Raw genomic sequence first — 57,671 nt, forward strand, 5'->3', positions numbered from 1 at the left:
TCTGCTCGTGCACTCGTTTGTAGTCGGCCAGGTCGGTCACCGCGACGGTGAACCTGCGCTGGCGGGAGGTGCGGGCGTTCAGGGGACTGTCCGGTGTCCCGCTGGCCGCCGACCGGACCGCCGTCGCCATGCTGTCCAGTGTTCTGCTCGCCGCGCCGACGAGCCCGGCGGTACCGGCGCCGACCTCGCGCAACACCTCCACAGCGGAACCGGGCTGGGCCACCAGATGTCCGAGCGCGCCCAGCAGCAGATCGGTATCGCTGGGTTCACGGCCGGGGATCCACGCATCGTCGGCGATCTCCCGCGGGGACTCGGCCCCGTCCACGATGACATGCCCGATCTCCAGTGCGGCGTGCCCGTCGACCAGTGCGGCGTGGGACTTGGTGTACAGAGCGCACCGCCCGCCGCTCAGGCCCTCGATCAGGTACATCTCCCACAGCGGGCGGCCGGGGTCCAGCGGTCGCGAACCCAGCCGGGCGACCAGCTCGTACAGCTGCTCGTCGCTGCCCGGTGACGGGAGCGCGGAACGCCGCAGGTGGTAGGTGATATCGAAATGGCTGTCCTCCACCCAGACCGGCCGGCCCAGCGACAGCGGGATCTCGCGCACCTTGCGCCGGTAGCGGGGTACCAGGGGTAGGCGGGACTCCACCAGATCGACCAGCTCCTGGTAGTCGAGGATCCGCTCGTCGTCGTCGGCTGTGTTGTCCAGAACGGCCAGCGACCCGATGTGTACCGGGTGAGTGGTCGATTCCAGCCGGAAGAAGTCCGCGTCCTGCGGCGTCAGCTTCGCTATCACCCTGGTCTCTGCCCCTTCGGAGTCCGGAATACGGTATCCATTGTGACCAGGTGACACGTGTTCCCGCACCATTGTGTGTGATATTCCGATATGTAATTCGAGGGCTTGCGCGGGGAACCGCGGTGATATACCCGGGACGGGACCCATCGGCCGCCGAATGTGACCGAGGCACACTGGCCGGGTACGCGACGGCGCCTACCATGGGAGCCGCATTACCATGAAGCAAGCTGCGGCTACGCGGTCCGTGACACCGACCGCGCCGCCGTGCACATCGGAGCCGAAACCGACCGACCCAGAGGACTGACGAGACTCGTGCCTGCGCTGACACTGACGAGGTTGCTACGTTTTGGTGAGGGTCGCATGGTCAAGCGGCTCTCCCATCTCGCCGACGAGGTGCTCGGTCTCGAAGGCGAGTACGAGGACCTCACCGATACCGAGCTGCGTGCCAAGACCGACGAGTTCCGCGAGCGTTACGCGGACGGGGAATCGCTCGACGATCTACTGCTGGAGGCGTTCGCGGTGGCGCGCGAGGCCTCATGGCGGGTGCTGCAGCAGAAGCACTACAGGGTGCAGATCATGGGTGGTGCCGCGCTGCATCTGGGCAATATCTCGGAGATGAAGACAGGTGAGGGCAAAACCCTGACCTCGGTCCTGCCCGCCTATCTGAACGCGATCAGCGGCGACGGTGTGCATATCGTCACGACCAACGACTACCTGGCCAAACGTGACTCCGAGTGGATGGGCCGGGTGCACCGTTTCCTCGGTCTCGAGGTGGGCGCGATCCTGGCCGGCATGACGCCGCCGCAGCGGCGCGCGGCCTACCACGCCGATATCACCTACGGCACCAACAACGAATTCGGCTTCGACTATCTGCGCGACAATATGACCCATTCGCTGGACGATCTGGTTCAGCGCGGACACAATTTCGCCGTGGTCGACGAGGTCGACTCCATTCTGATCGACGAGGCGCGTACTCCTCTCATCATCTCCGGCCCGGCGGACGCTTCCAGCAAGTGGTATGCGGAATTTGCCCGAATCGCCCCATTACTGAAAAAAGATCTCCACTACGAGGTCGATATCAAGAAACGCACCATCGGCGTGCACGAGGCGGGTGTGGAATTCGTCGAGGACCAGCTCGGTATCGACAATCTCTACGAGGCCGCGAACTCCCCGCTGGTGAGCTACCTGAACAACTCCGTCAAGGCCAAGGAGCTCTACACCAAGGACAAGGACTACATCGTCCGCGACGGCGAAGTGATCATCGTCGACGAGTTCACCGGGCGCATCCTGGTCGGCCGTCGCTACAACGAGGGCATGCACCAGGCGATCGAGGCCAAGGAAGAGGTCGAGATCCAGCCGGAGAACCAGACCCTGGCCACCATCACGCTGCAGAACTACTTCCGCCTCTACGACAAACTCTCCGGTATGACCGGTACCGCCGAAACCGAGGCGGCCGAGTTGCACCAGATCTACAGCCTGGGTGTCATCCCGATCCCGACCAACAAGCCGCCGATCCGTATCGACCAGGCCGACCTGATCTACAAGACCGAAGAGGCCAAGTTCAACGCGGTGGTCGACGATGTGGTGGAACGCCATGAGGCGGGCCAGCCGGTGCTGATCGGTACCACCAGCGTGGACCGTTCGGAGTATCTGTCCAAACAGCTCACCAAACGCGGCGTTCCGCACAATGTGCTCAACGCGAAGTTCCACGAGAAGGAAGCGCAGATCATCGCCGAGGCGGGCCGCCCCGGCACGGTGACCGTCGCGACGAATATGGCCGGCCGCGGTACCGATATCGTGCTCGGCGGTAACCCCGACATCATCACCGACACCCTGCTGCGCCAGCAGGGCCTGGACCCGGTGAACACGCCCGAGGAATATCAGGCCAACTGGTTCCACGCGCTGGAGAAGGTCAAGAAACAGGTCGCCGAGGACGCCGAGGCGGTGAAGGATGCCGGCGGTCTCTATGTGCTCGGTACCGAACGCCACGATTCCCGGCGTATCGACAACCAGCTGCGCGGTCGTTCCGGTCGTCAGGGCGACCCGGGCGAGTCCCGCTTCTACCTGTCGCTCGGTGACGAACTCATGCGCCGCTTCAACGGCGCGGCGCTGGAGTCGATCATGACCCGGCTCAACCTGCCCGACGATGTACCGATCGAGGCGAAGATGGTCTCCAAGGCCATCAAGAGCGCACAGACCCAGGTCGAGCAGCAGAACTTCGAGATCCGCAAGAACGTGCTCAAGTACGACGAGGTGATGAACCAGCAGCGCACCATCATCTACGACGAGCGCAACCAGATCCTGCGCGGCGAGGATATGGAGGGCCAGGTCCAGAGCATGATCACCGATGTGGTCACCGCGTACGTGGACGGCGCCACCGCCGAGGGCTATGTGGAGGACTGGGATCTCGACAAGCTGTGGAGCGCACTGAAAACTCTCTACCCGGTGAGCTTGAACCATCGCGACGTCACCGGTGAGACCGAGGTCGGTGAAGCCGGTGAACTCACCCGCGACGATCTGCTCGATACGTTGCTCGACGATGCCCACGCCGCCTATGAGCAGCGTGAGTCCGAGATCGACGGGATGGCGGGCGAAGGCAGTATGCGCACGCTGGAACGTCAGGTGCTGCTGTCGGTGCTGGACCGGAAATGGCGTGAGCATCTCTACGAGATGGACTACCTGAAGGAAGGTATCGGCCTGCGCGCGATGGCCCAGCGCGATCCGCTGGTCGAGTACCAGCGTGAGGGCTTCGATATGTTCGCCAACATGCTGGAGGGGTTGAAGGAGGACGCGGTCGGCATCCTGTTCAACGTCCAGGTGGAGGTCCAGCAGCCCCAGCCCGAGGGCGTTCAGGTGGATTCCGGGCTGCGCTCCCCGATCGGCTCGCAGCCGGTGCCGCCGAGCAGTCAGTACCCCACGGAGAAGCTTCCGATCATCAACGGTGCGCCGCCGGCGCTGCGCGCTCGTGGTATCGGCGATTCGGGCCCGCGGGGTCTGAGCTACTCGGGACCGGACGAGGGTGGCCGCACCGCGGTGCACAGCGATGCGGAGGAGTACGGCGACGATGCCCCGACACAGGGCACTCGCCGGGAACGCCGCGAGGCAGCCCGGGCCCAGACGAAACAGGGCCGGGGGCCGAAGACTCCGCGGAAGCACTGATCCGGAACCGGCGGCGCCGCTCCCCTGGAAAGGGGAGCGGCGCCGCTGTATCGGGGGTCCGGAATACCCGGGGGACTCCGGCTCAGCTCATCACGGTGTACTGCGGGCAGTAGACCCTGACCGCGGCTTCCAGGAACATATAGGGATACTCCACGAACGGCCGCGCCTCCTCGGCGAGGTAGGAGCGGTTCGCCGCGGTGTTACCGGAGGTGCCGAGGTACTCGCACTGGGCGTGTGCGAGGGCGATCGCCGCGTCCTGGAGTTGGCGGGTCTCGTCGTCGAACGCACTGGCCCGGAGGAATTCCCGGTCCGCGAAGGGTAGCTGCGCGACGGAGTCGTCCTTGCCCGCCGGGCTGTGCACACCCGTGGAACCCGGCCGCGAGACGCCGGGGTAGGGGTGTGCGTAGGCACTGGAGAAGCTGCCGAACACGAGCGCGGATGCGACCGCGCCGATGGCCAGAGTTTTGAGCATCGTTCCTTCTGTGTTCGATAGTGCGGGACGGGATGGGCAGGCGGGCCCGCCACGACAGCTCGGGCCGGACTGTCGCGCCGACGTCTCGTTGCCGTCTCGGCCGAATAACTTCGGTGCGTGCCGCATATTAACTCGCCGCCGAGCTGCTGGTTTGCTGATTTACGCTGCGTCGCCGAACATCCCATCAATTCAGCTGATCGATTTCCTGGAATATGCGGTAGCCGGAGGTTTCCCGGGCGCCGCGACCGAGGCCGCACCGGGTGGGCAGAAGGCGGCAGGTTTGGATTCGCCCTGAGGGAAAGGGTTCGCAGGCGCGGTCGCGAACCGCACGATAGCCGGGCAGCACAACCACATCACAAGGGACAGAACCCATGCCAGTACGCCCGGATACGATACGCAGACACCGTCGGCCGTCGGCCGTCGTATGCCTGGCGGCGCTCAGCGCCCTCGTGATGCTGCTGAGCGCGTGCGGCGCGGGTGGCGAGGCGGCCAAAACGGCCGACGGGAAGACGATCCTGCGGTATCAGGGCTGGTCCGGGAAGGTGGCATTCCACGAACTGGCCGCCGACCTCGGCTACTACGACAAGATCCAGCTCGAGTGGGTCGGCGACACCACCAGCGGCCCGCAGGACATTCAGTCCGCGGCCACCGGCGAGATCGAATTCGGCTCGGCGTTCAACGGTGCCGTCGTCAAACTCAACGCCGCCGGTGCCCCCATCACGTCGGTGCTCAGCTCCTACGGCGCCGACGCGAACGAGTACACCGGGTACTACGTGCTGGAGAACAGCCCCATCCGGTCGGCCCGCGATCTGATCGGCAAGAAGATCGGGATGAACACCCTCGGTGCGCACCACGAATTCCTCACCCGCGAATGGCTCGCGCAGCAGGGACTGGCCCCCGACGAGATCAAGTCGGTACAGCTGGTGGTGGTACCGCCGGTGAACACCGAGCAGGCGCTGCGCGAGGGGCAGATCGATGTCGCCACGTTGAGCTCGATCCAGCGGGAGAGTGCCCTCGATCGGGGTGGTATCCGGCCCCTGTTCACCGACCGGGACCTGTTCGGCGCGTTCAGCTACGGCACTTACGTGATGCGCGACGATTTCATCGCCGCCAACCCCGAGGCCGTACGCGATTTCGTGCAGGGAACAGCGCGCGCCATCCGCTGGACCCAGATCCATCCGAGGGAAGAAGTGGTGGCCCGTTTCCTCGACATCATTCAGAAGCGGGGCCGCACGGAAAGTGCCGAACCCGTGAAGTACTGGCGCAGTTCCGGGATCCCGGTGCCGGGTGCGGTGATCGCCGAACGCGAGTTGCAGATCTGGATCGACTGGCTGGTCCGCAACGGCGAACTCGACGAAGGCAAGCTGACGGCCCGCGACCTCTATACCAACGAGTACAACCCATACGCCAACGGCACCTACCCCGCCGACGGTGGACCCGACGGACAAGCATTGGCCGGTGAGAAATGAGCACGACGCCCAAACTCCGCCTGGACGGGGTGACCAAGAAGTTCCCGATCCGGGGCCAGAAGACCGATCTCACCGCGGTCGAGGATATAACCCTCGACCTCGCGGCCGGGGAGTTCCTGGTGCTCGTGGGGCCCAGCGGTTGCGGTAAATCCACGCTGCTCGATCTGCTGGGCGGCCTGAGCACCCCGACCTCCGGGCAGATCCTGCTCGACGGCAAGCCGATCACCGGGCCCGGTCTGGATCGGGGGATCGTCTTCCAGCAGTACGCGCTGCTGCCGTGGCGCAGCGCCCGCCGCAATATCGAGTTCGGGCTGGAGGCCAAGGGCGTGCCCAGGGCCGAACGCCGGGAACGCGCCGAGCACTATCTCGAACTGGTCGGGCTGGCCGGGTTCGCCGACCGCTACCCGCACGAACTGTCCGGCGGTATGAAACAGCGCGTCGCGATCGCCCGCAGCCTGGCCTTCGATCCCGAAGTGCTGCTGATGGACGAACCGTTCGCCGCGCTCGACGCGCAGACCCGGGAATCGCTGCAGGACGAGCTGCTGCGGATCTGGGAGCGCACCGGCAAGACGATCCTGTTCATCACCCACGGCATCGACGAAGCGATCTATCTGGGGCAGCGGGTCGCTGTGCTCACCTCCCGTCCCGGCCGGGTCAAAACGGTGGTCGATATCGATATCGATCGCACCGCCGAGGACATTCGCTCCGGTGCGGAGTTCCGCGCTCTGCGCCACCGGATCTGGTCCCTGCTGCACGACGAGGTCGAGCGCGCCCGCACGCTCGAACTCGCCGATATCTCGACGACCGAAGAGGTTCAGCATGTCTAGCGCTCTCGCCACCGGCACTCTCGACGCGCCGCGCGCCACCGGGACCGAGCCGGCTCGTACGCGGCCCGCGGCACCGGCGAATACCTCGGGGCGCCGGATAGGGCAGCGGCTGGCCGGGCTGGCCTGGCGGGTGGCGAAACCGTCGATCGCGATCCTGGCCTTCCTGGCGCTCTGGGAGATCGCGCCCCGGGCAGGTCTGGTCGACAAGGTTTTCCTGCCGCCGTTCACCGAGGTCGCCGCGACCTTCTTCGAGCTGACCGCCAACGGGCAGCTGTGGGAACACGTATCGACCAGTCTGTCCCGCGCGCTCACCGGATTCGTGATCGCGGCGGCGATCGCGGTACCGCTGGGGGTCGCGATCGCGTGGTACCAGCCGGTGGCCGATTTCCTGAATCCGGTTCTCGAACTGTTCCGTAATACGGCGGCACTGGCACTGCTCCCGGTGTTCATCCTGATCCTGGGTATCGGTGAGACCTCGAAGGTGGCGCTGGTGATCTACGCCTGCGCCTTCCCGATCCTGCTCAACACCATCTCCGGGGTGCGCACGGTCGAACCGCTACTCATCAAATCGGCGCGGTCGCTCGGGTTCTCCCAGATCGCGCTGGTCTACAAGGTGGTGTTACCGGCGGCGGTGCCGACCATCTTCACCGGTCTGCGGATGGCCGCGGCCTCCTCGATCCTGGTGCTCATCGCGGCCGAGATGGTCGGCGCCAAGGCCGGACTGGGGTACCTGATCACCGCCGCGCAGCTCAACTTCCAGATTCCCGATATGTATGCGGGGATCATCGCCATCGCGCTGGTCGGCCTGGTCTTCAACGCCGTCCTGGTGTTCGTCGAGCGTCGGCTGTCCAGCTGGCGCGTTGCCCTCTAGACAGGTAGTGATGTCGCACCAACTCCATCTCAACGCGTTCCTCATGGGTGTCGGCCACCACGAGGCGGCCTGGCGGCATCCGCGCACCGAGGCGCGCGATGTGCTGCGGGTCGGCCATTTCCAGGAACTCGCGCGGATCGCCGAACGTGGCAAGCTCGATTCGGTGTTCTTCGCCGACGGACTCGCGGTGGGGCCGCGGATCGAACGCAATACGCAGGCGGTCTTCGAACCGATCACTCTGCTGTCGGCCATGGCGGTGGTCACCGAACACGTCGGTCTCATCGCCACCGCGTCCACCGGGTACAACGAGCCCTACAACCTCGCCCGCAAATTCGCCTCGCTCGATCAGATCAGCGGCGGGCGGGCCGGATGGAACATCGTCACCTCCGGCACCGCCGACGAAGCCGCCAATTTCGGCTACGACCAGGTCCCCGACCATGATGGGCGCTATGTACGGGCGGCGGAGTTCGTCGACGCCGCTGCGGCGCTGTGGGACTCCTGGGAGGCCGACGCCGTCGTGCTCGACGCCGAGTCCGGTGTTTTCGCCGATCCCGCCAAGGTGCACACCGTCGATCACCACGGTGAACGGTTCAAGGTGCGTGGACCGCTCAATGTGCCGCCCTCGGCGCAGGGCCGCCCGCTGCTCGTGCAGGCCGGTTCCTCGGCCAGCGGTAAGGATTTCGCCGGGCGCTACGCCGAGGCCATTTTCACCGCGCAACGCTCGATCCCGGAGGGCCAGGAGTTCTATCGCGAGGTGAAGGCCCTGGCCGCCGGGCACGGACGCAACCCCGACGAGGTGAAGATCCTGCCCGGGATCGTGCCGTTCATCGCCGATACCGAAGACGCGGCGATTCGGCTCGAACAGGAGTTCACCGACCTGATCTCGCCGGAGTACTCGCTGCGCCAGCTCTCCCAGATGCTCGGCCTGGACCTGACCGATCATCCACTCGACGCACCGCTGCCCCCGCTGCCCCCGATCGAGCAGATCCGTGGCAACCAGAGCCGGTACCAGCTGGTCAAGGATCTGGCCGCCCGGGAATCGCTGACCGTGCGCAAGCTGATCGCCGCGCTCGGCGGCGGCCGCGGGCACCGCACCATCGCCGGGACCCCGCAGCAGATCGCCGACGATCTACAGGCCTGGTTCGAAGCGGGTGCCGCCGACGGATTCAACGTGATGCCGCCGTATCTGCCGGGCGGGCTGGACGATTTCGTCGATCAGGTCGTTCCGATCCTGCAGGCACGCGGGCTGTTCCGCACCGAGTACACCGAGACCACGCTGCGCGGGCACTACGGGCTCGGCCGCCACACCGGCCGCTTCACCCCGGCCGCGGCCGGGGTCGGCGCGTAGCCGCGACCCGGCCACCCGTCCCGGCGACGGGAGGCGCGGATCAGCGCGCGGCGGCGCGGACCAGGTCGATCAGTTCCGTTTCGTCGAGGTCGATGCGGCGGGCCGCGTCCACGAGTTGCCGGGCCAGGTCGATGACGGCGGCTCGTCCGTCGGGGATTCCGGCGCGGACCGTCGCCCCGCGCCCCCGGCGCAACTCGATCAGCCCTTCGTCGCGCAACCGCTGATATCCGGCGAGCACGGTATGGATGCTGACGTCCAGCGAGGCGGCCAGTTCACGCGCGCCGGGCAACCGGGTTCCGGCGGGTGCGTCACCGTCGGCGATCGCTCGCCGTAGGCAGGCCGCGATCTGGTCGGCCAGCGGTTCCGGCCGTGCCGGGTCGACGCGGATCAGCATCGGTTCAGTCCGCCCGTGCGACAACACCGGCCAGCACACCCGCACCCGTTTCGGCGTCGTCGACCGAGACCGCGAACCGGCGGCCCGAACGGCGGGTCACCACGATTCCCGGTCCGGCGCGCAGTACGACGGCCGTGGCGCCCGGGATCAGCCGGATACCGTACCCGCCGTACCGCAGGGGTGAGATGTCCTCGGCCGAGACCTCGGTGATGTCCGCGGGGCGCAGCCGCCACCGCGGCAGGCCCAGCGGTCCGGTTCCCACGGTGAGGCCGCGCTGGTCCACGACGACCCGCACCAGTGCCAGATGCACGAGCAACACGCCGCTGAGTGCCAGCAGAATGCCGGTGAGCGGCTGCGCGACGAAGCCGAGCACCACACCCATGAGCACCGCGACCACCCCGGTCATCAGCATCCATGGCGAAGCCGCCCGCCGCGACCAGCTGACTCGTTCCGTACGTCCGATGGCGAGAGGTTCGGCCGGAGCCGGTGCCGCCGTGGTGACCGGGCTCGCCGGTGCCGCGATCCAGCCCGCCGCGCCGAGCACCAGCCCGGCGAGCGCCGCGATCGCGAACGCCCAGCCGGACAGGGTGACCTGGGCGGGATCGGGCACGTCCAGGTTGGCGATCGTGGCTGCCAACATGATCACCCCGACGAATCCGCCCACGCCCCAGGAGGTTCCGACGAGCAGCCGGATCGGGTCCGCCGCGCTGTCGGCCCGGCGCAGCGGCGTGCCCCGGCGGACCCCGATCAGCAGGGTCGCGGCGAATACGATCGCCAGGCCGGCACCGAGGCCGGCGGAGACGAATATGGCCGGAACCCGCCCGGTGAACCCGTCGGCGCCGTCGGCCCCGAAATGGGTGGCCAGCGGATCGGGCAGCCGATCGGCTGCCGCGGCCAGCAGCACGATATCGGGAACGATGGCCAGGATGGGCGGTAGTCCGGCGAGCAGGCAGAGCCGGATCGAGCTCAGGGTGTTCATGGGCACCTCCTTGTTATGGTTGAAGCATAATAAATGGCTCATTATTCGGTTCGTTCGGTTCGGTCGCCGGTTCGGCAGGCTTGTCGGCCGGTGCGCGCACACTGATCCCCATGGCATACGACGAGGAACTGGCGGAACGGGTCCGGGATGTGGTGGGCATCGGCGCCGATGTATCCGAGCGCAGGATGTTCGGCGGACTCGCCTTCCTTTTCGGTGGGCATATGGGAGTCGCCGTGAGCCGGGAGGGCGGGCTGATGGTGCGGATGGAGCCCGCGGCGGCCACGGCGCTGGTCGACGATATCTCGGTGACCCCCATGGTGATGCAGGGCAGAGAACTGGACGGATGGCTGCGGGTGACCGATGCGGCGGTCACCGACGATCGCGATCTCACGGCCTGGGTGGACCGCGGTATCCGGTTCGCACGATCACTACCACCCAAGAAACCGAAACGCTGACCCCGGACAGGGGGCTACCCGCCGGCCGCGGTCGCCCGTCGCCACGGTCGGCGGTCGCCCGGCGGTCGGGAACACCGACCTTTCGCACCTGCCGCGCAGGCAGCGGACGGGAGTGTCACCACTGGTCGTTGGAGTTCAACGCGACCAACAGCATGCGGATCGCGGCCACCCGCCGGGCCCGGTCCGGGAGTTCGTCGAGGGCGCATTCGGGATCGGCGGGCGGTCCCAGATGCGTGCAGCCGCGCGGGCAGTTCTCGATCGCCCCGGCCAGATCGGTGAACGCCGCGATCACATCGTCGGGTGTGATGTGGGCGAGGCCGAAGGACCGGATGCCCGGAGTGTCGATGACCCAGCCGCCGCCCGGCAGAGCCAGCGCGACCGACTGAGTAGAGGTGTGTTTGCCCTTGCCGACCCCGGATACCTCGCCGACCGCGCGCGCGGCATCGGGTACCAGCCGGTTGACCAGGGTGGATTTCCCCACCCCGGAATGGCCCAGAAAACAGGTGAGATGCCCGGTGAGCAGGTTCAAGGTCGCGTCGAGCGGGTCGTCGATCCCGGCGTAGACGATGGTCAGATCCAGATCGTCGAACGCCGCCGCGAATTCCGAATCACCGGCCAGGTCGTGTTTGGTGAGACAGAGCACCGGTTCCAGCCCACCCGCGTAGGCGGCCACCATCGCCCGCTCCACGAAACCGGTGCGTGGTGGCGGATCGGCCAGCGCCACCACGATGAACAACTTCTCCGCATTGCCGACCACCACCCGCTCGAACGGATCGGTGTCGTCGGCGGTGCGCCGCAGCACCGTGGTCCGTTCGGTGACCCGGACGATGCGCGCGAGAGTATCGGGCCGGCCGGAGAGGTCACCGACCACATCGACCTGATCGCCGACCACGATGGGGGTCCGTCCCAGCTCCCGGGCTCGCATGGCCACCAGCGGACGGTGCGGGTCACTGTCGAGCACGCACCCCCAGCGGCCACGGTCCACCGATACGACCATCGCCGGCTGCGCGTCCTGGTGCTGCGGGCGGGTCTTGGTCCGCGGCCGCGAACTCCGTCCGGGACGCACCCGGACATCGGATTCGTCGTAGGAGGCGGTGGTGCGGCCGCGGCGGTTCAGTGAGCCGCTCCCGGTTCGGCCGTCTGCGGGTCGAGCATGGCTTCCCACAGGGCAACGAAATCGGGCAGCGTCTTCGCGGTGGTCCCGATATCCTCGATCTCGATATCCGGCACGGCGAGTCCGAGGATCGCCCCGGCCGTGGCCATCCGGTGATCGGCGTAGGAATGCCAGCGGCCGCCGTGCAGCGGGGCCGGGACGATCTCCAGACCGTCCTCGGTTTCGGACACCTGCCCGCCGAGCCGGTTGATCTCGGTGGACAGGGCGGCGAGCCGATCGGTCTCATGACCGCGTAGATGGGCGATCCCGCGCAGGCGGGACTCCGAATCCGCCAGCGCAGCCAGCGCCGCGACGGTCGGCGTCAGCTCACCCACATCGTGCAGATCGATATCGATACCGGCCAGCCGATCCGGTCCGGTCACGGTGAGCGCGCCGTCGCTGAAACCGGCCTCGGCGCCCATCCGCACCAGGATCTCCCGGATCACATCGCCGGGCTGGGTGGTCAGCCGCGGCCAGTGCGGAATGCTGACCCGCCCGCCGGTGACCGCGGCCGCGGCCAGGAACGGGGTGGCGTTGGAGAGGTCCGGTTCGATGGACCAGTCGACCGCGCGGATCGGGCCGGGGGAGACGGTCCAGGTCTGCTCGCCCCGGATATCGGCCGGCGCCTCGACCGCGACATCGGCGCGACGCAGCATTTCGACCGTCATCTCGATATGCGGCATGGAGGGCAAGGCGCTACCGGAGTGGCGAACCACCACCCCCTCGTCGAACCGGGCGGCCGACAACAGCAGCCCCGAGACGAACTGCGAGGAACCGGAGGCATCGATGGTGATGGCACCGCCGCGCAGCGCGCCGGTGCCGCGCACGGTGAACGGCAGCGCGTCACCCTCGATATCGGCGCCCAGCCCGCGCAGGGCGTCCAGGATGGTGCGCAGCGGGCGGACCCGCGCGGCGATATCGCCGTCGAAGGCGGTATCGCCGACCGTGAGAGTCGCGACCGGGGGTACGAACCGCATCACGGTTCCGGCCAGCCCGCAGTCGACCTGCCCACCCTGTAGCGGGCCGGGGGTGACGGCGAGGGTATCGGCATCACCGATGATCTGGGTGCCGAGGGCGCGCAGCGCGGTGATCATCAGACCGGTATCGCGACTGCGCAGGGCGCCGGTGATGGTGGAGGGGCCGTCGGCGAGCGCGGCCAGGACCAGAGCTCTGTTCGTGATGGATTTGGATCCGGGCAGGGTGACGGTCGCATGCACGGGGGCATCGACATGGGGCGCTGGCCAGAAACTCACTCGACCATCTTGGCGCATCGAGGTGACATACGCGTCGGTGGTGCTCGTAAGTGTGTCGTCGAGCACCACCGGTCGCGTCCCGGGCTGTAGCGGCCGGATTACTTGTTCCGGCCGTGCAGCAGCGGCACCATCCGGCGCAGCATCTTCATGTTGGCCTGGGTGCGCCGGTAGCTCTGCAACGCCATTCCGGGAATCGTGAAGCGCTGCACCGCGATCGAATGCGGACGCACGAATTCCCGCAGACCCGGCTCGCCGTGGATGCGGCCGATACCGGAATCCGCGCTGCCGCCGAAGGGCAGACCGGGGATGGCGGCGAAGCCGAGCACCGAGTTCACCGAGGTCGCGCCGACCTTCAGCCGGCGGGCGATCTCGAGGCCCTGTTTCTTCGAATACACGGCCGAGGCGAGGCCGAAGGTGGTGTTGTTGGCCAGATCGACTGCCTCGTCGATGCTGTCCACCGTGGTGACGGTGACAGTGGGACCGAAGGTCTCCTCTTTGACCGCCGCCGAATCCTCGTCCACGTCGACCAGTACGACAGGTTCGATGAAGGGGCCTTTGATCGATTCCGGGCCGCCCAGCAGGGCTTTGCCACCGCTGGCCAGGGCCGCGTCGATATGCTTCTTGACGATATCGATCTGGCTCGGCATGGTCATCGGGCCGTAGGCGGCGTTCTTGTCCGAACCCGGTTTCACATCTTTCAGGATGCGGGTCAGTTCGGCGAGGAACTCTTCCTTGACCGACTTGTCCACATAGACACGTTCGACACCGGCGCAGGTCTGGCCGCTGTTGGAGGTCGCGCCCCAGGCGATGGCGTCGGCGGCGGCTTTCACATCCGCGTCGGCGGCCACGATCACGGGGTCTTTACCGCCGCATTCCAGGAGGACCGGGGTGAGGTTCTCGGCGGCGGACGCCATGATCTTGCGGCCGGTGGCTGCCGAACCGGTGAAGGCGACCTTGTCCACACCGGATTTCACCAGGGCCGCGCCGGTGGCGGCCAGCCCGTTGATCGCGACGAAGACGCCCTCGGGCAGCTCGGGATTGGCCTCGGAGAAGGCCTCGGCGAGGAAATTGCCGATACCCGTGGAGAATTCCGACGGTTTGAACACCACGGTGTTGCCGGCGGCCAGGGCGTAGGCCAACGACCCGTTAGGGGTGTAGACGGGATAGTTCCACGGTCCGATGACGCCGATGACTCCGAGCGGCCGGTATTCGATGCGGGCCGAGAAATTCGCCATCAGGGGGCCCGACGGAACCTTCTGCGGGGAGAGGGTCTTCTTGGCGTGTTTGGCGGCCCAGGCGATGTGCTCCAGCGCCAGCATCAACTCCAGGAAGGCGTCGTCGAGCGGCTTGCCGTTCTCGGCGTGGATGAGCGCGCAGAATTCATCCGATTTGGCCACCAGCCGGCTGGACCAGCGCAGCAACGCTCTCTTACGTCCGTCGAAGCCCAGATCCTCCCAGACGGGAGCGGCGGCACGCGCCTTCGCGACAGCCTCGGCGACCGCCTTCTCATCGGCGATCGGGTACGTGGCCAGGGTCGCTCCTGTGGCCGGATCGACCGAGGTGAGCACCGACTCTTTCTCGGTAGCGTTTTCGGTGGTTGTCACAGGTTCTCCTCTGTGGAAGTAGGGCAAATAGCTGCGCGCGTGAACGGGCAGCCTGTGACCGCCGCGTCCCCGGTGAGAGAATGCTAAGACATAACTCTCAACACGTCACCACGTACTAGCATCATTGTCGCGGACAGGCCCGGGATTGTCTTGATCTGTCGGTATTCGGTGCGAGTATCGGAATATGTGCGGACGGTATGCGACGACGACGGACCCCGGACGGCTCGCGGTAGAGCTGGACGCCATCGACGAGACCGAGATCCCGGGTGATTCCGGAGCGCGTGGCAGCGCATCGGTGGCGGGGGAGGACGCGGACACCCGCCGCGACGACCGGAGGCCGGGAGTGAACTACAACGTCGCCCCGACAACACAGATCCTCACCGTCGTCGACCGGCATACCCACGAACATCCCGATGACACCCCCAGCCGCCGGATCCGGCGAATGCGCTGGGGTCTGATCCCGCACTGGACCAAAGCCGCCGAACCGGGCATCCCGGTGAAGGGTAGACCGTTGTTCAACGCCCGAGCGGACAAGGCCGCGACGCTCCCGTCGTTCCGGGACGCGGTGAAATACCGGCGCTGCCTGGTGCCGATGGACGGCTGGTACGAATGGCTGGTCGAGCCGGACCCATCCGGGCCGGGCAAGGGAAAGAAGCCCAGGGTCGTCAAACACCCGTACTTCATGTCCCATCCCGACGGCTCCCGGCTCTACATGGCCGGCCTGTGGTCGGTCTGGAAGGACCGCTCGCTCGACGACCCCGAACCGCTGCTGTCGTGCACCATCCTCACCACCGACGCGATCGGGGATCTCACCCGTATCCACGATCGGATGCCACTGCCCATGCCCCCCGAACGCTGGGGCGCCTGGCTGGACCCCGATCATCCCGCCCCGGCCGACCTGCTCGAGCCGCCGAGCGAGGAACTGGTGGCCGAGATCGCGGCCCGGCCGGTCTCGCCCCTGGTGAACAGCGTCAAGAACAACGGGCCGGAACTACTGGCATCGCCCGGGGACGCCGCGGAGCAGACCACGCTGCTGTGACCCCGCGGCGCCCGCAGCGTTGAGCCGCCCCGGGCTCGTTGCTCAGTCGCCCAGCGGGCAGTCGACCGTCGTAGTAAAGATACTCAGAGCGCATTTGAGCGTATCGGCATTGAGGTCGATGACCTCGGTCGCCAGCCCACCGCCGGCGTTTTCGGCGCGTTCGGCCATCTCGTCCAACGGACTGCTGTCCTCCGGACTGCTGTCCTCCGGACTGTTGTTCTTCGGGCTGTTGTTCTCCGGATTGTTCTCGGAGCCGCCCTGACCGTCGAGCGGGAACTCGCCGGGTGCCGCGAGCGCCGACGGCGCGGACAGCAGTGCCGGGCCGACGCTCAGGGCCACGGCCGCGGATACAGCGACGAACACAGAGCGCACGGACTTGCGCGGGGACATATCGCATCACATCCTCGGAGTCGACGATCGGTCGTACCAAGTAACGCATACGAGACCGCCTGACCTGGTCAATTACCGTCCGCCGCGCGGTGCGAAACCCAATTCGGGTGGTATCCGGCGTACTGCCGTTCCATCCGCCTGGTCACGCTCGTCAGGCAGTGACCGGGGCGGTGACGGCGGCGGTCAGCCGGACCAGATCGGTGGGTGCGAGTGCGATCTCGAGGCCCCGGCGCCCGGCACTGCAGAACACCCGATCCCAATCCAGTGCCGACGCGTCCACCACCGTCGGATACCTCTTGCGCTGCCCCAGCGGCGATATACCGCCGAGAACATAGCCGGTGCCGCGTTCGGCCCGGGTCCGGTCGGCCATGGCCGCCTTCGGCGCACCCAGCGCCGCTGCGGCGGCCTTCAGCGACAGCGTGCCGGGCACCGGTAGCACCGCGACGGCCAAGGCGCCGGTCGACAGTTCCAGCACCAGTGTCTTGAAGATCTGCCGCGCTTCGATTCCGAGCCGGGCGCCCAGCACATCGGCCGCTTCACCCCCGAAGGTGCCCGCCCGAGGGTCGTGCTCGTAGCTGTGCACCGTATGCGCGGCACCGGCGGTGAGCAATGCCCGGATCGCCGGAGTGGCGGCTGCTGCCATGGACCGGACCCTACCGTCCGGGTGGCAACGTCCTGTGAGGTGTCTTTCCCGTGGTCGGGGAACACTTCGCGACCACAGTGAGTTGTACGCGGCAGAAACAGCGCAAGAGTGAAGGAGTGACGGTGTCCGTTCTCGTCGAACCACGCCCGGTCCACCACGATCCGGCTCCGGCGCGCACGCGGTTCTTCCCGCAGTACACACTCCCGGTAGATTTGGCTGGTAAGCCGATCGAAGGGACACGTGTGACGAGCGAGGACGACGTGGCGACCGACACCGGCGGCGACGCGCGGCCTGCCGGGCAGCCGGAGACCGACGCCGAACTGGTCCAGCGGTTCGAGCGGGACGCGCTACCCATGCTGGATCAGCTCTACGGTGCCGCGCTGCGGATGACGCGTAACCCCGCCGACGCCGAGGACCTGGTCCAGGAGACCTATGTCAAGGCCTATGCCGGTTTCAAATCCTTCAAAGAAGGCACCAACCTGCGGGCCTGGCTGTACCGGATCCTCACCAACACCTACATCAACTCGTATCGCAAGAAACAGCGCCAGCCCGCGCAGTACCCGACCGACGAGATCACCGACTGGCAGCTCGCGGCGACCGCCGAGCACAGTTCCACCGGACTGCGCTCCGCCGAAGTCGAAGCCCTCGACGCACTCCCTGACGACGACATCAAAGCCGCCCTCGTGCAACTGCCCGAGGAATTCCGGATGGCGGTGTACTACGCCGATGTCGAAGGGTTCCCGTACAAGGAAATCGCCGACATCATGGGTACCCCGATCGGTACGGTGATGTCCCGGCTGCACCGCGGCCGGAAACAACTGAAGGGTTCGCTCGCCGACGTGGCACGCGAACGCGGGTTCAACCGCACCGCATCCCAGCCCGGCGATTCCGATACCGCCGCGGCGGTGCGCCAGGAGGTCAAGCAGTGAGCACCGAGCACGATCCCGATATGGAGCTCGACTGCACGGCGGTACTGGCCGACGTCTGGCTCATGCTCGATGGCGAATGCGACGACAGCACCCGCGAGCGGCTCCAGCACCATATGGACCACTGCGCGCCGTGCATCGAGGCCTACGGCATCGAAGAGAAGATCAAGAGCATGCTGCACCGCAAATGCGGCGGCGACCGGGCTCCCGATTCGCTGCGCGAACGGCTCACCGTCGAGATCCGCGGGGTCACCTTCCGCTCCGGTGACCTCCCGGCCGATCCGGGCCGGGCCTGACCTCGGACCCGCCGCCCAGCACCCGAACACCGAGCGGCCCGCACTTCGACGAAGTGCGGGCCGCTCGTGGTCTGTGCCCGGCCTCAGCCGGACGCTCAGGCGTTGGGACGCTTGCCGTGATTGGCGGCATTTCCCTTACGGCTGCGCTTCTTGCGGCCACGCTTACCCATAGGTAGCTCCTCCTGGGGACATATCCCGCGACTGCGGGGAGTACATGTTGATCCTCGCCATTGTTCCACGTGTGGTTGGCTGTACCGACGGCGGTACAGTGGGCACCGGCCCCGAGACCGGAACGAACCTAGCGAACGGGGTGTCATGGCGGAAGAAGTGCGGGCGGAAATGGTCTCCACAGTGCTCACCGTCGAGGTCGAGATCGGGGAACAGGTCACCATCGACCAAACCCTGGTTCTGCTCGAATCCATGAAAATGGAGATCCCGGTGATCACCGAGGCAGGCGGCGAAGTCGCCTCCATCGCCGTCACCCCCGGCCAGGTACTCCAGCAGGGCGACCTCATCGCCGTCATACAGTAATTTTGGCGGCGCCTTCGGCGCCGCTGGCGGGGCCCTATTAACCCCGGTTCTTCACTCCGCCGCTCAGTCGCTGCGCTCCTTCGCTCTGTCGCTCCAGAACCGGGGCGGGCCCCGCCTGCGGAGGTGCGCACCCGCCGCCGAGGTTTGGCTCATCCAGATCCTGGCCCGTCGACGGGAGTCTCGGCCGGGCGGGTGTGATCGTGGAAGTGCTGCCCGAACAACGCCCCCTGTGACCTGAATCCCAAGTGGGCTCATCGGGAGGCGGCGCCGGGCGAGCTCGTGCGGGGATTGTGAAAAGCTCGGTGGTATGTCGACACTGAGTGATCTGCTGGCCGAGCACACCGACCTCCCCGGGTTGGCTGTGGATCATCTGCAGCGGGTTGTCGGTGACTGGCAGTTGCTCGCCGATCTGTCGTTCTCGGATCTGCTGTTGTGGGTGGGGGCGGGGCCGGTGCACAACGGTGCCGACATCGTCTGTGTCGCGCAGTGCCGGCCGACCACCGCGCCGACGGTGCATCTGGAAGATCTGGTCGGCACCACAGCACGGCATGCGGAGCATTCGCAGGTGTTCGAGGCGCTCACTCGGGGGAAAATCGTGCGCACCGATACCGAGGGGGAGGCGCAGGGGGTGTACCACCCGCATCCGGTTCACGCGATCCGGGAGGCGATCCCGGTGCGTTGCGGTGACGATGTGATCGCGGTACTCAGCCGCGATACCGACCAGCAGCGGTCGCGGGTGCGCAGCAGCCTGGAGATCGCCTATGTCGCATGCGCCGACGACCTGTGCCAGATGATGGCCGATGGGACGTTCCCGACCACCGAGGACCGTGCTGCCACCCATTCCAGCCCGCGGGCGGGCGACGGATTCATCCGGCTCGATACCGAGGGGATCGTCACCTACGCCAGTCCGAACGCGCTGTCGGCGTATCACCGAATGGGTTTGCAGGCCGATCTGGCGGGGCAGGATCTGGCGATCACGACGCGGTCGCTGATCACCGATCCGTTCGACGCGCAGGAGGTGGTCGGGGATATCCAGGCCGCGCTGGCGGGGCGCACCGGCCGCCGGATGGAAGTGGAGGCGCGCGGTGCCACGGTACTGCTGCGCACCTTGGTGCTACGGCCGCACGGCGAGCTGGCGGGGGCTGCCGTGCTCGTCCGGGATGTCACCGAGGTCAAGCGCCGGGACCGGGCACTGCTCAGCAAGGATGCCACCATCCGGGAGATCCATCACCGGGTGAAGAACAATCTGCAGACCGTGGCCGCGTTGCTGCGGTTGCAGGCGCGTCGCACCGAGAACGACGAGGCGCGGGTGGCGCTCACCGAATCGGTACGCCGGGTGACCTCCATCGCGTCGGTGCACGAGATGTTGTCCATGTCCGTCGACGAGGAAGTCGATCTGGACGAGGTGGTGGACCGGCTGCTGCCGATCATGGCCGATGTCGCCACCGTGCACACGGCCCGGATCACGGTGCGGCGGGCGGGATCACTGGGAGTCTTCTCGGCCGAACGCGCGACCCCGTTGGTGATGGTGCTGACCGAACTGGTGCAGAACGCCATCGAGCACGCCTTCGACGGCGGCCAGAACGGTACGGTGACCATCCGGTCGGAGCGGTCGGCACGCTGGCTGGACGTGATCATCAGCGATGACGGTCGCGGGCTTCCGGAAGGATTCAGCCTGCAATCCTCCGACAGCCTGGGTCTGCAGATCGTGCGCACGCTGGTGACGGCGGAGCTGGGCGGTACGATCGGCCTGCATCCGGGCGCCGATATCGGAACGGACGCGGTGCTGCGGGTACCTCTGGGGCGTCGTTCGGCACGTTGATACCTGACGGAAACTCGCCGGTTTCAATTATGCATACCCGTGATCATCTGTGGTCGAAAACACGGGATGATTTGCTGGGAGATATTCCTGCAAACTCTCGGCCGCCGTTCGGACGGTCGTAGAGAAAATTCAGCCCGGCACCAGAATTCTGGTGCCGGGCAATCGCGACTCCCCGGGCCGGGCTGGGTCCGGTAATCGCTTCCCCGCGCTCTAGACCGAGGTTCGAGTGCGGGTGCGCGCATTGCGGCGCTTGAGCGCACGCCGCTCGTCTTCACTCATACCGCCCCATACGCCGGCGTCCTGCCCGGATCCCAGAGCCCAGGACAGGCATTCGGCGGTAACGGGGCAGCGAGCGCAGACCAGCTTGGCATCGGCAATCTGCGCGAGCGCAGGACCACTGTTGCCCACCGGGAAAAACAGTTCAGGGTCCTCGTCACGACAGATGGCCTTATGGCGCCAGTCCATTCCTTCTGCTCCTTTGTAGGGCGCCGCACAGGGCGCCGATCGGTTGGTGGGTCGTTCACTTGTGCGAACTGAATGTTTCCGCACGGTTGCTTGTGAATGCTTTCACGAACACCGTAGATGTCAATAGGTATCCGATGCACCGTGGGGAAGCTCACCCACTGAAGTCCCGCATCGGGACCTGCCGCAGTCCTTTGTACTCGCCCACGCCGGTTTCTGCAGCACAACGGGATGTATTTCCCGAATGCGTCAGTTCAAACCGGTCGCGGTGCGACCACGTCCAGGACGTTGGGCACAGCGGTGAAATCCACCACGTCGCGTTCACCGATGAAGTCGCCGTCGATTTGCAGACCGATCGGATCGGCGCAGGTGATGCGCACCGACGGGACGTCGTCGTCACGGAACAATTTCCGCGACTTCGGCTCGGAGTGCGGCGACAGCAGTTGTGTCGCCAGGCGCAGTGTAGGCAGTAACGCCATGGTTCGCACGGCGAACACACCGAGTCCGGTTTCGAACCTGGTAGCCGGATTGGTGCGGACCGGAGTCGCGTTCAGATAAGTCCACGGACTGGTATTCGTCACAAAGGCGTAATGGACGCCGGAAACGGGTTCGTGTCCGGGGACGTGCACGGTGACTTCGGGCGGGTCGCGTTTGACGCGGAAGAACTGCCGGACAGTCGTACGCAGATAGCGCGTCGGCGTCGCGGCACGACCCTTCGCGCGAGCCGTATCGATCGCGGCGCACACATCGGCGTCCAGCCCCATCCCCGCGCTGAAACAGAACCAGCGATCATCGGTGAGCCCCAACCCGATCCGGCGATCCGAGTCCCCGGCCTTGAGCAGATCGATCAACTGATTGGTGGCCGCCACCGGATCGGGCTTGATATCCAGCGACCGCGCGAACACATTGGCCGAACCCCCGGGAATGATCCCGAGCCGCGGCCGCCACACCTGCCCGTCGTCCACCTGCGGCAGCGGCACGAACCCGTTGATGGTCTCGTTGACCGTCCCGTCCCCGCCGTGCACGACGATCAGATCCATCTCATTGGTCGCCGCCCACTGGGCCAGCTCGGCGGCATGCCCGCGATGCTGGGTGTGCGCCACCGTCAACTGGGTCCGGCTCTCCAGCGCATGCGCGAGCAGATCACGCGTGGCCGCCGTGGTAGAGGTCGCATTCGGGTTGACGATCAACAACGTCCGCACCTACGCACCTTAATGGACTGTGTTTATGGCGGCGCCTTCGGCGCCGCGGGGCGGGGCCCTGTCGACCCCGGGTCTTCACTCCTGCGCTCAGTCGCTGCGCTCAGTCGCTTCGTCGCTCCAGAAACGGGGCGGGCCCCGCCTGCTGAGGTGGACTATTTGGGCTGGACGGAAGGTATGTGCGGAAGCGCACCTCGATCGCCTGGATACGTTCACGACTCGGTAAGTGCTCGATGGTCACCGATTTATGGACGGCCGACCGCACGTCGCGCGCGCTCGGTCGCTGCGCTCCTTCGCTTTCCCTCCAGTACTGGGGCGGACACCGACCGCAGGTGGCGGCCATTCCGAGTGGACAGGGGCTTGGGTGGACTGCGTCTTGTGCACCGGGATGGGTTCATGACTCTGTCAGCGGCTCGAGGGTCCGGGCCCGTGGAAGGTGGGCTGTGCGTTCGCTGGGCTGTTCGTGACCGGTGTCCGATAGCGAGCTCTTCCAGGTGCCCGGATACGCGGAAAACGGCGGAACGGCTGCGGGGGCCGGGGCGCGGAACTGTTCGGAAACTATCCCGGTGGGCAGGGGCATTCGGCCTCGGCGCGACACGGGTGAAGCCTGTGAGCCCCATGGGCTGAACGGCGGGGCCCTGGGGCGCGCGACCCCGCGACGCCGCAGGCGGTGCCGTCGGCGCAACACCTAAGCTGGCCGGGTGGTCGAGCGAAAAGACGTGGGCGTGCCCGGTACGGTCCGTGGTGCCGGGGGGTTGGTGACGCTGGAGGGCGCGGTCGCGGTGGTCGTGGCGGTGGTGCTGATCGTGCGGGCGCTGCTGGGGCACCGGGAGGACGACATCAGCGGGTACGGCACGGCCATGTGGTTCGGCATTCTGGGGGGTGCGGTGCTGGCGTCGGGAATCGGGCTGTTGTTCGGGCAGCGGTGGGGACGGGCGATCGCGGTGATCACGCAGCTGCTGCTGTTGCCGGTGGTGTGGTCGCTGTTGTTCGGGTCGGGGCAGCCGCTGTACGGGACCGTGCTGGGAGTGGTGGCGCTGGGTGCGCTGGGGCTTTTGTTCGCACCCCCCACCTCACGCTGGGCGGCTCAGGAGTACGGGGCCGTGGCCGAGGAGTGAGGGCCGGCGCGTGATTCAGCCGGCGGTGGCGCCTGCCGCGGTATCGGCGAGGGCGGTGAGTGCTTCGCCGGACAGGCGGTAGCCCACCCAGTCGTCCTGAGCCCGGGCGCCCAGTGATTCGTAGAACCCGATGGAGGGTGTGTTCCAGGTGAGTACCGACCAGCTCACCCGGCTGTAACCGTGGGTGCGGGCCTCTTGCGCGAGTGCCGCGAGCAGTGCCCGGCCGAGACCGCCCCGGCGGGCCTCGGGTGTGACGTAGAGGTCTTCGAGGTAGATCCCGTGCACGCCGTCCCAGGTGGAGAAGTTCAGGAACCAGATGGCGCATCCGCTGATCGCGCCGCCCAGCACTGCCACATGGGCGAAAACCGCGGGATCCGGACCGAACAGCGCGGTATGCAGCTGTTCGGTCGTCAGCGTGCATTCTCGGCGGGCTTTCTCGTACTCGGCCAGGCCGTAGACCAGCTCGACCAGGGCGGGCACATCGCCGGGCTCGGCACGGCGGATGAGCGGGGCGGACGTCACGGGCGTGGGCTCCTTGCCTTTTCGCGGATGGATGTGCGGAGTGCCCGCAGCGGTGGTCAGGGGTGGTCCGGGCGGAGGTTGTGCGCCCACAACGTGGCGTCCTCGTGTTCGTAGCCCAGGACACTCACCGCGGCCGTGGCGAGGGCGAAACGACGACCCTCCCGGACATCGAAACCCAGCCAGCGGGCGATGAGGGCGCGGGAGAAATGGCCGTGCCCGATCAGGATCACATCGCGTTCGCCGAGGACGGCGGTGGCCCGGCCCAGCACCCGGTCGGCGCGGGCGCCGACCTCCGCGGCGGATTCACCACCGGGTATCGCGCCCGTCCACACCGTCCAGCCGGGGTCCCGGGTGCGGATCTCCGGGGTGGTACGGCCCTCGTAGTCGCCGTAGTCCCATTCGGCCAGGTCCGGGTCGATCGTGGCCCCGGGCGATCCGGCCAGTTCGGCGGTGCGCCGGGCGCGCGCCCGGGGACTGACGAAGACGAGGGGATCGCGCAGCTTCAGGCCGGCCAGCACCCGGCCCGCGGCTGCGGCCTGCCGGGTGCCGGTGGCAGTGAGCGGCACGTCGGTGCGGCCGGTATGGCGGTGTTGAACCGACCATTCGGTCTCACCATGGCGGACCAGCACCACGCGGGCATCGTCGGAGCCGGGCATACGGTCCATCATGCCCGGCCGGACGCCGGGCACGATGCTCAGCCGCCCGCCGGGATCATTTCGCCAGGGTCAGCACTACAAGGGGTACCGGTTGCGTGGTGGTGGCCTGGAAATCGGCGAGTAGCGGGTTGTTCTCCAGCGCCCAGGCCGCGAATTCCTCGTAGGCCGCGCCGGTGAGTACCCGTGCCGTGCCGTGGTAGACGTGATCGCCCGACTCCACGATCACCGCGGGATCGGCGCGCACATTGTGGTACCAGGACGGGTAACCGCCCTCGACGAACGAACTGATGTACAGGGTCTCGCCGCGATAGAGCGCACCCAGCGGGACTACATGCCGTTTACCGGTCCGCGCGCCGGTGGTGGTGAGCAGCAGCAGTTCGGCCCCCGCGTAGGCCCCGCCGACCCGGCCGCCGTTGGCCCGGAACTCCCGGATCACCTCGGTGTTCCAGGCGGCCGGGCCCTGCTCGTCGGCCTGGTTCCACGGGGCGTCCGGGTCGTCGTAGCGGAGGCGGCCGGCCACGGGGGCCGCGTCGAGGGGGTGTGCTGCTTCGGTCATGGCGGGCAGTCTGCCGGAGGGCACCGACAGAAAACGGTTCAGCGCAACGGTTTTGCGGGTCGTCCGGTCTCGCTGCGCGGTGAATCGGAGGTATCCGGATCGGCGAGGGCCACGAGTTGGCCGTCGCGGTGTTCGAGCACCGTGTTACCGAGAACGCCGAGCGAGATCGGGCCGCCGCCGTAATCGGGGCGTGCCACCGGGATACGGCCCACCTGGGCCCCGGTGGCAGGGTCGAGCGCGGCGATGGCGCCGGGTATCGGCAGCAGTATCTTCCCGGCCATCGGAACGGGGGTGCCGAGTGCGTCGGCAGCGGTCCACATCGGATCGAACGTTCCGGCGTTCAAGGCGATCACGCTGTTCCCGGTGAACACCAGGAAGGCCGAACCGGTTCGCAGGGTCCCCGCGGTCTCGTCGAGCGGTGCCGAGAGTTCCTGCACCACAATCGGATTGCCCTTGGCGTCGAGGATCGTCAACCGCGGGGCCTCGGGATCGGCGCCGCCGGTGCCGGGTTGGTAGACCGCGATCCGGTTGTCCGATACCGCGATCACGCGGGCATCGGCGGAAGCCGCGCCCGCGCCCTCCAGCAGGTGCGACCCGTACTCCTCGGGAACGTTGTCGTCCTTGGGCGCGGGTGCCAGCACGGAGATCCGGTTCGCCGGTTCGCCGGGGCAGCGTTCCAGCACTACCAGCCGGGAGGGACTGGACGCGGCCGACAGGAGTTCGCAGCCCTTACGCGGCTGTGTCTTCCAGTTCTCTTTGGCGTCGACATAGCCGTACTCGAGGGTGCGCACCAGATCCGAACGCCAGACCTCGAGCCGGTCGGGGCCCTGGGCGACCACATAGGTGCCGTCCACGGACAGGCGCACTCGATCGTCCATATAGCTGCTGCGTGCGGTCCGGCGTTGTCCGTCGGCGCCGGAGACCATGGTCGTCTCGCTGCAGCCGCGATCGGTGCGGTAGACGGCCACAACCATTCCGAACTGGGATTCCACCCCGCACAGCGGCAGTTCCCGCGTGTAGCGCCACACCTGCTCACCGGTACGCGGATCGTGCCCGACCACGCTGCCGTTCGCCCCGGTCACCGCCACCCCTTCGGAAGTGAGCGCCCGGGTGGTCGCGGTATCGGGGGCACGCCACATCTCCTGGAGCTTTCCGGGCAGTTTCGCGGCGGGCTGCGGGGGCCGGGCCGGTTGGCCGGCGACGACGGATTCGGTGTTCGCCACCCCGCTGGTCGCCCATGCCACGATCACCGCTACCACCACGAACACGGCGATCGCGGCTGCGGTGAGGACGTCGGCGCGCGTTCGCCGCTCAGGTGCGAGCACGTAGGCGAGCGTAACGGATGGCCGGTCCACGTCCCGACGGTGCTCGCGACCCCTCACCGGGGCCGGTGGGCCCGGAAACGCCACGAGCGCCGACGGTGTCCAACCGTCGGCGCTCGTGGGTGCGGGTCAGGCCTGAGCCGTCGCGCTCTCGCTCACCGGAGATCCGGCGTTGTCGCCGTTGTCCGCGCGCGAGGTGGACTCCCCGCCGTTCTCGGTATCGGCCGGTTTACGGCGCCGCCGGCGGCGGGCCGGCTTGTCCGTGCTGTCGGCGCTGTCGGTGCCGTTGGTTACCGCCTCGGCCTCGGCGGTGCCGGAGTCGGTCGAACTGTTGTCCTCGCTCACACCGGACTCGGTATCGGCCGGACGTCGCCGCCTGCGCCGGCGACGGGCAGGTGCCTCGCCGGTATCCGAGCCGGCGTCCGCCGGCGCATCGGTCTCGGGCGTGGTCGTGGTGGAATCCGCGTCGGTCGGCTGGCCGGCGCGAGTGCGCCGGCGGTTGCGTTTGCGTGGCGCCCGCTCGGGACGTTCCACCACCACGGCGTCCGGATCACGCTGAGGTTTCTGCGCTCCGACGGTGCCGGTGACACCCTCCGGGATACCCAGATCGGCGAACAGGTGCGGAGAGCGCGAATACGTCTCCACGGGTTCGGGGATACCCAGCCCGAGAGCGGCGTCGATAGACGACCAGCGGGTCAGCTCGTCCCAATCGATCAAGGTGACCGCGACGCCGGTACGCCCGGCCCGGCCGGTGCGGCCGATCCGGTGCACGTAGGTCTTCTCGTCCTCCGGGCACTGGTAGTTGACGACATGGGTCACATCGTCGATATCGATCCCGCGCGCCGCGACGTCGGTCGCGACCAGGACATCGATGGCGCCCTTCCGGAATTTGGTGAGGGCTTTCTCGCGGGCGATCTGGCCGAGATCACCGTGTACGGCGCCGACGGCGAAACCCCGTTCGGCCAATTCGTCGGCGACCTTCTGCGCGGTGCGTTTGGTGCGGGTGAAGATCATCGTGGCGCCACGGGTCTCGGCCTGCAGTATCCGCGCGACCAGTTCGCTCTTGTCCAGGGCATGCGCCCGGTAGACGAATTGTGCGGTGCGATCGTGTACCGCGGAATCGTGCGGCTCCTCGGCGCGAATATGGGTCGGGCGGGTGAGGAATGTGCGGGCCAGGGTGATGATCGGACCGGGCATGGTCGCCGAGAACAGCATCGTCTGCCGTTTGTCCGGGACCATTCCGAGAATGCGTTCGATATCGGGCAGAAAGCCCAGATCGAGCATTTCGTCGGCTTCGTCCAATACCAGGACGCCCACTTTGCCCAGGATCAGATGCTGCTGATCGGCCAGGTCGAGCAGGCGACCGGGGGTGCCGACGACGACATCCACACCCGAGCGCAGCGCCGCGATCTGCGATTCGTAGGGGCGGCCGCCGTAGATCGAGGTGACCCGCAGCGGTCCCTTCTGGTTGGTGAGGTATTTCGCCGCGTTCTCCAGGTCCTGGGTCACCTGGATGCACAGTTCGCGCGTGGGCACGATGATCAGGGCGCGCGGCGTGCCGTCCAGCGGTGTGGTCCCGGATTCGGTGGTGCTGATCCGGTGGAGCAACGGAACTCCGAAACCGAAGGTTTTACCCATACCGGTACGGGCCTGGCCGATGAGATCCTCGCCGGCCAGCGCCAGGGGCAGGGTGAGTTCCTGGATTGCGAAAGTGCGTTCGATACCGATCTCACCGAGTGCGCGGACGATTTCGTCGCGTACTCCCAATTCGGTGAAAGTCGGTGCGGTGTGTGCGGAGTCCAACTCGGCTGTCAGCAGTGTCTCCGCCAGACCGGGTTCCGGTTCTACTGTGATCTTGCTCAGGTTCGTGCCTTCCCTCGTTATCGCGCTACACGCGCACGAGGCGTGGGGCGGACCGGCCGGCCCGCGACGACCACGGATCCGCCCTGCGATACTCACCCGGGCCGCCGCCGGATGTCGGCAGGTGCCCGCGAACGGGGCAGCGAAGCTCGGACATCGGCGCAGCGCATCGGTGACGCGGATCTGGTGCGCGCACATTTTCCGTGGACCCCGGAGAATTCTCTGACCACCGCACGGCGCACCCGGGGTGCGCGACTTTCGGTACTGCCGTTCTCATGGATCGGCTGAATTCTTCCGTTGTCCGTCGCGATTGTAGCGTGCTATTGTTCCCCGCTCCGAAAGGCGCTGTCGCGAATCCGCTGGACGTTGTCCTTTTACGCATCCGCTCCGAGTGAGCGGTCCTGTGCGGCAGAACGTTTCACCCGGTGCGGCGACCGCGCCCGCGACCCCGGACACTGTCGTGTCCAGGAAGTGATTCGGCACACACTGCTCTCCCCGGGCACGGGCGTAGCTGGTACCGGCATACACGGGTATGAGAGATTCGAGCCGTGAGCATCGCAGACCGAGGTATCGCCCTGGCCGACCGCGCCGTCCGCGCGGTCGACCCGGACGGCGAGCTGTCCCGGGCCGTCGAGCGGGCCGCTCGCAACGCCTGGGCCCTCACCTTCGGTGACGGTGTGGAAGGTCGCCGCCCCACCCCGGCGTCGGTGCTGTGGGACGAACCGCATCGTCAGCTCCGGCGTTTCGAACCCGGCCCGGTCGCGGGCACCACCGACCCCGCGGCGGCCGCGGTCCTGCTGGTACCGCCCCTGGCCGCACCCGCCGGCTGTTTCGATCTGCGCCCGGGGCAGAGTCTCGCGGAATTCCTGCTGGAGACCGGTCGTGCGCCGTACGTGATCGACTACGGCGAGATCACCTACGCCGACCGCCGGATGGGCTTCGACGACTGGGTCTACGACATCCTGCCCGAAGCGATCCGCCGCACCGCCGCCGATCGCGTCGCGGCCGGTGGTGAACCGGAGGTGGATCTGGTCGGCTGGTCGCTGGGCGGCACCATGGCCCTGCTGACCGCGGCCGCGGACGTCGGCCTGCCGGTGCGGTCGATCACCGCTGTCGGTCCCCCGCTGAACTACAGCGCCATGCCGATGACCCCGCAGCTGGCCGCCGCCGCGCGGCTCACCGGGACCGGCGCGGCCGTGGGCGCGGCCCTGCGCGCGGTGGGTGGTGTCCCGGCGCCCCTCACCCGGCTCGCCTATCGCCTCAGCGCCTGGGACCGCGAGGTCAAACGACCCTGGTTCGTCGCCAGCAACCTCGCCCGCACCGAATCGCTGGCTCGGATGGAGGCAGTCGACCGCTTCATGGCCGATATGCCCGGCTATCCGGGCCGGGTGTACCAGCAGCTGTGGAACCGGCTGGTACTGCGCGACGAAATCGGTCGCGGCGAGGTCGATTTCGGGCAGGGGCCGATCCGGCTGGCCGATATCACCGCACCGGTGCTGCTGGTCGGCGGGCCCGCCGATGTCATCACCCCGGCCCGTGCGGTCGAGCACGGGTTGCGCACACTCACCGGTGCGAAAGCGGTCCACTACGAGACGGCGCCCGGCGGGCATCTGGGCATCCTCGCCGGCGCCACCGCCCGCGCGACGACCTGGACCTATCTCGACAAGTTTCTCACCACACCGGTGTGACCGCCGCGGTCCGCGCCGACGGCGTACTACGCTGGAGTTCCATGGGAGCACAGTCACCCGCCGGGTTGGGTGTAACACCGAGCGATTCGTCCACTTCGCTGATTCCCGCCGATCATGCCGGCGTGACCGACCTGTTCGCCGTACTGGCCTACGGTGAGATATCCGCGTTCTACCGGCTGAGCGAGGAAGCCACGCTGTCGCCGTCGCTGCACGGCAAGGTCGCCGTGGCGCGGATGGCGGCGGCCGAGCTCGCGCATTTCGAACGGCTCGACGTGGCACTGACCGCGCGCGGCGCCGATGTGTACGCGGCCATGGCTCCGTTCACCCGGGCGCTCGACGACTATCACCGCTCCACCGACCCGTCCACCTGGCTGGAGTCGATGGTCAAATTCCATGTCGGCGACGGGATCGCCGCCGACTTCTATCGGGAGATCGCCGGTGCCCTGAGCCCGGACGTGGCGGCCGTGGTGCGCGATGTACTCGCCGATACCGGTCACTCCGAATTCGTCGTCGAAGAAGTCCGCCGGGCCGTCGCGACCAGCCGATCCGAGCGCGACCGGTTGACGCTGTGGGGCCGGCGGCTGCTCGGTGAAGCGATCACTCAGGCGCAGTACGTGATGGCGCAACGCGATGAACTCACCGAGCTGGTCCTGGCGGCCACCGGCGATCTCAACGGTATCGCCACGCTGTTCGACCATATGCAGACAGCACATGCCGAACGAATGGCGGTCCTGGGCCTCTGACCGCTCGTGGCAGCGCCGGAAAAGAATTTCGGCGGTGATGTCGAGAACCCGTGCGCGGCTCCGTCCCCGGAGTGAACGACCAGAAAGGTCGCACGAGCGCGGAGGAGAACACCATGGTGCGATACCTCCGCCTTCGCCGCGGCCTCCACGGACCGCATGGACCGGCATCAAGAGGAGAACATCAATGACCAAGTACCTGTTGCTGAAGCATTACCGCGGCGCCCCGGCTTCGGCGAACGACGTCCCGATGGATCGATGGACGCCGGCGGAGATCTCGGCGCATGTGCAGTACATGGACGATTTCGCGGCCCGCCTCGTGGAAACCGGTGAATACGTCGACAGTCAGGCGCTGGCCCCCGAGGGGACCTTCGTCCGATCCGACGGCGCGGGGCGTCCACCGGTCACCGACGGTCCGTTCGCCGAGACCAAGGACCTCATCGCCGGGTGGATGGTGATCGACGTCGACAGTTACGAGCGGGCCCTCGAACTGGCCGGAGAACTGTCGGCCGCACCCGGGGCCGGTGGGAAGCCGATCCACGAATGGCTCGAACTGCGCCCGTTCCTGACCGCGCCGCCCACCATCACCACAGAGTGGCTGCACCGATAAACGGCTCCGGAGCGATCTCCGTGGGCGACGCGGCCCTGCTCCGGAGCCTCACACCGAGTGTGCTCACCGTCCTCGTCCGCCGCGGTGCCGATTTCGCGGCGGCCGAGGACGCGGTACAGGAGGCCCTGGTCGAGGCCCTCCGCGTCTGGCCCGGCGATCCGCCGCACGACCCCAAGGGCTGGCTGGTCACGGTGGCCTGGCGCAAGTTCGTCGATACGACCCGTTCCGATACCGCCCGGCGCCGGCGCGAGGACCGCGTCGGCGAGGAACCGGAGCCCGGGCCGGCGGCCACGGTGGACGACACTCTGCAGCTGTACTTCCTGTGCGCCCACCCGTCGCTGACGTCGTCGTCGGCGGTCGCGCTCACCCTGCGCGCCGTGGGCGGGCTGACCACCCGCCAGATCGCGCAGGCCTACCTGGTGCCGGAAGCCACCATGGCGCAGCGCATCAGCCGGGCCAAACGCACCGTCTCCGGTATGCGGTTGGACCGGCCCGGCGACGTCGGCACCGTGCTGCGGGTGCTCTACCTGGTGTTCAACGAGGGTTATTCCGGCGATATCGACCTCGCCGCCGAGGCCATCCGGCTCACCCGGCAGCTCGCGGCCGCGCTAGACCACCCGGAGGTCGCCGGGCTGCTCGCCCTCATGCTGCTGCACCACGCCCGGCGCGCCACCCGCACCGCGCCCGACGGCAGTCTGGTGTCGCTGGCCGAACAGGACCGCAGCCGGTGGGATACCCGGCTGATCGCCGAGGGAGTGGAGATCCTGCAGGCCGCCCTCGCCCGTGACCGGCTGGGCGAGTTCCAGGCCCAAGCCGCCGTCGCGGCCCTGCACGCCGACGCGCGAACCGCCGCCGAAACCGACTGGGTCCAGATCGTCGAGTGGTACGACGAACTCGTCCGCCTGACCGACAGCCCCGTCGTCCGGCTCAACCGCGCCGTCGCCGTGGGCGAGGCCGATGGCCCCCGTGCGGGCCTGGCGGCGCTCGCCGAACTGGACAATTCGCTACCGCGCTACACCGCGGTAGCGGCCTACCTCCACGAACGCGACGGCGACCCGGTCACCGCGGCCCACCTGTACGCCGAAGCCGCCCGCGCGGCCACGAACCTCGCCGAGCGCGACCACCTGATCCGCTGCGCCGCCCGCCTCAACACGGCCCAGCACGATCGATCCCTCTGATTCCTCTCGTCGACTGATTCTTCTCGTCGACTCCGAATGGTCCACCTCAGTGGCGGGGCCCGCCCCGGTTCTGGAGCGACGTAGCGAAGGAGCGCAGCGACTGAGCGAAGGAGTGAAGAACCGGGGTTAATAGGGCCCCGCCCCGCGGCGCCGAAGGCGCCGCAGATAAACACTGTTCGCTGACAGCGCACCCCGTCGTGTGTCGGGGCCACATCAGCTGAACTAGCCTTACTGGGACAGCACAGGACTCTAGGTTCGGAGGTTGGCCGTGGAGGTCAAGATCGGTATTTCGGATAGCCCGCGTGAACTCGTCATCGCCAGCTCGCAGACTCCGGAGGAGGTCGAGGCTCTGGTTTCCGAGGCGCTGGGTTCCGCGAGCGGTGTGCTGGCGCTGGCCGACGAGAAGGGCCGTAAGTACCTGATCCAGGCCGGCAAGGTCGCTTATGTGGAGATCGGCGCGGTGACCGGCGGCCGGGTGGGTTTCGCGGCGGTCTGAGTTCTGATCCCGGACGAACCGAAGCCCCTGCCGATCCGGCAGGGGCTTCGTCGTATCCGGGCTTGTCGCCGATCAGCCGATCGGGTGGAGGGGGACGTGTTTGAGGCCGCCCCAGGCCAGTGCGACCGTGGTGTCGACGGCTTCGTCCTTGGGGATCGGGCGGTCGGCTTCCAGCCAGTATCGGGCGGTGAACTGGCTCGCGCCGACGAGGCCGACCGCGAGGATGCGGGCCCGGTAGGGGTCGAGGCCGGAATCGTGGGCGACGAGGTCGTACACCGCGTCCACGCAGGCTTCGGTGGCTTGTTCGACGCGGCGCTGGACCTGGGGTTCGTTGGTGAGATCGGATTCGAAGACCAGGCGGAAGCCCTGCATCTCGTTGTCCACGAAATCGTAATAGGCCGCTACCGCCGCCCGGACCCGCTGTTTGTTGTCGGTGGTGGAGCGCAGCGCCTGGCGCACGCTCGACACCAGCATGTCGACATAGTTCTGCAGGACGGCGAGGTACAGCTCCAGCTTGCTGGTGAAGTGCTGGTACAGCACGGGCTTGCTGACGCCCGCGCACTGGGAGATCTCGTCCATACCGGAAGCGTGATAGCCGCGTAGCACGAAGATCTCACTGGCAGCTGCGAGTAGTTGCTGGCGCCGTTCGTCACGGGGAAGCCGGGTGCCGCGTTTGGGGGCGGTGCCGGACGACGGGCGGGACGTCATCCGGTCCACGAGGTCGGTCATATCGGATCTCCCAGTCGATTCCCCGGCAAAGGGGTGTGTACCGGGTCTTTCGAGCACCATACTCGCTTCTGATGCTGTTGCCGACCCGGGTGGGCGAACCCGGGAGCGGCCCCGATCCGCATGGTGCCCTACGGGAATGCTGGAAGGTGGCCGGCGCGGTACCCGGTTCGCCCGTGCCTGCGGGTACTTCCATTGTGGCCGGTACGGCGGGTTGTGAGAGTCTGGAGCCGTGACCGACCGACCGGAAAACGCCTCCGGCGGCGGGCGCAGCGCGCACCGCCCCCAGGATTCAGAGCTCGCGATCGCCCCGCGGGCGGCAGTGGCGACGTCGCGCGACGACGAATCCCGGGAGCCGTTGTGCGCGCGCCGGGACCCGGTCGGTGATCCGCCACCGGCGGCCAGGCTTGCCGCCGGTGGGAAGCGGCGTCGGCTGCGGTTCGTGGTGTCCCGGTACGGCTGGCGGGTGTACGCGCTGCCGATCCTGGTGGTGCTGACGGTGTTCGTGGTGGTCGACGCGGTGCGTTCCGGTACGGGGCGTCCCGCCGATCCCATCGAGCCGGGTTTCGGGGCACTCGGCCCGCCCCCGGCCAGCGCGGGGGTCATCGGCGCCCCGCCGGGCGACGGAAGTTTCCCGGAGGATCTGCCGATCGGGGCGCTGCCCGAGGGCGGGAAGTTCACCGAGACCGGAAAGGGGACCTGGCGGATCGTCGCGGGTACCTCGCCGCGCGTCGGCGTGGGTGAGCAGTACACGTTCACCTACACGGTCGAGGTCGAGAACGGTATCGACACACGTAATTTCGGCGGCGACGAATCGGTGGCCCGGATGGTCGAATCGACCCTGGGCAACCCGAAGAGCTGGGTGCACGACCGCAAGTTCGCGTTCCAGCGGATCGATCGCGGTGAACCGGATTTCCGGATCTCGCTCACCGCCCGGGGGACCACCCGCGCGGCCTGCGGTTTCGATATCCCCATCGATTCCTCCTGCTACAACTCCGACGAGGCCCGGGTGGTGCTGTCGGAGGCACGCTGGGTGCGCGGAGCTCCGGCGTTCGACGGCGATATCGGCTCCTATCGGCAATACCTGGTCAACCATGAGGTGGGGCATGCGATCGGCTATCACGGGCATCAGCCGTGTGAGAGCGAGGGCGGCCTGGCCCCGGTGATGATGCAGCAGACCTTCGGTACCGCCAACAACGAGATCGCCGCCCTGGATCCGTACGGCATGGTGCCGATGGACGGGAAGACCTGCCGCTTCAACCCGTGGCCGTATCCGCGCGGCTGAGCCCGCCCGTACGGGATGCGATCACCTTGGGAAGAATGGTTCCCGCGTCGGCGTTGTACAGGGAACCTACGCCGGTGCGGGCGCGGGTCACAGCGGCTACTGGTCACCGGCCGAGCGCACCGCACCCGCGCACACCGCATCCGGCTATTTCGATACGAGGAGTTCGAAGACGTGTCATCACCGCAGTCCCTGCCTCCACTTGTGGAGCCCGCCGCCGAGCTGACCAGGGACGAGGTCGCCCGTTACAGTCGTCACCTGATCATCCCCGACCTCGGGATGGACGGGCAGAAACGGCTGAAGAACGCGAAGGTGCTCGTGATCGGCGCCGGCGGGCTGGGTTCTCCGGCGCTGCTGTACCTGGCCGCCGCCGGGGTGGGCACGCTCGGCATCGTCGAGTTCGACGAGGTCGACGCCTCCAATCTGCAGCGGCAGATCATTCACGGTGAATCCGATATCGGCCGCCCCAAGGCCGACAGCGCCCGCGATTCCATTCTGGAGATCAATTCCGGGATCGATGTGCGGCTGCACAAGATCCGGCTGGAGCCGGAGAACGCGGTGGAACTGTTCGCCGAGTACGACCTGATCGTCGACGGTACCGATAACTTCGCGACCCGTTACCTCGTCAACGATGCCGCGGTACTGGCCGGCAAACCGTATGTCTGGGGTTCGATCTATCGGTTCGAGGGTCAGGTGTCGGTGTTCTGGGAGGATGCCCCGGACGACCGCGGGATCAACTATCGCGATCTGTACCCGGAGGCTCCGCCGCCGGGAATGGTGCCCTCCTGCGCCGAGGGCGGCGTGCTGGGTGTGTTGTGCGCCTCGATCGGTTCGGTCATGGTGACCGAGGCGATCAAGCTCATCACCGGTATCGGCGACCCGTTGCTGGGCCGGCTCATGGTGTACGACGCACTGGATATGAGCTACCGGACCATCAAGCTGCGCCGTGACCCGGCGCGTCAGCCGATCACCGAACTGATCGATTACGAGGCGTTCTGCGGTGTGGTGTCCGAGGAGGGGCAGGCCGCGGCGGCCGGTTCCACCGTGACCGCCCGCGAGCTCAAGGAGCTGCTGGACGCCGGTGATGTGGAGCTGATCGATGTGCGTGAACCCGTCGAGTGGGACATCGTGCATATCGAGGGCGCGACCCTGATCCCGAAGGATCGCATCCTCTCGGGTGAGGCGCTGGCGGAGCTGCCGCAGAACCGCAAGATCGTGCTGCACTGCAAAACGGGTGTCCGGTCGGCCGAAGCGCTGGCCGCGCTCAAGCGGGCCGGTTTCGCCGACGCGACGCATTTGCAGGGCGGGGTTATCGCCTGGGCCCATCAGGTGGATCCCTCGCTGCCGGTGTACTGAGCCGCCCGGGCCACGGGATAACCGTGGCACGCCGCTGACCTGCGCACGAACGGTGCGCGGGTGGCGGTGGCAGTATCCGTTCGCGGTATGTGTCCAGTGCCGGTCGCGGGTGTATCGCGGCACTGCTACGACACGGTGTGGCGCGGTAGCCGGGCTCGGTGGCGGGAGTACGGTACGGCCGTGACCACCACTGTCGAACCCCCCGAGCATGTGCGGGCCACATACGGTCTGCGGGAAATGACCCCCGTCGCCCTGGGCGATTGGGAGGGCGGCTGGCGTCTCGGTGATGTGGTGCTCAGCCCCGTCGCGGATCACGCCCGGGCGGCTTGGTCGGCCAAGATCCGGGAGAGTTTGCGGGTGGACGGGCTGCGGCTGGCCCGCCCGGTGCGGGCCACCGACGGCCGGTATGTGGTGTCGGGCTGGCGGTGCGACACCTTCATGCCGGGTTGCCCGGAACCGCGGCACGACGAGGTGGTCTCGGTCTCGCTGCGGCTGCACAAGGCCACCGCCACCCTGGAGCGGCCCAGGTTCCTTTCCCAGCCGCCGGTCACCCCGTGGCTGGATGTGGATGTTTTCGTGGCCGCGGACCGGGCGGCCTGGGAAGCGGTGCCGTTGCGCACGCTGCGGGCGGCGGGCGCGGTGATGGAGAACTCGCCGGACGGGCGCCACAGCGTCGATCTGATCGGTCAGCTGGCCACGCTGCGCAAACCGGTGCGTACTCCGCCGCAGCTGGTGCACGGCGATCTGTTCGGCACCGTGCTGTTCGCCGGTGCGCAGATGCCCGCGCTCACCGATCTCACTCCGTATTGGCGGCCGCCGGCGTGGGCTGCGGGCGTGATCGTGGTGGATGCGCTGTCCTGGGGCGGGGCCGACGACGGTCTGCTGGAACGCTGGTCCGATCTGCCCGAATGGCCGCAGATGCTGTTGCGCGCGGTGATGTTCCGGCTGGCGGTGCATGTACTGCATCCGCGATCCACACCGGAAGCGCTGCCGGGGCTGGTCCGTACGGCGGATATGGTGCGGTTCCTGCTGTGAGCGGAACCTTTCACAGGTGATGCCGAGGACTGCGATGCACGGAGAGGGGCCCGGCCGGTCGATACCGGCCGGGCCCCTTCTCGCGCTGCGTTGCCCTCAGATGTTGGCGTAGGCCAGTGACGGAACCCGGCCCACCGCGAACGAGGTGCGGCTGTAGAACCACCAGGTGACCCCGGCCATCACCAGGAACGCCACGGCGTAGGCCCAGAACGCCGGTGCCATGGTGCCGAAGTGGGTATTGGACAGCCGCAGTGCCTGCTGGAGCACGAAGCCGCCGAAGGCCCCCACCGCGCCGATGACGCCGATCGCCGCGCCTGCCTGACGCTTCGCCGAAGCGGCCGCTTCCGGAGGCTCCATACCGTGTTCGGAGGCGTACTTCTTCGATTCGGCGCTGAAGATGGACGGGATCATCCGGTAGGTGGAGCCGTTACCGATGCCGGCGAGCACGAACAGCATCAGGAAGGCGAGCAGGTACAGCGGGAAACTCTTCATTTCCAGGGCGGCCATGATGAGCGCGACCGCCACGGCCATCCCGCCGAACACCATGATGGTGATATTCGCCCCGCCGCCGAGTTTGTCCGAGAGCCAGCCGCCGAACGGCCGCGAGAACGAGCCGACCAGCGCACCCAGGAAGGCGAGATTGCCCAGGGTGGTGATCCAGCCGATGTTCGCGAGGTCGGGGAAATTGGCCTTGATGAGCGTGGGGAAGGCGAACGAGAACCCGATGAAGGAACCGAAGGTGCCGATGTACAGGAATGCCATCACCCAGGTGTGCCGGTTGGTCAGCGCCGGTTTGTAGGAGCGGCCGTCCGATTTCGCGGTCGACAGACTGTCCATATAGCGCAGGGCGCCGAACGCGGCGGCCAGGATGAACGGGATCCACACCAGTACCGAGAGGGTTATCCCGAAGCGGTATCCGGCGGCGTCCTTCGCGGTGAGATGGGTGCCCAGGGTGATCAGTAGCGGTACCAGCAGCTGGGTCTGCGCGACGCCGAGATTGCCACCCGCGGCGTTGATCCCGAGTGCCGCGCCCTTCTTGCCGTCGGGGAAGAAGAACGAGATATTGGCCATCGACGAGGAGAAATTTCCCCCGCCGAACCCGGACAGCGCGGCCAGGACCACGAAAACCCACATCGGGGTACCCGGTTGATTGACGAAATAGATCAGGCCCAGGGTGGGAATGAGCAGCATCGCGGCGCTGAAGACGGTGAAGGCCCGTCCGCCGAACCGGGGGATGGCGAAGGTGTAGGGGATGCGCAGGGTCGAACCGACCAGTGTCGGAATGGAAGTGAGCAACAGCGCGTTGCTGACCGCGGTCGGGTTCCCCTTGCCCAGGCCGTCCAGGAAAGCGAATCCGGCGGCGCCCATTCCGGTCACGACGCTCGCCCACAGGACCCAGATGCTGAATCCGAGATTCTCCGCGAACACCGAGAACAGCAGATTCTTCTTGGCGGTGCGATCGGCGCCGGATTTCCAGAACCGCTCGTTGTCGGGCTCCCACCGGTCGATCCAGCGACCCCGGCGCTGGTGGGTGAAAGTTGTTGTCGTATCGGGTGGTTGCTGGCCGGTGTCGACTATCGCGGTCATCGGCGTCCCTCTCGTCGTTACTCGACGCCCCCCGGACGGGGCGCCCTGCTGCGGCAGCCGGGCGGTCGAGTGCGGTGTTGTGACGTGAGAAAACGCTAGAAGCCGGGTGTTTCGCTGAAATAGCGCGCAATGACGATCGCCACAAATCCCGCTCACGGAGCGGGAACGCCCGGGTGATCGGTCCGTAACCTCGATGGAACCCGGCCAAGATCGCGTCTGAGGGTGTTGTGTTCGGAGTGTGGGTATGTGGACGCGTATGGCCGGAGCGAATGCGGGGGTGCGCCGAGGATCGCGTCTGAGGGTGTTGTGTTCGGAGTGTGGGTATACGGACGCGCATGGCCGGAGCGAATGCGGAGGTACGCCTAATGACCGGGGTAGTCGGCCAGCAAGGTGTCGAGGAAGCATCGGGTGGTCCGGGCGGCCTTTTCGGCGTCGCCGTCGACGATCGCCTGTACCAGTTCGCGGTGTTCGGCGGCGTACCAGCTGTCGATACGGTCGGTGCGCGAGCGGATCCCGGATTCGATGTAGCCGAGTAGCGAATCGTAGAACTCGATATAGACGGCGTTTCCGCTGGCGAGCACGATCGCCCGGTGCAGCTGGACATCGGCTTCGATGGCCGCGGTCCGGTCCACTCGCCAGAGCCGGTTGCGGTCGTCGAGTAGCCGGCGCAGGGTGGCGATATCGGAATCGTCGCGCCGGTGCGCGGCCAGCGCGGCGGCGGTGGACTCGATACCGTGACGTAGTTCCAGTACGTCACGTTCGGCGGCCTCGGCGAAGTATTTGGCGAGGGTCCCGCCCACTTCCGAGGTCGCGATGACGTACGTACCGGAGCCCTGCCGCCGTTCCAGCATGCCGGCATGAACCAGCGCTTGGACGGCTTCGCGTAGGGTGTTGCGGCCGGTGCCGGTGAGTTCTGCCAGTTCGGGTTCGGTGGGGATCCGCGTCCCGATCGGCCAGCGTCCCGAGCGGATGTCGTCTTTGAGTTGCTCGGTCACTTGGGCGATGAGGCTGGTGCGGCGCACGCTTTGCACGGCAACAGAGTACCGCCCATCACAATCTTATTGCCCCAGTCATAGGGTCATCCTATGATTTCTCGGTGACTGCAGCGCTGCCCGAGACCACCCAAGCGGCCGATTCACCCCTCGAGCAGCGGAAACGCAGTCTTATCGAGGGTCGGCTACTGGTACTCGCAGCTATTGTCGTGTCCGCTCTGGTCCTCCGGGTAGCGGTCACCGCGTTCACACCGCTCGCCGATGACATCGGCCGGGAGATCGGTTACTCCACCGCCGTTGTCGGTGTCTTCGGCATGATCCCCACGCTGATGTTCTCCATCACGGGCCTGCTGACCCCGCTGCTGGTCCGTGCGATCGGCCTGGAACGCACTGTGCTGATCGCGATGGCGGCCGCGGGTACGGGCATGCTGGTACGGGTTCTCGTCTCGGGGACGGTCGAACTGCTGCTGTTCTCCGCGCTCGCGCTCGGGGGTATGGGTATCGGCAATATCGTGGTCCCGCCGCTGGTCAAGCGCTATTTCCCGGATCGGCTCGCCACGGTGAGCGCGCTCTACATCACGATGGTGCAGATCGGTACCGTGCTGCCCGCACTGGTAGCGGTACCGCTTGCCGAGGCGCACGGATGGCGTGTCTCGCTGGGTGTGTGGGCGCTGCTCGGTTTCGCGGCGGCGGTGCCCTGGATCGGCGTGCTGCGGGTTCGTCGCGGGCGCGCGGCCGCCGATAAGACCGGCCTGCCCGACCCGGGCAGTACGCCGGCGCCCCAGGTGTGGCGGTCGCCGCTGGCCTGGGGGATGGCGGCCACCTTCGGTATGACCTCGCTCACCACCTATTCGGTATTCACCTGGCTACCCACGATCCTCGCCGACGCCGGTGCCGACGCGGCCTTCGGTGGGTCGATGGTGGCGCTGTTCGCGCTCGTCGGACTAGTCGCCGCGCTGACCGCGCCCACGGTGGCCGCCCGGCTCACCAACCCGTACCCGGTGGTCGTCGGCTGCGCCGTGTGTTTCCTGGTGTCCTTCGCCGGTCTGCTCCTCGCACCGATGAGCGTGCCCATCCTGTGGGTGGCGATTCTGGGTCTCGGTCCGAGCACTTTCCCGATGACACTCACCTTGATCAACCTGCGGACCCGTACCCCGGCCGGTTCGGCGGCTCTGTCGGGTTTCACGCAGGGTGTCGGCTACGCGCTGGCCTGTGTCGGGCCGCTGGTCTTCGGCATGCTGCACACGATCACCGACGGGTGGGCGGCGCCGTTCGCGCTGCTCTGTGTCGCGGTGCTGGTGCTGCTCATCGGTGCCTGGCAGGCCTGCAAACCGCGGATGCTCGAGGATTCGATCGCGGCGCGCTGAACCGCGCACGCGGGACAGGTGCCCGACATCGGATCCGGCGCCCCGGGTTGCGGCCGGCAGTGACGCAGGTCATCATCGGACCGAGCCCTCACCGTGAATATCGGCGGATATCGGCACTTCGTCACCAGCGGAAATGCTGATGTCACAACGAGTTAACATCGGCGGGCTTCTCACCTGAGCGGTTCGGGCCGCGTGAGAAACCGTTGATTCGACGGTCATTTTGGGCAGCATTGCCGCAATACCCGTTTCCTACCGTGGGGTCGAACCACGTTGGGAGGCCCTTTTGAGCACGGAGACCGAAAGCCGCGGCGACGCCCTATCGGCGATGTTCCGGCGGCCGAAGCTGGAGCGCTGGGACGCCGAGGACACCGCGGCCTGGGAGGCCGGCGGTAAGAAGATCGCCACGCGCAATCTGATCTGGTCGGTCGTCGCCGAGCACATCGGGTTCTCGATCTGGTCCATCTGGTCGGTCATGGTGCTGTTCATGCCGACCGAGACCTACGGGATCGACGCGGCGGGCAAATTCTTCCTGGTCGCGGTACCGACCCTGGTCGGTGCCATCCTGCGTATCCCGTACACGGTCGCCACGGCCCGGTTCGGTGGCCGCAACTGGACGGTGTTCAGCGCCGCCGCGCTGCTGGTACCGGCCGCTCTGACCCTGTACTTCGTGAACCAGCCCGGTACGTCCTATACGACCTTCCTGATCGTCGCGGCGTTCGCCGGTCTGGGCGGCGGCAACTTCGCCTCCTCGATGACCAATATCAATGCGTTCTACCCGCAGCGGCTCAAGGGCTGGGCTCTGGGGATGAACGCGGGCGGCGGCAATATCGGCGTCCCCGTCATCCAGTTGTTCGGCCTGCTGGTCATCGCGACCCTCGGCGACGAGTACGCCTCGATCATCTGCGCGGCCTATCTGGTGCTGGTGGTGCTCGCCGGACTCGGCGCCGCGCTGTTCATGGACAACCTGCCCAACCAGAAGGCCGATCTGTCCTTCATGCTCACCGCGCTGAAAGTGCCGCAGTCCTGGGCGGTTTCGTTCCTCTACATCGGCACTTTCGGATCCTTCATCGGGTACAGCTTCGCCTTCGGCCAGATCCTGCAGATCAGCTTCGTCGCCGGTGGGGACACCGCCGCCCAGGCCACGCTGCACGCCGCGCAGATCGCTTTCATCGGACCGCTGCTCGGCTCGATCGCCCGCCCCTACGGCGGCAAGCTCGCCGACCGGATCGGTGGCAGCCGGGTGACCCTGTTCACCTTCGCGGCCATGATGGTCGCGGCGGTGGCGGTGGCTTCGGCCTCGACTGTCGCCGACGGCTCGCACAAGGGGTTCTCGGGTCCGGTGCTGGGCGTGCTGGTGGCCGGTTTCGTGGCGCTGTTCGTTCTGTCCGGCCTGGGCAACGGATCGGTCACCAAGATCATCCCGTCGGTTTTCGACGCCAAATCGCGCAGCCTGGACGCGAGTCCCGCCGAACGCGCTGCCTGGGCGCAGAACACCTCCGGTGCGCTGATCGGCTTCGTGGGTGCCATCGGTGCCCTGGGCGGTGTCGCTATCAACCTGGTGCTGCGGTCGTCCTACTCCGCGACCCAATCCGCGACCACCGCCTTCTGGGTGTTCATGGCGTTCTACGTCGCCTGTGCCCTGGTCACCTGGGCGGTGTTCCTGCGCCGCCCCGGCGCCCCGTCCCGCGACCACGAGGTCGTCGCCGTCGCCGAGGCCCTGGTCCGCCGGGCCGAATCCGGCCCCCACAACTCCGCCCAGCCCACCGAATCCCGGTCCGCCCGGTCGTCGGCGAACCTCTGACACCGGATCCCCACGGAGGACACCATGAACGCACAGCGCAGAACAGTCGTCGTCGCCGGTCACGGCATGGTCGGGCACCGGTTCGTCGAGGCGATCCGCTCGCGGGACGAGGCGGGGCAGTGGCAGGTCGTCGTACTCGGCGAAGAGAAACTGGCTGCCTACGACCGGGTCGGGCTGTCCTCCTACGTCGGTAACTGGGAAACCGCCTCGCTGGCGCTGCCGGGTAACGAGTACGCCGGCGACGATCTGGTCGACCTGCGGCTCGGGCAGCGGGCCGAGACCATCGACAAGGACGCCCAGAAGGTCACCACCACCTCCGGTGAGGTGCTCGACTACGACGCGCTCGTCCTGGCGACGGGTTCCTATCCGTTCGTGCCACCCGTGCCGGGGCACGAACACCCGGAATGCTTCGTCTACCGGACCCTCGAGGATCTGGACGGCATCCGGTCCGCGGCCGATGCGGCCGGTCCGGGCGCGCACGGCGTGGTCGTCGGCGGCGGTCTGCTCGGGCTGGAGGCAGCCAACGCGCTGCGCCTGCTCGGGCTGACCCCGCACGTGGTGGAGTACAACGACCGCCTGATGCCGGCCCAGGTCGACGAGGGCGGCGGCGCGATCCTGGAGAAGCTGGTCACCGATCTGGGGCTGGCGGTGCACACCGGGGTGGGCACCGCCGGGATCGAGCGCAACGAGGCGGCCGACCCGGCCGAACGGCTGCGGATCACGCTGTCCGACGACAGCGCGATCGATGCCGCGCTCGTGGTGTTCTCCGCGGGTGTCCGCCCGCGGGACCAGATCGCCCGCGACGCCGGTCTCGAGGTCGGCCCGCGCGGCGGTGTGATCACCGATCTGGGTCTGGCCACCTCCGATCCGAATATCTACGCGATCGGCGAATGCGCGGCGATCGAGGGAGTCTGCTACGGCCTGGTGGCGCCGGGGTACACGACCGCCGAGATCGTGGCCGACCGCCTGCTGGGCGGTGCCGGTGAGTTCCCCGGCGCCGATATGTCCACCAAGCTGAAGCTGCTCGGTGTGGATGTGGCGAGCTTCGGCGACGCCCACGGCACCACCGAGGGTGCGCTGTCGGTGGTGCTGCACGACGCGGCCCGGGGCACCTACGCGAAATTGGTGATCTCCGACGACGCGCAGACTCTGCTCGGCGGCATCCTGGTCGGCGACGCCACCCAATACGCCGCGCTGCGGCCGCTGGTCGGCCGTCCGCTACCGGCCGAACCCGCCGCGCTGATCTCGCCGGCCGGTGCGGAACTGGGCGCCGACGCACTGCCCGACGAGGCGCAGATCTGCTCCTGCAACGATGTGAGCAAGGGCGCCATCTGCGGCGCGATCGCCGAGGGCGCCTGCGATATCCCGGCCATCAAGGCCTGCACCAAGGCCGGGACCTCCTGTGGCGGCTGTGTGCCGATGATCAAGAAGGTGCTCGAACAGTCCGGTGTCGAGATGTCCAAGGCTCTGTGCGAGCACTTCGGGCAGTCGCGCGCGGAACTGTTCCAGATCGTGCAGGCCACCGGTATCCGCACCTTCTCCGAGCTCATCGCCCGGCACGGCAAGGGCACCGGCTGCGATATCTGCAAGCCGACCGTGGCTTCCATCCTCGCCTCCACCTCCAGTGATCACATCCTGGAGGGTGAACAGGCCGCGTTGCAGGACACCAACGACCACTTCCTGGCCAATATGCAGAAGAACGGCACCTACTCGGTGGTGCCGCGGATGCCGGGCGGGGAGGTCACCCCGGAGCAGCTGATCGTGATCGGCGAGGTCGCCAAGGAGTTCGGGCTCTACACCAAGATCACCGGCGGGCAGCGGATCGATCTGTTCGGGGCCCGCGTCGAACAGCTGCCGCTCATCTGGAAGCGGCTCGTGGACGCCGGCATGGAATCGGGCCATGCGTACGGAAAATCGCTGCGTACGGTCAAGAGCTGCGTCGGATCCACCTGGTGCCGGTACGGCCAGCAGGATTCGGTGGGCATGGCCGTGCTGCTGGAGAAGCGCTACCGTGGACTGCGGTCGCCGCACAAATTGAAGCTGGCGGTCTCCGGTTGCGCCCGCGAATGCGCCGAAGCCCGCGGCAAGGATGTGGGTGTCATCGCCACCGAGACCGGGTGGAATCTCTACGTCGGCGGCAACGGCGGCCTTACTCCCAAGCATGCGGTGCTGCTGGCGGGCGATCTCGACGACGAGGCCCTGATCGCCTATATCGACCGCTACCTGATGTTCTACATCCGCACCGCGGACCGGCTGCAACGCACCGCGCCGTGGCAGGAGGACCTCGGTATCGACTACATCCGTGAGGTGGTCTGCGCGGACAGTCTCGGGATCGCCGCCGATCTGGAGAAGGCGATGACCGACCATGTGGCCGGCTACCGCGACGAATGGGCCGCGGTTCTCGACGACGAGGAGAAGCTGTCCCGGTTCGTATCCTTCGTCAACGCCCCGGCCGAGGCCGACCCGACCATCGCCTTCGACGAGAGCGGTGAGCGCAAGGTCCCGGTGCTGCTCGGCCTGCCCGGCATGCCCGGAGGAGGTAGCGGAGCGTGACCACGCAGGGCAGGGCGGGCAGGCCTGTGGGCAGAGCCTGCCCGGCATGCCCGGAGGAGGTAGCGGAGCGTGACCACGCAGGGCAGGGCGGGCAGAGCAGCGCGACCCGCTACGACTGGGAAATGACGGCTTAACCGCCAGGAAACAGGCTGCCGGTACCAATGGGTAACGGCGCGCGGAGGAGAACACCGATATGACCGTGATCGATACCCCAGCAGTTGTTCCGGCCACCACCACAGGGTGGACCCGGGCTTGCCCGCTCGAATACCTGATCCCCGGCCGTGGTGTGGCGGTACTGCTGCCCGGCGGCGCCCAGGCGGCCCTGTTCCTGTTGCCCGAGGGCACGCTCTACGCGGTCGGCAATATCGACCCCTTCGGCCGGGCGGCGGTGATGTCGCGCGGTATCGTCGGCGACCGCGGCGGCGAGCCGGTGGTCGCGTCGCCGCTGCTGAAGCAGGCCTTCTCTCTGCTCGACGGGCGGTGCCTGGACAACGATACGGAGAGCCTGCCGGTATATTCCGTGCGCGTGGACGACGGACAGGTATCGATTTCGGACCGGCCCGTAACCGTGGCCCCGAACGGCTGCCCCGCATGACAGTTCCGGACGCGAGTGCCTCGCTGGCCGGTTTCACCATCGGTATCACCGCGGCCCGGCGGGCCGAGGAATTCGCCACCCTGCTCACCCGGCGGGGTGCGTCGGTAGTGTCCGCGCCGGCCATCCGGATCATTCCGCTCGCCGACGACACCGAACTGGAGCGGGTGACCGAGGAGCTGGTCGCGGACCCGGCACAGATCACCGTGGCGACCACCGGGATCGGATTCCGCGGCTGGATGGAGGCCGCCGAGGGTTGGGGGCTGGCCGAGCAGTTGCGGTCCGCCCTGGGTGGGACCCGGATGCTCGCGCGCGGTCCCAAGGCCAAGGGCGCGATCCGGGCCGCCGAACTGCGCGAGGAGTGGTCCCCGGCCTCGGAGTCCTCGGCCGAGGTGCTGGATCACCTGCTGGCCGAGGGTGTCGAGGGTGTCCGGATCGCGGTCCAGCTGCACGGTGCCACCACTGAATGGGAACCGATTCCCGATTTCTGTGAAGTGCTGCGCTGCGCGGGCGCCGATGTGGTGCCGGTCCCGGTGTACCGGTGGGAGCCGCCCGCCGACCGCGGCCCGATGGACCAGCTGATCGAGGCCATCGTGACCTCGGCGATCGACTGTGTGACCTTCACCAGCGCCCCGGCCGTCGCGTCGATGCTGATGCGCGCCAAGGAAACCGGAGTGCTCGAGGGCGTATTGCACGCCCTGCGGAGCAGGGTGCCGGCGGCCTGTGTCGGACCGATCACCGCAGCCCCGCTCGAGGAGCTCGGCGTGCCCACCACGATGCCCGGCCGGGCTCGGCTGGGCGCGCTGGCCCGCCATGTCGCCGAGGAGTTGCCGCGTCGTGCCGGGCGGATCAACGCCTCCGGCCACACCATCAGCGTGCGCGGTGCGTGCGTGGTGGTCGACGGCACGGTGAAACAGCTCGCCCCGGCGCCGATGGCGCTGATGCGGTCGCTGGCTCGCCAGCCCGGCCGGGTCGTCTCCCGCGAGGATCTGCTGGCGGCGCTGCCCGGCGGTGGTGACGATACGCATGCTGTGGAGACCGCGATCGCCCGGTTGCGGGCGGGTCTGGGCACTCCGAAGGCGATCCAGACCGTGGTCAAGCGCGGATACCGGCTGGCCATGGATCCCGCGGAATGCACCGATAACAATGCCGATTCCGCGCCGCTGCCGGCGGTCCCGCCGCGTAACGCGCGCTACGTCCGCACGGTGGTGCCCGGATGAGTCCCGCGCCGCCCGCGCTGGTGCTGGTCGCGCACGGCACCCGCAGCGCCAAGGGTGTGCAGATGATCGCCGCACTGGCCGAAGCGGTCGGCCACGAACTGGATCACCGGCCGGGCTCACCGGACGGCCGGTGCGGGCATACCGTCGTGCCGGATTCACCGAGCCGGGATCGCCGGGCCACGATACTGCCCGGCACCTACGCGTTCTGCGGTTGCGTGCCGGGTCCGACGGCGGGCCCCGAACCCGAGGTCGCCGCGAACCCGGTGGTACGCACCGCGTTCGTCGATGTGCTCGGTCCGTCGCCCGCCGAGGTGCTGCGCGATCTGGCCGCCCGGTCCACTACGGCCGGCGAACCTGTTCCGGCCGTCGTGGTCCCGGCCTTTCTGGCCTCCGGGTACCACGTCTACCAGGACGTTCCCCGCGAGGTGGCGGAGAGCGGTCATCCGGCCGTGACCGTCACCGCCGCGATGGGTCCGGACCCGGCGCTGGCCCGGGTCATGGCCTTACGGCTGCGGGCGGCCGGTTGGCGTCCCGGTGACGCCGTGGTCTTCGCGGCCGCGGGATCCTCGGACCTGCGTGCCCGTGCCGATGTGCGCCGCGCCGCCGCCGTGCTCACCGCGCAACTCGCGACTCCGGTGCGTACCGCCTACGTCGCCACCGGGGCTCCGCGCGTTCCGGAGGTGGTGGAACAGGTGCGGGCGACCGGGCAGGAGCGGGTGTTCATCGCCACCTATCTGCTCGCGCACGGGCTCTTCCACGACAGGCTGCACCAGGCGGGTGCGACCGGAGTGGCCGAGCCGATCGGGGTGCATCCCGCCGTGGTCCGGTTGATCGCGGATCGCTACCGGTCCGCCGTCCGGGACGCGGACCGCGAAGGTGTGCGCTGACCCGTCCGCTGGAGCGATCACGCGGAGGGGCCCCGGTCAGCGTGCATCGCTGCCTCAGGAAATCTCCGGCGCGGTAGCGATGTACCTCGGTGATTACGGCTCGACCACGCGCCCTTCGTGATAGAAACCCTGCATGTACCGGCTGCCGCGTTGCCTGGTGTACCTGTTCACGCTGTGTGTGGCGCTGCTACCGGTGGTGTCCGCGGCCCCGGCCACCGCGGAGGGGCCCGCCCGGATTCTGGATGTGCGCCCGCTCGGCGGCCGCCAGTTCGAAGTGGTGGTGCATTCGGCCGCCATGGACAAGCCGATCATCCTGTGGATATCGCATCCCGGCCCCGGCGCGCCCACGCTGTACCTGCTCAACGCCGTCGACGGTGGCGAAGACGGTGGTCCGTGGACGCGGCGCACCGATGTCGGGGAGTTCTTCGCGGACAAACCGGTCAACGTGGTGGTCCCGATGAGCGGCCGGGCCAGTTATTACACCGACTGGCTCGCCGACGATCCGGTGCTGGGCCGGAACAGATGGGAAACCTTCCTGACCCGCGAACTACCGCCGCTGCTGGATGCCCGGTTCGCGGCCACCGGCCGCAACGCGGTGGCGGGTCTGTCGATGTCGGCGACTTCCGCGTTGAACCTGGCGATCCATGCGCCCGGGTTGTATCAGGCGGTCGGCGCCTACAGCGGCTGCACCCGGACCAGCGATCCGGCGGCGCGGGCCATCGTGTACTCACAGCTGGCGGCTTTCGGGGCGAACGCGACCAATATGTGGGGCGCGCCGGACAATCCGGCCTGGCTCGACCATGATCCGATGCTGCATCTGGACCGGCTGCGCGGGACCGCGGTGTACGTCTCCGCCGGAAACGGGATGCCGGCACAGCACGACGTGCTGAACTCGCGTGGCGTCGAAGGCGATCCACTGCGGCTGGCCGACCGGATGCTCGTGGGCGGTGTCATGGAGTCGGTGGTCGGCGCTTGTACCGGTCCGCTGGCCGCCGCCCTGGCCGGGGCCGGGGTACCGGCGACCGTCCATTTCCATCCGGGAACCCACGCCTGGTCGTACTGGCAGGACGATGTGCACCGGTCCTGGCCCGTTTTCGCCGGTGCGCTCGGCGTCTGAGCCGATTCGGCCCAGCGATCGAGCCGGCTCAGACCCGGTACCACACGAAGTGGTCGTCGCGGGTCGGACCGTACCGGTCGATCTGCTCGAACAGCAGAGCGGCGGGCTCCACGACCGCGCTGCGGCCCTGCGCGTCGTCGTAGGCCACCAGAATCCCGACGAACGCGGCGTGGCCGTCGGCGGTCTGCCGGTAGACCACCGCGCCGGAATCGCCGGCCTCGGCGCCGAGCGCGTTGGTCGCGTACAACCATTCTTCGTTTGCTTCGGTGATCGATCCGCAAGTCCAGCTCGTGGTCGCGCCGATCTTGCAGATCTCCTGGCCCAGTTGCGGTTTCATATCCACGGTGGACAGCCCGAACCGTCCCATGGACGCGGCGGCACCGATGCCCTCGTACAGCCGGATCAGCCCGAACCCGAATTTCAGGCCCTCGTCGGGGCGATGGTGTTCGAAGAAGCCGATCGGATTGCCGACCTTGTCGGTGACGATTCCCTGGTGATAGCAGTGGCCCGCGGTCACCGCGTACTGTGCCGTGCCGATCGAGCCGGTGAGCCCCACGGTGCAGCGGGTGGTCACCGCTTTGCCGTCGGCTATCTCGGTGTGCCGGATCTCCATCCCCGGATACACCGTCACCGCGGGTGCGGCCGTGGCTACGGATCCGGGTATCAGCGCCGCACTGCCCACCGCGACCACCGCGCATACGGTGGCCGTGATGGATACCGGACGCAGACTCCGCCCCCACCGGAAAACGCTGAACATGGCGTACCTCGAACCTGCTCGAGCGACCGCCGCGCGGTCGGATCGGGCAGTCAGCGTAGGCGATTTGCGGCCGCCGCGCCCGAACAGCATTCCCAGTACGTGGAAGGGACGGCCGAGGTTTCCGGCTGATCGGCGGACAGTGGGTGACGCCCGCCACTCGAGGGTATGTAAACAAATGTAAACCGCTGGAGAAGCGGCGATTTCCGAAATTTCACCGTCCGGGCCCGAATCGTCGCCCCGAAGGGGTGATCCAGCGCATTCACCCGTGTTTTCCCAGGTGCACCGTTTCGAAGTCGACTGTGCGCACCGACCTGCCGTGACAACCGGATTGCGGTGACCTCACAGCTCACCGACCTGCACTTTTCGATGTGAGAACGCCGTTTGGCCTGGTCGGGCGCCGTCTCTACAGTCGGAAACATCAGCCCGATTCACCGCTTGCAGAAGAAGGGGGCGTCGTGGTTGTTTCACGTACTCCGGGCTCGGCGCATACCGCTGCGGAACGGCATTCCGGGGAACCGGCCGCCGGTGACGCACTGCTGCGGCTGGGTAAGTACTTCCAGCGCGGTGAGGTCTCCGCGGACCACCGCACCGTGCACAAGGTCGGCGGACGCGATGCCGACGACTTCTACCGCGACCGTTGGTCGCACGACAAGGTGGTGCGTTCCACGCACGGTGTGAACTGCACCGGATCGTGTTCCTGGAAGATCTACGTCAAGGACGGTGTGATCACCTGGGAGTCCCAGCAGACCGACTATCCGTCGGTCGGGCCGGACAAACCGGAGTACGAACCGCGCGGCTGCCCCCGCGGCGCGTCCTTCTCCTGGTACACCTATTCACCCGCCCGGGTCCGATACCCGTACGTCCGGTCCACACTGCTGGAGCTGTACCGCGAAGCCAAGCAGAAGCTCAAGGACCCCGTGCTGGCCTGGGCCGATATCGTCGAGGACCCGGAGCGCGCCCGTAAGTACAAGGCCGCGCGCGGTAAGGGTGGTTTCGTCCGCGCCGAGTGGTGGGAGGCCGCCGAGATCGCGGCCGCGGCCCATGTGCACACCATCAAGCAGTACGGCCCGGACCGGGTCGCCGGATTCTCGCCGATCCCGGCCATGTCCATGGTCAGTCACGCGGTGGGCGCCCGGTTCATCTCGCTGCTCGGCGGGTCGATGCTGTCGTTCTACGACTGGTACGCCGATCTCCCGGTGGCCTCACCGCAGGTGTTCGGTGATCAGACCGATGTGCCCGAATCGGCGGATTGGTTCGATGCGGGCTACCTCATCATGTGGGGTTCCAACGTCCCGGTGACCCGTACCCCGGACGCCCACTACATGACCGAGGCCCGGTATCGCGGCCAGAAGGTCGTGGTGGTGTCCCCGGACTACGCCGACAACACCAAGTTCGCCGACGAATGGGTGGCTGCCCGTCCGGGTACCGACGCCGCGCTGGCCATGGCCATGGGTCATGTGGTGCTGCGGGAGTTCTTCGTCGACCGGGATACGCCCCGGTTCCTGGATTACATCCGCAAGTACACCGATCTGCCGTTCCTGATCACGCTGGAGGAAGGGGCGGACGGGGTCGCGGTGCCGGGCAAGTTCCTGACCGCGGCCGATCTCGGCAATACCGACGAGGGCGCCGAATTCCGGACCATCCTGCTCGACGGTACCGGCGCGCCGGTGGTGCCGAACGGATCGCTGGGGGATCGGTTCGGCGAGAACGGCACCGGACGCTGGAACCTGGATCTCGGGGGTGTCGAGCCACTCCTGACGCTGTACGGCCGCACCGACGATGCTGCGGCCGTACAGTTCCCCCGGTTCGATACCGATGCTCCCGGGGTGCTCACCCGCGGGGTGCCGACCGCCGTAGTCGCCGGGAAACGGGTCACCACGGTCTTCGATCTGCTGCTCGCGCAGTACGCGGTGGGTCGTCCGGGTCTGCCGGGTAACTGGCCGGACGGTTACGACGACGCCACCGAGCCCTATACCCCTGCCTGGCAGGAAACCATCACCGGCGTCCCGGCCGTGCAGGCCCGGCGGATCGCCCGGGAATTCGCCGACAATGCCGACCGGTCCGGCGGCCGGTCGATGATTCTGATGGGCGCCGGGACCAATCACTGGTTCCACTCCGACCAGATCTACCGGTCCTTCTTCACCCTGACCCTGCTCACCGGCTGCCAGGGCGTGAACGGCGGCGGCTGGGCGCATTACGTGGGACAGGAGAAGTGCCGTCCGGTGACCGGCTGGTCCACGCTGGCGTTCGGGCTGGACTGGCAGCGCCCGCCGCGTCAGATGCAGGGCACGGTGTTCTGGTACCTGACCAACGATCAGTGGCGCTACGACCCTTTCACCGCCGATGCTTTCTCCTCGCCGCTGGGCACGGGGAAGTTCGCCGGTCGCACGGCGGCGGACAATATCGCGCTGGCGACCCGGCTGGGCTGGATGCCCTCGTACCCGACCTTCGACCGCAACCCGCTGGATCTGGCCGACGAGGCCGAAGCCGCCGGACGTTCGGCCGCCGACCATGTGGTGGACGGGCTGAAATCCGGTGACCTCCGGTTCGCCTGCGAGGATCCCGACGCCCCGGAGAACTTCCCGCGCGTGCTCACCGTCTGGCGGGCCAATCTGCTCGGCTCCTCCGGTAAGGGCAACGAGTACTTTCACCGGCATCTGCTGGGCGCGGATTCCAATCTGCAGACCACCGACACCACCGGTGTCCGGCCCGAGGAACTGGTCTGGCGCGACGAAGCCGCCACCGGGAAACTGGATCTGCTGCTCTCGCTGGACTTCCGGATGACCAGCACCACGCTGTTCTCCGATATCGTGCTCCCGGCCGCCACCTGGTACGAGAAATACGATCTGTCCTCGACGGATATGCATCCGTTCGTCCACGCCTTCACCCCGGCGATCTCACCGCCGTGGGAGGCGAAAACCGATTTCGAGGCGTTCCACCGGATCGCCCGCGGTTTCTCCTGGCTCGCCGAGAAGCATCTCGGGGTCCGCAAGGACGTCGTCGCGGTGCCGTTGCAGCACGATTCACCGGACGCCATGGCCCAGGCCGGGGGCCGGGTGCTGGACTGGAGAGCGGGGGAATGCGAACCGATCCCGGGCAAGACCATGCCGAAACTCGTGGTGGTCGAACGGGACTATCCGAAGATCGCGGAGAAGATGGCCGCGCTGGGGCCGCTGGTGGAAACCGTTGGTCTCACCACCAAGGGCATCACCACCGTTCCCGCTGCCGAGGTCGAATATCTCGCGGGCGTGAACGGGACCGTGGTGTCCGGAGTGGCGCAGGGCCGGCCCTCGCTGGCCAAGGACAACCATGCGGCGGAAGCGATCCTGGCCCTGTCCGGCACCACCAACGGGCGGCTGGCGGTGGAAGGGTTCCGCGCCCTGGAACGCCGGACCGGTACCGAGCTGGCGGATCTGGCGGCCGAACACGAGGGTAAGCGGATCACCTTCGCCGACACTCAGGCGCGGCCGGTTCCGGTGATCACCTCACCGGAGTGGTCGGGATCGGAGACCGGTGGACGCCGGTACTCGCCGTTCACCATCAACACCGAACGGCTCAAACCTTGGCATACGCTCACCGGCCGCCAGCATTTCTATCTCGACCACGATTGGATGATCGAACTCGGCGAACAGTTGCCGACCTTCCGGCCGCCGCTGGACATGACGGCCCTGTTCGCCGAACCCGCTGTCGGCGATATCAGCGACAGCGGGGTCACCGTCCGGTACCTGACCCCGCACTCCAAATGGTCGATCCACTCCGCGTACCAGGACAACCTGCACATGCTGACCCTTTCGCGCGGTGGACAGACCATCTGGATGTCGGAGAAGGACGCCGCCAAGATCGGGGTGGCCGACAACGACTGGATCGAGGCGATCAATCGCAACGGTGTGGTAGTGGCCCGCGCCATCGTCTCGCACCGGATGCCCGAGGGCACCGTGTTCATGTACCACGCGCAGGACCGCGCGGTGGACGTCCCGCGGATCGAGGGAACCGCGGAAGAGGACAAGCCCTTCAAGGGCAAGGGCAAACGCGGCGGTATCCACAACGCGCTGACCCGCATCATGATCAAACCCACGCACCTGATCGGCGGCTACGCCCAGCAGTCGTTCGCGCTGAACTACCACGGCCCGACCGGTAACCAGCGCGACGAAGTCACCACGATCCGTCGCCGCAGCCAGCAGGTCGAGTACTGAGGTGATCGGGTCGAGCGCGGAGGCGGTAGCGCAGCGTAACCACGTAGCGCTCCCGATCACGTCGAAAGGAACACCGGTGCGCCGTCACCACGAGCTACCCGCGACCACGGAGGACTGATATGCGAGTGATGGCGCAAATGGCCATGGTCATGAATCTGGACAAATGCATCGGCTGCCACACGTGTTCGGTCACCTGTAAGCAGGCGTGGACCAACCGCGGCGGGACCGAATACGTCTGGTTCAACAATGTGGAAACCCGTCCCGGACAGGGATATCCGCGGCAGTACCAGGACCAGGAGAAATGGAAGGGTGGCTGGAAACTCGACAAACGCGGCCGGCTCACGCTGAAATCGGGGTCGCGGCTGAAGCGGCTGCTCAATATCTTCGCCAACCCCGACCTGCCGACCATCGAGGACTACTACGAGCCCTGGAGCTACGAGTACGACAACCTGCTGTCCTCGCCGGCCATCGACACCACCCCGGTGGCCCGGCCGAAATCGCTGATCACCGGCGACGACACCAAAGTCACCTGGGGTGCCAACTGGGACGACGATCTGGGTTCGGGGCCCGAACAGGTCGGTAAGGATCCGCTGCTGGCCCGGGTCTCCGAGCAGGTGAAGCTCGAATTCGAAGAGACCTTCATGTTCTACCTGCCGCGGATCTGCGAGCACTGCCTGAATCCGTCGTGCGCGGCGTCCTGCCCGTCCGGGGCGATCTACAAACGGTCCGAGGACGGCATCGTCCTGGTGGACCAGGACAAATGCCGTGGTTGGCGGCAGTGCGTGACCGGCTGCCCGTACAAGAAGATCTATTTCAACCACAAAACCGGCAAAGCCGAGAAATGCACCTTCTGCTATCCGCGGGTGGAGGTCGGGATTCCGACGGTGTGCTCGGAAACGTGCGTCGGACGGCTGCGCTATATCGGCGTGATGCTCTACGACGCCGACGCGGTACTCGAGGCGGCATCGGTCACCGAGGACAAAGATCTCTATCCCAGCCAGCTCGGGGTTTTCCTGAACCCGCACGATCCACGGGTCGTGGCCGAGGCCGAACGCGCCGGGATCTCACCGGAATGGATACAGGCCGCGCAGGATTCGCCGGTCTACAAGCTCATCGTCGACTATCAGATCGCGCTGCCGCTGCATCCGGAATACCGCACGATGCCGATGGTCTGGTACGTACCGCCGCTCTCGCCGGTGGTGGATGTCCTGTCGGAGACCGGTCACGACGGCGAGAACCACGCGAACCTGTTCGGGGCGATCGACGCGCTGCGGATCCCGGTGGAGTACCTGGCCGAGCTGTTCACCGCCGGGGATGTGGGGCCGGTCCGGGCGGCACTCCAACGACTCGCCGCGATGCGCGCGTTCATGCGGTCGATCAACCTCGGCCAGGAACCGGATCCGGCCATCGCGCCCTCGGTGCGGCTGGAGCCGGAAGAGATCGAGGCGATGTACCGATTGCTGGCCATCGCGAAATACGAGCACCGGTACGTCATCCCGACCGGCGCGGGCGCGCGGGCCCACGAACTGGATTCGCTGGCGACCGGATGCAGCCTGGACAACGACGGCGGCCCGGGAATGACCGCGTTCGACCAGATGGTGGAGAAATTCCACCTCACCGATACCAACGGCGCCGCGCCGGACGAGAAATCCGGCCGGATCAACCTGCTGAACTGGGACGGGAAGAACACCGACGGGCTTGTTCCGGTCGACGGAAACGGCTCGAACGGCAACGGTGCGAACGGGCACGGTACGAGCGGCCACGGCGCCGGGAGCAACGGCCACGACGGGTCGAACGGCGCCGAGAAGAACGGCAACGGTGCTTCCGCGAACGGTGACCCGGTGGCGATACCGGAAGTCACGGAGGTCCGGCGCTGATGCGACACTGCGACACTGCGTTGATGCGATGCTTCTGCTTTCGCTGTGGTCTCGGCGGTCCGCATGGATCTGCTTCGAGAGGGAGAACCTGTTGATGCGGCACCTCCGCCAACGCTGCGGCCTTCGCGGACCGCGTGAACCTGCTCCGAGGGGTGTCCGATGGCTCTGCTGAAATTGCGTCGCCGGCCCGAACCGGCGCTGGCGATGAGCGAACGGGACCGCCGGATCGTCTGGCGGACGGCCGCGCTGTTGCTGGACTATCCAGGCACCGGCACCCTGGCGATGCTCGACCAGGTCGACGAAGCGGTAGGTGAACTACGCGAGCCGGTGCGGTCGCAACTGTCGGAGTTCTGCGACCATCTGCGCAGCACCCCCGAACTCGAGCTCGCGGCTCGCTACGTCGAAACCTTCGATATGCGGCGGCGTGCCAGCCTGCATCTGACCTTCTACGCCTATGGCGACACCCGGAAACGCGGGATGGCCCTGCTGCGTTTCAAGCACGCCTACCGGCACGCCGGGGTGGAACTCGGCGATTCCGAACTGCCCGACCATCTGCCGGTACTGCTGGAATTCGCGGCCACCGTCGATCCGATCGGCGGGGAACGCCTGCTCGGCGAGCATGTTCCGGTATTGGAACTGCTGCGGCTGTCGCTGGCGGACAACGCCTCCCCCTACGCCGGAGTGCTGGCGGCGGTGGTGTCCACCCTCGCCCCGCTCACCACCGCGGACCGGCGCCGGATCGCCGAACTCGCCGCGCAGGGACCGCCGGAGGAAGAGGTCGGACTCGAACCGTTCGCCATGGACCCGACGATGCCGGACCGATCGGAGGGCCGCCGATGATGCGATTCCTCCGCCTTCGTTGCGGCCTCCGCGTTCCGCATGGATCTGCTTCGAGGAGGAGGGCTTGGTGATGCGATTCTGCGGTACCTCCGCCTTCGTTGCGGCCTCCGCGTTCCGCATGGATCTGCTTCGAGCCGGACCTGATGTGCGATACCTGCGCCTTCGCTTCGGTCTTCGGGGATCGGACGTACCTGCTCGGAGGAGAACCATATGACCGCCACGCTGTGGTTGACCCTGCCCTATGTGGCGTTCACGTCCTTCGTGCTCGGCCATATCTGGCGCTACCGCAACGACCAGTTCGGCTGGACCACCCGCTCCTCCCAGATCTACGAATCGCGCCTGCTGCGGCTGGGCAGCCCGCTTTTCCATTTCGGGATGCTCGGGGTGTTCTTCGGACATGTACTGGGTGTGCTGATCCCGGAATCGTGGACCGAAGCGGTGGGTATCAGCGAGCATATGTACCACGTGGTCGCGGTGAGCGCGGGCACGGTGGCGGGGTTGATGGTGCTCACCGGAATCGGGATTCTGCTGTACCGGCGGTTCACCGTTCCGGCGGTACGCAAGGCGACCACCACCAACGACAAGTTCATGTACTTCCTGCTCGGTGGCGCCCTGATCACCGGTCTGCTCAACACCGTCGGCAGTAATCTGCTGT

52 protein-coding genes (2 of these 52 running past the window's edge) are annotated in these 57,671 nt (G+C 67.4%); 31 read left to right on the top strand and 21 right to left on the bottom strand.

From position 1 onward, the window contains the following. Positions 1-796: the 5' portion of a WS/DGAT/MGAT family O-acyltransferase gene (locus IEY68_RS11735; RefSeq protein ID WP_058854431.1), read on the bottom strand. It extends 614 nt beyond the left edge of the window; the window shows 796 of its 1,410 coding nt (coding positions 1-796); the start codon lies at positions 794-796; its stop codon lies off the left edge, out of view. A gap of 312 nt (positions 797-1,108) precedes the next feature. Here IEY68_RS11735 and secA point away from each other — a divergent pair, with 312 nt between their 5' ends. Next, entirely contained in the window at positions 1,109-3,955 is a 2,847-nt protein-coding gene (gene secA, locus IEY68_RS11740; protein WP_058854430.1) for a preprotein translocase subunit SecA, read from the top strand. A gap of 82 nt (positions 3,956-4,037) precedes the next feature. Here secA and IEY68_RS11745 read toward each other — a convergent pair whose 3' ends face one another. After that, on the bottom strand, positions 4,038-4,427 hold the full coding sequence (locus IEY68_RS11745) for a DUF732 domain-containing protein (protein ID WP_058854429.1): 390 nt from the start codon (positions 4,425-4,427) through the stop codon (positions 4,038-4,040). 371 nt (positions 4,428-4,798) lie between these two features. Between IEY68_RS11745 and IEY68_RS11750 the strand changes: the two genes are divergently transcribed. Genes IEY68_RS11750 through IEY68_RS11765 form a run of 4 tightly spaced genes read left to right on the top strand, consistent with a single transcriptional unit; the run spans position 4,799 to position 8,942 of the window. Beyond that, the gene (locus IEY68_RS11750) at positions 4,799-5,896 is read left to right on the top strand and encodes an ABC transporter substrate-binding protein (protein WP_058854428.1); all 1,098 of its coding nucleotides are present in this window, start codon (positions 4,799-4,801) and stop codon (positions 5,894-5,896) included. Then, positions 5,893-6,723: an ABC transporter ATP-binding protein gene (locus IEY68_RS11755; RefSeq protein ID WP_058854427.1), complete on the top strand. Its 831-nt coding sequence runs from the start codon at positions 5,893-5,895 to the stop codon at positions 6,721-6,723. The genes IEY68_RS11750 and IEY68_RS11755 overlap by 4 nt, the downstream gene beginning before the upstream one ends. Beyond that, a complete protein-coding gene (locus IEY68_RS11760; protein WP_058854426.1) occupies positions 6,716-7,594 on the top strand; it encodes an ABC transporter permease in 879 nt (292 codons plus the stop codon). Before IEY68_RS11755 ends, IEY68_RS11760 begins: the two co-directional genes overlap by 8 nt. A 10-nt stretch (positions 7,595-7,604) precedes the next feature. Beyond that, positions 7,605-8,942: an LLM class flavin-dependent oxidoreductase gene (locus IEY68_RS11765; protein WP_058854525.1), complete on the top strand. Its 1,338-nt coding sequence runs from the start codon at positions 7,605-7,607 to the stop codon at positions 8,940-8,942. Between the two features lie 40 nt (positions 8,943-8,982). On the opposite strand, the gene IEY68_RS11770 is transcribed toward IEY68_RS11765, so the two are convergent. Both IEY68_RS11770 and IEY68_RS11775 read right to left on the bottom strand, forming a co-directional pair. Further along, positions 8,983-9,336, bottom strand: a complete 354-nt coding sequence (locus IEY68_RS11770; RefSeq protein WP_058854524.1) for a GntR family transcriptional regulator — start codon at positions 9,334-9,336, stop codon at positions 8,983-8,985. Positions 9,337-9,340: 4 nt separating this feature from the next. Continuing rightward, the gene (locus IEY68_RS11775) at positions 9,341-10,315 is read right to left on the bottom strand and encodes an SdpI family protein (RefSeq protein WP_058854425.1); all 975 of its coding nucleotides are present in this window, start codon (positions 10,313-10,315) and stop codon (positions 9,341-9,343) included. 110 nt (positions 10,316-10,425) lie between these two features. On the opposite strand from IEY68_RS11775, the gene IEY68_RS11780 reads away from it, so the two are divergent. After that, positions 10,426-10,770: a TfoX/Sxy family protein gene (locus tag IEY68_RS11780; protein WP_058854523.1), complete on the top strand. Its 345-nt coding sequence runs from the start codon at positions 10,426-10,428 to the stop codon at positions 10,768-10,770. A gap of 115 nt (positions 10,771-10,885) precedes the next feature. On the opposite strand, the gene rsgA is transcribed toward IEY68_RS11780, so the two are convergent. From rsgA to IEY68_RS11795, 3 genes are all read right to left on the bottom strand, one after another. Continuing rightward, positions 10,886-11,887 (bottom strand): ribosome small subunit-dependent GTPase A, encoded by a 1,002-nt coding sequence (gene rsgA / locus IEY68_RS11785; protein ID WP_058854522.1) that lies wholly within the window; start codon positions 11,885-11,887, stop codon positions 10,886-10,888. Further along, on the bottom strand, positions 11,884-13,194 hold the full coding sequence (gene aroA, locus IEY68_RS11790) for a 3-phosphoshikimate 1-carboxyvinyltransferase (protein ID WP_058854521.1): 1,311 nt from the start codon (positions 13,192-13,194) through the stop codon (positions 11,884-11,886). Before aroA ends, rsgA begins: the two co-directional genes overlap by 4 nt. Before the next feature lie 80 nt (positions 13,195-13,274). Further along, positions 13,275-14,780, bottom strand: coding sequence for an aldehyde dehydrogenase family protein (locus tag IEY68_RS11795; protein WP_058854424.1), 1,506 nt, complete (start codon positions 14,778-14,780; stop codon positions 13,275-13,277). Positions 14,781-14,964: 184 nt separating this feature from the next. Here IEY68_RS11795 and IEY68_RS11800 point away from each other — a divergent pair, with 184 nt between their 5' ends. After that, a complete protein-coding gene (locus IEY68_RS11800) occupies positions 14,965-15,819 on the top strand; it encodes an SOS response-associated peptidase (protein WP_058854423.1) in 855 nt (284 codons plus the stop codon). A 42-nt stretch (positions 15,820-15,861) separates the two neighbouring features. Here IEY68_RS11800 and IEY68_RS11805 read toward each other — a convergent pair whose 3' ends face one another. Together IEY68_RS11805 and ybaK are read right to left on the bottom strand one after the other, a co-directional pair. After that, positions 15,862-16,209, bottom strand: coding sequence for a hypothetical protein (locus tag IEY68_RS11805; RefSeq protein WP_058854422.1), 348 nt, complete (start codon positions 16,207-16,209; stop codon positions 15,862-15,864). 151 nt (positions 16,210-16,360) lie between these two features. Continuing rightward, a complete protein-coding gene (gene ybaK / locus IEY68_RS11810; protein ID WP_058854421.1) occupies positions 16,361-16,852 on the bottom strand; it encodes a Cys-tRNA(Pro) deacylase in 492 nt (163 codons plus the stop codon). 260 nt (positions 16,853-17,112) lie between these two features. Here ybaK and IEY68_RS11815 point away from each other — a divergent pair, with 260 nt between their 5' ends. After that, on the top strand, positions 17,113-17,781 hold the full coding sequence (locus IEY68_RS11815; protein ID WP_156426139.1) for a sigma-70 family RNA polymerase sigma factor: 669 nt from the start codon (positions 17,113-17,115) through the stop codon (positions 17,779-17,781). A gap of 20 nt (positions 17,782-17,801) precedes the next feature. After that, positions 17,802-18,074, top strand: a complete 273-nt coding sequence (gene rsrA, locus IEY68_RS11820; protein ID WP_058854519.1) for a mycothiol system anti-sigma-R factor — start codon at positions 17,802-17,804, stop codon at positions 18,072-18,074. 95 nt (positions 18,075-18,169) lie between these two features. Here the strand turns inward: rsrA and IEY68_RS37075 are convergent, their stop codons facing one another. After that, positions 18,170-18,244: a 50S ribosomal protein bL37 gene (locus tag IEY68_RS37075; protein WP_022597109.1), complete on the bottom strand. Its 75-nt coding sequence runs from the start codon at positions 18,242-18,244 to the stop codon at positions 18,170-18,172. Positions 18,245-18,389: 145 nt separating this feature from the next. Here IEY68_RS37075 and IEY68_RS11825 point away from each other — a divergent pair, with 145 nt between their 5' ends. Then, positions 18,390-18,605 carry a biotin/lipoyl-binding carrier protein gene (locus IEY68_RS11825; RefSeq protein WP_058854420.1) on the top strand — a complete coding sequence of 72 codons (216 nt, stop codon included), beginning with the start codon at positions 18,390-18,392 and terminating at the stop codon, positions 18,603-18,605. A 307-nt stretch (positions 18,606-18,912) separates the two neighbouring features. After that, entirely contained in the window at positions 18,913-20,427 is a 1,515-nt protein-coding gene (locus tag IEY68_RS11830) for a sensor histidine kinase (RefSeq protein WP_058854419.1), read from the top strand. 210 nt (positions 20,428-20,637) lie between these two features. Here IEY68_RS11830 and IEY68_RS11835 read toward each other — a convergent pair whose 3' ends face one another. Beyond that, positions 20,638-20,892 (bottom strand): WhiB family transcriptional regulator, encoded by a 255-nt coding sequence (locus IEY68_RS11835; RefSeq protein ID WP_062998119.1) that lies wholly within the window; start codon positions 20,890-20,892, stop codon positions 20,638-20,640. A gap of 251 nt (positions 20,893-21,143) precedes the next feature. Next, positions 21,144-22,091 carry a diacylglycerol/lipid kinase family protein gene (locus IEY68_RS11840; RefSeq protein WP_062998121.1) on the bottom strand — a complete coding sequence of 316 codons (948 nt, stop codon included), beginning with the start codon at positions 22,089-22,091 and terminating at the stop codon, positions 21,144-21,146. Between the two features lie 698 nt (positions 22,092-22,789). Here IEY68_RS11840 and IEY68_RS11845 point away from each other — a divergent pair. Further along, the gene (locus tag IEY68_RS11845) at positions 22,790-23,206 is read left to right on the top strand and encodes a hypothetical protein (RefSeq protein ID WP_058854418.1); all 417 of its coding nucleotides are present in this window, start codon (positions 22,790-22,792) and stop codon (positions 23,204-23,206) included. A gap of 15 nt (positions 23,207-23,221) precedes the next feature. Here the strand turns inward: IEY68_RS11845 and IEY68_RS11850 are convergent, their stop codons facing one another. The 5 genes from IEY68_RS11850 to IEY68_RS11870 form a co-directional block, all read right to left on the bottom strand. After that, positions 23,222-23,728 carry a GNAT family N-acetyltransferase gene (locus tag IEY68_RS11850; protein WP_058854417.1) on the bottom strand — a complete coding sequence of 169 codons (507 nt, stop codon included), beginning with the start codon at positions 23,726-23,728 and terminating at the stop codon, positions 23,222-23,224. Between the two features lie 56 nt (positions 23,729-23,784). Continuing rightward, positions 23,785-24,384 (bottom strand): acid phosphatase, encoded by a 600-nt coding sequence (locus IEY68_RS11855; RefSeq protein ID WP_058854518.1) that lies wholly within the window; start codon positions 24,382-24,384, stop codon positions 23,785-23,787. Positions 24,385-24,439: 55 nt separating this feature from the next. Further along, positions 24,440-24,940 carry a nitroreductase/quinone reductase family protein gene (locus IEY68_RS11860; RefSeq protein ID WP_058854416.1) on the bottom strand — a complete coding sequence of 167 codons (501 nt, stop codon included), beginning with the start codon at positions 24,938-24,940 and terminating at the stop codon, positions 24,440-24,442. Between the two features lie 38 nt (positions 24,941-24,978). Next, entirely contained in the window at positions 24,979-26,265 is a 1,287-nt protein-coding gene (locus IEY68_RS11865) for an Rv3212 family protein (RefSeq protein WP_063916280.1), read from the bottom strand. Positions 26,266-26,391: 126 nt separating this feature from the next. After that, positions 26,392-28,125 carry a DEAD/DEAH box helicase gene (locus tag IEY68_RS11870; protein WP_373292976.1) on the bottom strand — a complete coding sequence of 578 codons (1,734 nt, stop codon included), beginning with the start codon at positions 28,123-28,125 and terminating at the stop codon, positions 26,392-26,394. A gap of 545 nt (positions 28,126-28,670) precedes the next feature. On the opposite strand from IEY68_RS11870, the gene IEY68_RS11875 reads away from it, so the two are divergent. The 5 genes from IEY68_RS11875 (at position 28,671) to IEY68_RS11895 (ending at position 32,834) form a co-directional block, all read left to right on the top strand. Beyond that, the gene (locus tag IEY68_RS11875; protein ID WP_308434961.1) at positions 28,671-29,810 is read left to right on the top strand and encodes a polyhydroxyalkanoate synthase family protein; all 1,140 of its coding nucleotides are present in this window, start codon (positions 28,671-28,673) and stop codon (positions 29,808-29,810) included. A 41-nt stretch (positions 29,811-29,851) separates the two neighbouring features. Further along, positions 29,852-30,553 carry a ferritin-like fold-containing protein gene (locus tag IEY68_RS11880; RefSeq protein ID WP_058854516.1) on the top strand — a complete coding sequence of 234 codons (702 nt, stop codon included), beginning with the start codon at positions 29,852-29,854 and terminating at the stop codon, positions 30,551-30,553. A 184-nt stretch (positions 30,554-30,737) separates the two neighbouring features. Next, on the top strand, positions 30,738-31,160 hold the full coding sequence (locus tag IEY68_RS11885; RefSeq protein WP_058854415.1) for a YciI family protein: 423 nt from the start codon (positions 30,738-30,740) through the stop codon (positions 31,158-31,160). Then, positions 31,145-32,338 carry an RNA polymerase sigma factor gene (locus IEY68_RS11890; RefSeq protein WP_229718733.1) on the top strand — a complete coding sequence of 398 codons (1,194 nt, stop codon included), beginning with the start codon at positions 31,145-31,147 and terminating at the stop codon, positions 32,336-32,338. The genes IEY68_RS11885 and IEY68_RS11890 overlap by 16 nt, the downstream gene beginning before the upstream one ends. A 268-nt stretch (positions 32,339-32,606) precedes the next feature. Then, complete coding sequence (locus tag IEY68_RS11895) at positions 32,607-32,834, top strand: DUF3107 domain-containing protein (RefSeq protein ID WP_058854413.1); 228 nt, start codon at positions 32,607-32,609, stop codon at positions 32,832-32,834. A 72-nt stretch (positions 32,835-32,906) separates the two neighbouring features. Here the strand turns inward: IEY68_RS11895 and fasR are convergent, their stop codons facing one another. After that, on the bottom strand, positions 32,907-33,563 hold the full coding sequence (fasR, locus tag IEY68_RS11900) for an HTH-type transcriptional activator FasR (protein ID WP_058854412.1): 657 nt from the start codon (positions 33,561-33,563) through the stop codon (positions 32,907-32,909). 229 nt (positions 33,564-33,792) lie between these two features. Here fasR and IEY68_RS11905 point away from each other — a divergent pair, with 229 nt between their 5' ends. The 3 genes from IEY68_RS11905 to IEY68_RS11915 all read left to right on the top strand — a co-directional run bounded on the left by IEY68_RS11905 (position 33,793) and on the right by IEY68_RS11915 (position 37,233). Next, a complete protein-coding gene (locus tag IEY68_RS11905; RefSeq protein ID WP_082681274.1) occupies positions 33,793-34,845 on the top strand; it encodes a DUF3152 domain-containing protein in 1,053 nt (350 codons plus the stop codon). A 171-nt stretch (positions 34,846-35,016) separates the two neighbouring features. Continuing rightward, positions 35,017-36,198: an adenylyltransferase/sulfurtransferase MoeZ gene (gene moeZ, locus IEY68_RS11910; RefSeq protein ID WP_058854411.1), complete on the top strand. Its 1,182-nt coding sequence runs from the start codon at positions 35,017-35,019 to the stop codon at positions 36,196-36,198. 180 nt (positions 36,199-36,378) lie between these two features. Beyond that, positions 36,379-37,233 carry a TIGR02569 family protein gene (locus IEY68_RS11915; protein ID WP_267886566.1) on the top strand — a complete coding sequence of 285 codons (855 nt, stop codon included), beginning with the start codon at positions 36,379-36,381 and terminating at the stop codon, positions 37,231-37,233. 96 nt (positions 37,234-37,329) lie between these two features. Here IEY68_RS11915 and IEY68_RS11920 read toward each other — a convergent pair whose 3' ends face one another. Then, entirely contained in the window at positions 37,330-38,820 is a 1,491-nt protein-coding gene (locus IEY68_RS11920) for an MFS transporter (protein WP_058854410.1), read from the bottom strand. Between the two features lie 362 nt (positions 38,821-39,182). Continuing rightward, on the bottom strand, positions 39,183-39,851 hold the full coding sequence (locus IEY68_RS11925) for a FadR/GntR family transcriptional regulator (RefSeq protein ID WP_058854409.1): 669 nt from the start codon (positions 39,849-39,851) through the stop codon (positions 39,183-39,185). A gap of 65 nt (positions 39,852-39,916) precedes the next feature. Between IEY68_RS11925 and IEY68_RS11930 the strand changes: the two genes are divergently transcribed. The 7 genes from IEY68_RS11930 (at position 39,917) to IEY68_RS11960 (ending at position 49,349) form a co-directional block, all read left to right on the top strand. After that, positions 39,917-41,179, top strand: coding sequence for an MFS transporter (locus tag IEY68_RS11930; protein ID WP_082681272.1), 1,263 nt, complete (start codon positions 39,917-39,919; stop codon positions 41,177-41,179). 325 nt (positions 41,180-41,504) lie between these two features. Beyond that, the gene (locus IEY68_RS11935; RefSeq protein WP_058854512.1) at positions 41,505-42,980 is read left to right on the top strand and encodes a nitrate/nitrite transporter; all 1,476 of its coding nucleotides are present in this window, start codon (positions 41,505-41,507) and stop codon (positions 42,978-42,980) included. A 24-nt stretch (positions 42,981-43,004) separates the two neighbouring features. After that, positions 43,005-45,533: a nitrite reductase large subunit NirB gene (gene nirB, locus IEY68_RS11940; RefSeq protein WP_062998125.1), complete on the top strand. Its 2,529-nt coding sequence runs from the start codon at positions 43,005-43,007 to the stop codon at positions 45,531-45,533. A 193-nt stretch (positions 45,534-45,726) separates the two neighbouring features. Further along, on the top strand, positions 45,727-46,128 hold the full coding sequence (gene nirD / locus IEY68_RS11945) for a nitrite reductase small subunit NirD (RefSeq protein ID WP_058854407.1): 402 nt from the start codon (positions 45,727-45,729) through the stop codon (positions 46,126-46,128). Further along, the gene (locus tag IEY68_RS11950) at positions 46,125-47,345 is read left to right on the top strand and encodes a uroporphyrinogen-III synthase (RefSeq protein WP_058854406.1); all 1,221 of its coding nucleotides are present in this window, start codon (positions 46,125-46,127) and stop codon (positions 47,343-47,345) included. Before nirD ends, IEY68_RS11950 begins: the two co-directional genes overlap by 4 nt. Next, complete coding sequence (locus IEY68_RS11955; RefSeq protein WP_058854405.1) at positions 47,342-48,232, top strand: sirohydrochlorin chelatase; 891 nt, start codon at positions 47,342-47,344, stop codon at positions 48,230-48,232. Before IEY68_RS11950 ends, IEY68_RS11955 begins: the two co-directional genes overlap by 4 nt. Before the next feature lie 133 nt (positions 48,233-48,365). Continuing rightward, positions 48,366-49,349 carry an alpha/beta hydrolase gene (locus IEY68_RS11960; protein WP_058854404.1) on the top strand — a complete coding sequence of 328 codons (984 nt, stop codon included), beginning with the start codon at positions 48,366-48,368 and terminating at the stop codon, positions 49,347-49,349. A gap of 28 nt (positions 49,350-49,377) precedes the next feature. Here IEY68_RS11960 and IEY68_RS11965 read toward each other — a convergent pair whose 3' ends face one another. Then, positions 49,378-50,106: a chymotrypsin family serine protease gene (locus IEY68_RS11965; protein WP_058854403.1), complete on the bottom strand. Its 729-nt coding sequence runs from the start codon at positions 50,104-50,106 to the stop codon at positions 49,378-49,380. Positions 50,107-50,639: 533 nt separating this feature from the next. On the opposite strand from IEY68_RS11965, the gene IEY68_RS11970 reads away from it, so the two are divergent. The 4 genes from IEY68_RS11970 to narI form a co-directional block, all read left to right on the top strand. Next, positions 50,640-54,299: a nitrate reductase subunit alpha gene (locus IEY68_RS11970; RefSeq protein WP_058854511.1), complete on the top strand. Its 3,660-nt coding sequence runs from the start codon at positions 50,640-50,642 to the stop codon at positions 54,297-54,299. 119 nt (positions 54,300-54,418) lie between these two features. Then, on the top strand, positions 54,419-56,176 hold the full coding sequence (narH, locus tag IEY68_RS11975) for a nitrate reductase subunit beta (RefSeq protein WP_058854402.1): 1,758 nt from the start codon (positions 54,419-54,421) through the stop codon (positions 56,174-56,176). 159 nt (positions 56,177-56,335) lie between these two features. After that, on the top strand, positions 56,336-57,016 hold the full coding sequence (narJ, locus tag IEY68_RS11980; protein WP_062998127.1) for a nitrate reductase molybdenum cofactor assembly chaperone: 681 nt from the start codon (positions 56,336-56,338) through the stop codon (positions 57,014-57,016). 210 nt (positions 57,017-57,226) lie between these two features. Beyond that, positions 57,227-57,671 carry the 5' portion of a respiratory nitrate reductase subunit gamma gene (gene narI, locus IEY68_RS11985; protein WP_058854400.1) on the top strand. Its footprint extends 296 nt past the window's final position, so 445 of the gene's 741 nt are visible here — the first part of the coding sequence; the start codon lies at positions 57,227-57,229; the stop codon falls past the right edge of the window.

This window comes from Nocardia jinanensis, from assembly GCF_014645735.1.
Classification (GTDB): Bacteria; Actinomycetota; Actinomycetes; order Mycobacteriales; family Mycobacteriaceae; genus Nocardia; species Nocardia jinanensis.

Bases quoted from the DNA above. Each gene is read 5' to 3' on its own strand.
- IEY68_RS11745 (WP_058854429.1), bottom strand. From the start codon at position 4,427: ATGCTCAAAACTCTGGCCATCGGCGCGGTCGCATCCGCGCTCGTGTTC.
- IEY68_RS11750 (WP_058854428.1), top strand. From the start codon at position 4,799: ATGCCAGTACGCCCGGATACGATACGCAGACACCGTCGGCCGTCGGCC.
- IEY68_RS11755 (WP_058854427.1), top strand. From the start codon at position 5,893: ATGAGCACGACGCCCAAACTCCGCCTGGACGGGGTGACCAAGAAGTTC.
- IEY68_RS11760 (WP_058854426.1), top strand. From the start codon at position 6,716: ATGTCTAGCGCTCTCGCCACCGGCACTCTCGACGCGCCGCGCGCCACC.
- IEY68_RS11765 (WP_058854525.1), top strand. From the start codon at position 7,605: ATGTCGCACCAACTCCATCTCAACGCGTTCCTCATGGGTGTCGGCCAC.
- IEY68_RS11770 (WP_058854524.1), bottom strand. From the start codon at position 9,336: ATGCTGATCCGCGTCGACCCGGCACGGCCGGAACCGCTGGCCGACCAG.
- IEY68_RS11775 (WP_058854425.1), bottom strand. From the start codon at position 10,315: ATGAACACCCTGAGCTCGATCCGGCTCTGCCTGCTCGCCGGACTACCG.
- IEY68_RS11780 (WP_058854523.1), top strand. From the start codon at position 10,426: ATGGCATACGACGAGGAACTGGCGGAACGGGTCCGGGATGTGGTGGGC.
- aroA (WP_058854521.1), bottom strand. From the start codon at position 13,194: ATGCGCCAAGATGGTCGAGTGAGTTTCTGGCCAGCGCCCCATGTCGAT.
- IEY68_RS11800 (WP_058854423.1), top strand. From the start codon at position 14,965: ATGTGCGGACGGTATGCGACGACGACGGACCCCGGACGGCTCGCGGTA.
- IEY68_RS11805 (WP_058854422.1), bottom strand. From the start codon at position 16,209: ATGTCCCCGCGCAAGTCCGTGCGCTCTGTGTTCGTCGCTGTATCCGCG.
- ybaK (WP_058854421.1), bottom strand. From the start codon at position 16,852: ATGGCAGCAGCCGCCACTCCGGCGATCCGGGCATTGCTCACCGCCGGT.
- rsrA (WP_058854519.1), top strand. From the start codon at position 17,802: ATGGAGCTCGACTGCACGGCGGTACTGGCCGACGTCTGGCTCATGCTC.
- IEY68_RS11825 (WP_058854420.1), top strand. From the start codon at position 18,390: ATGGCGGAAGAAGTGCGGGCGGAAATGGTCTCCACAGTGCTCACCGTC.
- IEY68_RS11830 (WP_058854419.1), top strand. From the start codon at position 18,913: ATGTCGACACTGAGTGATCTGCTGGCCGAGCACACCGACCTCCCCGGG.
- IEY68_RS11835 (WP_062998119.1), bottom strand. From the start codon at position 20,892: ATGGACTGGCGCCATAAGGCCATCTGTCGTGACGAGGACCCTGAACTG.
- IEY68_RS11855 (WP_058854518.1), bottom strand. From the start codon at position 24,384: ATGCCCGGCTCCGACGATGCCCGCGTGGTGCTGGTCCGCCATGGTGAG.
- IEY68_RS11860 (WP_058854416.1), bottom strand. From the start codon at position 24,940: ATGACCGAAGCAGCACACCCCCTCGACGCGGCCCCCGTGGCCGGCCGC.
- IEY68_RS11880 (WP_058854516.1), top strand. From the start codon at position 29,852: ATGGGAGCACAGTCACCCGCCGGGTTGGGTGTAACACCGAGCGATTCG.
- IEY68_RS11885 (WP_058854415.1), top strand. From the start codon at position 30,738: ATGACCAAGTACCTGTTGCTGAAGCATTACCGCGGCGCCCCGGCTTCG.
- fasR (WP_058854412.1), bottom strand. From the start codon at position 33,563: ATGACCGACCTCGTGGACCGGATGACGTCCCGCCCGTCGTCCGGCACC.
- IEY68_RS11920 (WP_058854410.1), bottom strand. From the start codon at position 38,820: ATGACCGCGATAGTCGACACCGGCCAGCAACCACCCGATACGACAACA.
- IEY68_RS11935 (WP_058854512.1), top strand. From the start codon at position 41,505: ATGTTCCGGCGGCCGAAGCTGGAGCGCTGGGACGCCGAGGACACCGCG.
- nirB (WP_062998125.1), top strand. From the start codon at position 43,005: ATGAACGCACAGCGCAGAACAGTCGTCGTCGCCGGTCACGGCATGGTC.
- nirD (WP_058854407.1), top strand. From the start codon at position 45,727: ATGACCGTGATCGATACCCCAGCAGTTGTTCCGGCCACCACCACAGGG.
- IEY68_RS11950 (WP_058854406.1), top strand. From the start codon at position 46,125: ATGACAGTTCCGGACGCGAGTGCCTCGCTGGCCGGTTTCACCATCGGT.
- IEY68_RS11955 (WP_058854405.1), top strand. From the start codon at position 47,342: ATGAGTCCCGCGCCGCCCGCGCTGGTGCTGGTCGCGCACGGCACCCGC.
- IEY68_RS11960 (WP_058854404.1), top strand. From the start codon at position 48,366: ATGTACCGGCTGCCGCGTTGCCTGGTGTACCTGTTCACGCTGTGTGTG.
- IEY68_RS11965 (WP_058854403.1), bottom strand. From the start codon at position 50,106: ATGTTCAGCGTTTTCCGGTGGGGGCGGAGTCTGCGTCCGGTATCCATC.
- narH (WP_058854402.1), top strand. From the start codon at position 54,419: ATGCGAGTGATGGCGCAAATGGCCATGGTCATGAATCTGGACAAATGC.
- narJ (WP_062998127.1), top strand. From the start codon at position 56,336: ATGGCTCTGCTGAAATTGCGTCGCCGGCCCGAACCGGCGCTGGCGATG.